Genomic DNA, 57179 nt, shown 5'->3' on the forward strand with positions numbered 1-57179 from the left:
ACTTGTTAAAGTGAGAAGGCGGTAGGCAGGAGGCAGGAGAAGAGATTTTTAAAGATATATTCGATATCCCGAATAAATTTAATGTATAAAAGATGATTCTATAAAAATTTATGGAAAAGATTCTGAAAGAGGGGGAGGGATGGCGGATCGGGTGGAATCCGATGGCGGAAGAGTATCGGGGAATGATCGGGGGGGGAGATTGGGCGATCGAACTGACCGAGGAGGAATGGAACGATTTCCGCCGATTATCGCGACAGTTAAGCGCGACGATGGAAGCGATGAAAGAGGAATTGATGGACGAGGAGAGAATCGCCTGCGAGGCCGAAAGCGATCTCCTCTGGTTAGAAGTGGAGGGATTTCCCGCGAGTTATTCCCTGCGTCTCCTTCTCCATCGCGGTCGTCGTTGCGAGGGAAGCTGGCCGCCAGCCGCGGTCGCCGAACTTTTGCGGGCGATCGATTTTTTTTAAAATGAACAATAGGCGGGAGGTGGAGTGTAGGGTGTAATTTTCTCGAAAATCTCGATTTTTTTTCCGACACTAGATTCTCTCTAAATTGATTTTCCACTCCCCATCTCCTGACTCCTTAACCACACGATAATTTTTGAATTTCACAAGAAGCCTCATGACGCGACAACCGACCTACACCCCCCCGACTTTGCTGAAAAACGGTCTTTCTATGACCCTATATACCGCCTTAAAAGCGAGGGAAACCTGGCAAAATACTAACAGCGATCCCGATCCGATCTATCAAGAAACTATTTTCACCGGCGCGGGAGGGGTTCCGATTTACGGACGGGTGGCGATTCCGGAGAACGCGAGAGGTACGATCGTCGGAACTTACGGCATCACCGGGGATCTCGATAATCAATGGTTTTTGCAACTGTTGGGAAGGAAAGCTTTCGCTCGAAATTACGCGGTGGTGTTGTTCGATTGGCGCGCTCACGGGAAAACGGCGGAGTTATCGCCGACGTTAACTTCTGATGGAATTTACGAGGGGTTAGATTACCTATATATCGCGGAGAAAGCGAAGAAAATGGGCTGTCCGGCTCCTTTTGGGTTCACGGGTTATTCGTTAGGCGGACAGTTGGCATTGTGGGGCGTGAAATCGGCGATGAATACGGAGGGTTTGGAGATTCAGCCCGAAGAAATCGCCGGTGGTGCGGTCATCTGTCCGAGTGTAGATTCTAATCGTTCTCTCTCGTATTTAGTGAAGGATACGTGGGGGAAATATCTGGAAAGATCGATCGCGAAAGAGTTGCGGAAACTGGCGAAACGGATTCATACCGCGCACCCGAACGATATCGACCCGTCAGCGATCGAACGCGCGCGGACGATTTACGGTTTCGATAAAGAATTGGTGATCGAAAAACTCGGTTTCGCGACGGTGGAAGAGTATTACGACGCGAGTAGTCCCCTCCCTTTTCTGCCCTATTTACAGAAACCGACCTTGATTCTCTACGCGACCGACGATCCGATGTTCGCGCCATCTATTATCGAGGATTTACAGGCCGCGAGCGCGAGTAATCCGTTTATCGATTTACAGTTAACGCGTTACGGGGGTCATGTCGGTTATATTAGCGGTCGATCGTGTCAGAAGGAATGGGGGGATAGCGATCGATGGTGGGCGTGGAATCGGGTTCTCGATTGGTTCGATGAGAAAGGAATCGAAAGTTTTTAAAAAAACGAGAAGAATAATTTTCTATAGATAATGAATAATTATGACTACCGATCGAATTTCCGTAATTACCTTTCCGCCACCGTTGGAAAATGGCGATCGATTAACCCGCGTCGAGTTTGAACGACGTTATTCCGCGCATCCGGAACTAAAAAAAGCGGAATTAATCGAGGGAATTGTCTATATAGCCTTACCGGTACGGATCACACACGGAGAATCCCACGCTTCGGCGATCGGATGGTTAGGTTTTTATAAAGCGTTAACTCCCGGTCTACAATTGGGCGATAATTGTACGGTGAGATTGGACAATGAAAACGAGGTTCAACCGGATATTCTATTAAGAATTCAGTCGGGGGGACAATCGATCGTTAGCGAACAGGATTACGTGGAAGGCGCGCCGGAATTGATCGTGGAAATTGCCGCGAGTAGTGTCTCGATCGATCTACACGGTAAATTCCGGGTCTATCAACGCCATCGAGTCCAAGAATATTTAATCTGGCGGGTGTACGATCGGGCGATCGATTGGTTCCGATTACGCGAGGATAACTATGTTCCCTTGCAACCGGATTCAGAGGGCATTATCAAAAGCGAGATTTTCCCCGGATTATGGTTAGATATTCCAGCTTTATTATCGGGAGATCTGGCGAAAGTTTTGGAAGTTTTACAGCGAGGAATCGCTTTACCAGAACATCGAGATTTTGTCAAAAGTTTATTGGAGAATTAATAGTCTCATGTCTATCACGATCGTTTTAAGTCTGGAAATCGAAGCCCGATTACGGGAGAGAGCGCGACAACAAGGACAGGATATCGGTGAAGTCGTGTCCGAGTTATTAACGCGTCAGTTAGAGTGGGAGAGTCAAGATAGTGAAGAAGCGATCGCCGGTATTCAAAAAGGGTTGGACGATTTCGAGAGTGGAAATTCTCGATCGTTCGCCGAGTTCGCGGAAGAATCGAGAACTTTACACGAAACGGGTTAACTGTACTCGATAGCGTTCTTTTTTGGTAATCGACACTTCCCCGACTTCTAGACGACCTTTGCCCCGAAAAGAGATTAGATCTCCCGTTTTGACGTTGTAACTCGATTGGGTTACGTCTTTCCAGTTTACCCGCACGTCTCCCGATTCGATCGCCTCGGCCATTTTACCGCGGGAGATGCCGAACCCGGCAGAAGCGATCGCGTCCAGACGTAGGGAAGCCTCGACGGTGTTGATCTCTTTTTTCTGGGGCGGTCTAATTTTGAGTTCGGTGAGTTCGATCGGGCGGGTTTTCACGGGAACCGATCGAACTTGCACGAGACTGGTTTCGAGAAAATCCACCAATTCGGGAACCACGATCGCCTGCGCCCCCCGTTCGCCGAGTACGATAATATCGCCCACCTTTTCCCGGACGATTCCCGTCCCCAACATCGCGCCGAGAAAATCCCGATGATTGGCGGGATCGAAAAGGAAATTCCCCGCGATATCGACGGCGACGACGGGAATTTCCGTCGTTTCAAAGGGAATATCCACCCGCGCGATGCCTATCCGTTGTCTTTCCGCTTGCGGGTAGCCGCCCCATTTTTGAATAGTTATGTCGGTTAAGCGTCCGAACACTCGATCGATCTCCGCGAGAATCGGTGGCGAGAGAAAATCCGTCACCACCACTTCCCAGGTTCGGATCGCCTGTTCCGCTCGATCGATGACACGGGCGATCTCGTCCCGGTTTTCGACTCCTTTTAATAGTTCATCTCTAGGAAGCATATCGCGTGTGTCGTTGTGATGGGAAAGGTGAGGGAGAGGGGGAGTTTTTGGGGAAAAGGGGGAGGGGAAAAGGGAAAAAGTTACTTTTGGGTTTGTCACCTTTATCCTTTACCCTCTCCTCGCTGACTCCCGACAATCTACTGTTCTAGGGCGTATCCTTGCATATTTTCGGGATTGAAGGGGCGGAGAATTTCTGTCGCTTTATTTTTCAGGCTTTCGGAACCTTGCACGACGATGATATATTTGCCCGCCTGGAGACGGTTGCGGTAGGGAAGCGCGTCCCCGCTACCGGAGGATAAACCCACGCCACCGCCGACGAAAACACTCCCCATCGCGCCGCCGATCGCTCCCGCGAAACCGCCTACAATATGATTGCCCGGTTCTCCCGCCCAATCGAAGGTGTCCAGTCCGGTGATTGCGTTAAAGAGATAACCCCCGGCGAAACCGAAGGGAACCAACCAGATAGCCATGAGCTTGGCGCGTTTTTTCGCCTGTTGGACGGGATCGATAAAACCGAATTCATCGGCGCTTTTATAGCCTTTACCGAGAATGGAGATTTGAGATTGGGGAATTCCCGCGTTTTCGAGGGCGATCGAGGCGGATTCCGCTTGGATGCGATCGGCTAAGACGGCGACGAGATAATTCATATTAAAAATTTTTCAACGGTCCTGATTTTCTATCCTATCAAAGCTTTCGCCCGATCGATCGCTTCGGGTGGGAAGAGCGATCGTTTCTAATACCCGGTTCCCTAAAATTAAAATCTCTCTCTTCCATCGTCTGTCAGAGAGAGTGAATCAATTATTAACTTAGTTTAGGAAGCTAAAAGAATTAGAATGATGATTTTATTGCTCCTCTGGCTTCCTATCTTAATAAAGCTAAGAATCGGCGGCTTTGGGGGCTAACTTGATATTCGTCGCTAGTCCGAGAAATTGTAGTAAGCGGATCGTCATCCAAGTGGTATCGATCTCCCACCATTGCAAACCGTGACGGGCGGAATATTGATAGGCGTGATGGTTATTGTGCCAGCCCTCGCCGAAAGTTAATAACGCTACCCACCAGCAATTTTTCGAGAGATCGTTCGATTCGTGGCTAACATAACCGAATTTGTGGGTCGCACTATTAACGAACCAAGTGAAGTGGAAAACCACGACCAAACGAACGAAAATTCCCCAGATCACGAACGACCAACCGCCGAGCGCGTAGAGAAAGATCCCTAATACGATTTGAATGGGAATGAAATATTTTTGACAGAATTGATAGAAAGGATCGTTCGCGATGTCTTGGGTATAGCGGGTGACATCTTGATCGGCGGGGATGACATGAAGCATCCAACCCATGTGACTCCACCAGAATCCTTTATTGGAATCGTGGGGATCGGGAGCGGTATCGGAATATTTATGATGAATACGATGTAAACCTATCCAAGTAATCGGGCCCCCCTGACAGGCGAGTGTCCCACAGAAAACGAGTATATATTCTAGCCATTTCGGTGTTTGAAAACTCCGATGGGAAACCAATCGATGGAATCCGAGGGTGATGCCGAAGCCACCCGTGACCCAGTACAGGATAAACGCGACTCCCACCGCGTTCCAACTAAAATTGCCCGGCAATAGAGCGAGCAGAGCCACTAGATGGATGAAAGCCATGTAGATGAGAGTCACCCAATCGATCGGTAGTTTTTCTGAAGTAGCGACAGTCATTAATTAATAACCTAACGGAAAACAACAAAACTCAACAGTTAGCCGCCAAATCAAGAGGAATTGACACATAGCGAACTTTAACGATTGAATATTCTTATCGTAGCAAGAATTACAATCTATTTGTCGATGGATAGCGAATCTTTACTTTTTCAGGCGGAACGAACATTAACTCCTATTTTTTCCGACATTGACGCGCTGGTCAAGCAGAATCTCCGTAAAATCCTCACCGCCTTTCGGGAATACCGCGTCGGGGTGCATCATTTCGCGGGGGTTAGCGGGTACGGTCACGACGATCTCGGCCGGGACACCCTCGATAAAGTTTTCGCGCGGGTTGTGGGTGCCGAGAGCGCGGCGGTGCGGGTACAGTTGGTATCGGGAACCCACGCGATCGCCTGCGCTCTCTACGGCACGCTACGGCCGGGAGATGAGATGTTAGCGGTAGCGGGCGCGCCCTACGACACGCTAGAGGAAGTGATCGGCCTGCGGGGGAGCGGTCAGGGGTCGTTACGGGATTTCGGCATCGATTACCGTCAGTTGGAGTTAACGGAGGCGGGATCGATCGATTGGGAGGGATTGGCGACGGCGGTGGGCGATCGCACCCGTTTAGTTTTAATTCAGCGTTCCTGTGGCTATTCGTGGCGGCAGAGTCTATCGATCGAGGAGATCGGCAAAATCGTTCACCTCGTCAAGCGACAGAACCCGAATACCGTCTGTTTTGTCGATAACTGCTACGGGGAATTTATCGAAACCCGCGAACCGACGGACGTGGGGGCGGATCTGATGGCGGGTTCGCTGATTAAAAACCCCGGCGGCACGATCGTCACCGCGGGCGGATATCTCGCCGGGAAAGCGGATCTCGTGGAAGCGGCCGCCTGTCGTCTCACCGCGCCCGGAATCGGTAGCGAGGGGGGCGCGACGTTCGATCAGAATCGTCTGTTGTTTCAAGGGTTATTCCTCGCGCCGGGGATGGTGGGGGAAGCGATGAAGGGTTCTCACCTGATCGCGACCGTTTTCGATAAGCTCGGTTATCCAGTCAATCCCGCGCCGATGGTTCCCCGTCGCGATATTATTCAGGCGGTGAAACTGGGTTCGCCGGAGAAGCTGATCGCCTTCTGTAAGGCGATTCAAGCGTACTCGCCGATCGGTTCCTACCTCGATCCGGTTCCCGCGTTAATGCCCGGCTACGAGAGTCAGGTGGTGATGGCGGGAGGGACGTTTATCGACGGTAGTACCTCGGAATTTTCCGCGGACGGTCCTTTACGGGAACCCTATATCGTTTTCTGTCAGGGAGGGACGCACTGGACGCATATTTCGATCGCTCTGGAGGCGGCGATTCAGGCGTTAGGAACGGATTGACCACTTGAAAACCGTTAGATTCGTCGCGGTCGATTTATACGGCTGACTGTTCGCCAACGCTTTCAATATGGTTCCGTAGAATGGAGTTTATAAGCGTTTTGTAATCTTCGCCTCGCGACTGAAACCAATTGAGAATATCCGGGTCAAGTTGAACGAAACGATCCGCTTGACTCGCGGGAATTCTCAGCGTCGCTTTTTCAAAAAATTCGTCGGTTAGGGGCGTTATATCGGAGTAGTCGATCGAGTCATCGTCCATCGCTTCCAATGCCGTCCCGCGAGAGGTATCGATCGAATCTTTGTCGTTCATGTCGATTTGCCCTTTTTTGAAGGTAGCGATCGCCCGTAAATAAATCACTTCCGAAAGATTTTGATTTTACGAGAGACTTGTCAACTCGATGGTAACGCGGTTACATTCTCATTGACTCTTCCTCGTGAAGCTGACTCATCGCGCGCGGGTAGAGAATTAGAAAAACGAACCACCAGACGAGAATCGGTAGGGATACCAGGATGGTTAACCAAAGAATTCGGGTGATAAACCAAGTTCCCCCGATGAGGGCGATTCCCGTGAGCAGGATCGTCCACGGTTGGCACCATCGGGGTTTTTCGTCCCACACGTTATAGGATTTCGAGTTAGTCATGAGGCTCGATCGAACAAACTAACTCGATTCTAGAGCGATCGCACGCGAAAAATGCCGGGCAATGCTAAAAAAGCTCAAGAATAACACCCCCACCGAGCGCGAGCCGCAATTCATAGCTGAAGCTGTCTAGGTGATCCCTAACGATTCCCCGTGCGGAAATCCCGAAAAAAATGGTTCCGAAAACCCTACCCCCACGATCGAATTCCTTGTCTATCCTGAAAGTGTGGAGAGAAAAAGCTCTCGATCGCTCCCCAATCTCAAACCCTATTCGGAGGTGAATATTATGGCACTCATTCGTTGGGAACCTTTCCGAGAAATCGATACCCTACAAAAAGAAATGAACCGTCTTTTCGATACTCTAGCGCCTACCTCGATCGGGAACGGTGAAAAAACCGGTCTATCCTTTATTCCCGCGGCGGAACTGACCGAAACCCCCGAAGCGGTTAACCTGAAACTGGAAATCCCCGGCATGGAAGCCAATGATTTAAACATAGAAGTAACCGCGGATAGTATTACCGTTAACGGCGAACGGAAATCGGAAACGAAAACCGAAGAAGGCGGAATGACGCGTACCGAATTCCGTTACGGGAAATTCCACCGTCAGATCCCGTTACCGGTTCGGATCGACAATTCCAAAGCGAGTGCCGACTATAAAGATGGCATTCTCCACATCACCCTTCCGAAAGCGGAAGAGGAAAAAAATAAAGTGGTGAAAGTGTCCATCAACACCCCTAGCGGTCAATAATCTTCAATAAGATAGAGGCGGGAATTCTCGAAAGAATCCCCGCCTTTTTCGATCGAGCGTATTCATTTTTAAAAACCGGTGAGGAAGTTCGATTTTCCTAACCGGTCGTCGTTGTTTCGATCGCTCTCTTAACTTTCCGTTAGTTTTTCCCGCGCTCCTTCTAGTCTTTCCTCGGCGGTTTCCATCACCTCGTCGAAGTTTTCTAGAATTTCTCCCGGATGGTTTTCTAAGATTTTCGTCGAGAGGGAAATGCGGTTTTTATAGTCGTCGATCTCGGCGATCACTACTTTAATCGGTTGGCCGACTTTAAAGAAAGTCATCGGGGAATTGAAGGAAGCGCCGGTTACTTGTTTGGCGTGAAGCAAACCCGTTACCCCGCCACAATCGACGAAAACCCCGTAAGGTTGCAGTTTAACGACGGTTCCACTTAATAGTTTACCCACCGCTAACTGACTGATGGCGGCGGCGCGGGCGATCTCGCGTTGGGAGAGAACTAATTTATTATTTTCCCGATCGACCTGAATAAAGGTCGCGGTTAATAACTGTCCGACGAGGGAATCGAGGTCGTTTTTCTCGACTAGGTGCGATCGGGGGATAAATCCCCGCAATCCTTCCACCTCTCCCGTCACACCGCCTTTATTCACTCCCGTGACGCGTACCTGGACGGATTTGCCACTATCGGCGATTTCCGAAACGGTTTCCCAGGCTTTTTCGATTTGCAGTTGTCTCAGGGACAAGGTGACTTGTCCTTCCGCGTCCTGACCGCGGATGATGAGGAAATCGAGTTCCGAGTCGATCGGTAAGATTTCGGCGATCGATCCCTCGTTTGACAGGGAAATTTCTTTTAAGGGGATAAAAGCGGAGGATTTCGCTCCGATATCCACGTAAGCGCCGTCCGACGTGTGTTGATCCACTCGTCCCCGCACGATCTGACCTTTTTCAAATTGATAATCGTATCGATCGAGGGCTTGCGCGAAATCATCCATTGAAAAAGAGGATTTCGACTTGTCAGACGGACTAGAATTCGGGGTCATGGTAGTTGAAGGTTGACAGAAATAAAAATCGATCTGTTTCCAGTGTACGATCGCTCTCCCGGAGACAGGCCATTAAGATTTTAAACGGCTAAATAACTCTAGCACATGACCCCACGCGTCCGCGGCGGCGGAGGGATTATAACTCGCTCTTCGGTCGCAGAAAAAGCCGTGATCCGCGTTCTGGTAGCGAAAAACTCGATGGGGAATCTGGAATCGTTCTAACGCGCTCTCGATCTCGTTCACCTGTTCGACGGGGATACTCGCGTCCGACATCCCGAAGAAAGCGTACATCGTCCCCTGGATATCCGGGGTGCGCGTGACGGTGGGCGCGCCGCCACCGGGGGTCATGGTGGTGATGCCCGCGCCGTAAAAAGAGGCGGTTACGGCTATATCATCGAGCGTGGAGACGAGATAGACGACGTGGCCGCCGAAACAGAAGCCGATCGTTCCCACGCCGTCTTTTTTGACGTTAGGGAGGGTATAGAGGTAATCGATCGTCGCGCGGATATCGCTTTCGAGTTCCGTCGCTTTGGTTTGATCCTTGTACCGGCGACCGATGGTAATATCTTCCGGGGTGTATCCCGTCTCGAAACCGGGGGCTTGTCGCTGATAGATAGCGGGGGCGATCGCTATATACCCCTCGCGGGCGATGCGATCGATCACGTCCCGAATATGGGAGTTCACGCCGAAAATTTCCTGCACGACGATGATCGCGGGATAGGTTTCCCCGTCCGCGGGAGTGGCGAGATAGGCGGAAATCTCTAGGTTTCCATTGGGAATGGTAACGTTTCGGGTTTCGATCGAAATAGTCATAGGTGGGAGTGGGGAGTGGGGAGTGGGGAGTTAGAAGGAGGGATAAATCTTATAGGGGGAGATCCCAGATTGGCACGGGCAAGATGCCTGTTCCACTAATTTCTCCTGTGGGATGGGCTTCTAGCCCGTCGGAATTACAAAAGTGGTCTGCTCACGGTTCGTTTCGGACGCTCCCAGATTGGCACAGGCAAGATGCCTGTTCCACGGTATAGATCACAATACGAATCTTTCTAGCACCGCGGCCACGCCGTCCGCCTCTACACTCGGGGCGACCCAATCGGCGATTTCCTTGACTTCCGGGGGCGCGTCGCCCATCGCCACCCCGAAACCGGCGTAGGTGAGCATGGTGACATCGTTAAAATTATCGCCGATCGCCAGAACATTCCCGGCGTTCAATCCGAGGAATTCTTCGGCGAGAAATTTGGTCGCGCTTCCCTTGGTCGCGTCCCGGTGGGTGACTTCAAAAAAGGTTTTGGTGGATTGGGTGAAATACAGGCCGCCCTCTCGGTAGCGTAGTTGTAAGTCCATCCATAAGCGCTCGATAATCGTCGGATCTTCGCCCATCGCTAAGATTTTTGTCGTTCCGCGCGGGGCTAGGGTTCGTAAGTCGCCGATCGCGACGGGGGTAATACCCGATCGCTGGCGATAGATCTCGGTTTCGACGTTTAACTCCCGCACGTAAAGGGTATCGTCCACGTAGAAGTTAATCGAGAGTTCGGCGCGCCATTCCGGTTGTTCGAGATAATCGAGGAGATCGACGGCGAATTCTTCGGCGATGGGGATATGTCGGTGGATTTTGCCAGAATCCGGTTCCTGTATCCACGCGCCATTGTAGGCGATCAGGGGGAGGGAGGAGTTGATGGCGCGGTGGAAACGGCAGGCCGATCGATACATCCGTCCGGTGGCGATCGCGACGGGGATTCCCTTCGCCTGTACCGCCTCGATCGCGCGGATCACGGGTTCGTTTACCTCGTTGGAAACGCCGGCGATCGTTCCATCGACATCGACCACGATTAATCGAATATCCAAAGTAATCACCCGTTAACTGTAATCAGTGATTAGTGTACCGGCGGTCGGCGATCGGCGTTCGGCTTTTTTCGATCGGGCCGGGGGAGGTATTGCACGATACGGTCTGTTCGGTGAAAGCGATCCTAAAGATTGGCGAGATTGTTTTCGATCGAATGGGGAATCGGTAGCTCTTTTCCCCGCGCGGTGTAGTCTTCGATGAGGAGTTCGAAAACTTCGATCGCGTTGTGTAGGGCTTCGTTGCGGGTGTCGCCGTGAGTGCGCGCGTAGGGACTGAATTCGGGAAGATGCGCCACGAATTTGTTATCCTCTTCCGACCATTGAATGGTGATGCTGTAATGATGATTCATCCGTTATTTCCCTCGTTTATCTTTTCAACAAACCCCGTAGGGTGGATTAGCGAAGCGTAATCCACCACCCCCACCCCAAAACCCAAAAACCATAATCCACCCTCACGCCAACATTTTTACATCGTTATCGGAATGAACGCATTCAAAAAGAATAACGATACTCAAGTTGCTAGTTACAAGTTACAAATCTCGCGCTTTAAACTCTCGTTTTGATCCCCCCTAACCCCCCTTAAAAAGGGGGGGACATGAGAAAAAGCGGGGTGATCGCGGGGGTTGTGGTGCGTTACGCTGTCGCTAACGCACCCTACGGGTGATGATTTGGAGAGCGGCGGGACGGGGAAGACGAGGAAATTCGATTTTCATGGATTCTCTCCCGATGGGGTCATCTGTAAATTAAACTCGACGGGGTTACAGAAACGGGTTTCTCCTTTATAGCGTTTAATGAGGCGCTCGTTATGGGGTTGTGGCGCGTTACGCTGTCGCTAACGCGCCCTACGGGTATTCGGTTCGGGGATGGGTTCTCTTTCGGCTTGCCAGGCTTCTAGATACATTGCGATGATTTCTTCGCCGTTGCGGAGCGCTTCTTCTCGCGTTTTCCCGTGGGTGCAGGGCATAACCACGAATTCACTAAATTCGGGAATCGTGACGAGATAGAGTCGGTCTTCATCCGAACATTGTAGGATCATGCTATATCGATTCATCGTCGTTTTCCTCTATCCAGTTTTTGAATTCATTGAATAACTGTCTTTACGGTTTTTCTCGGGATAACTTCTCGTGATTTTTCCGAACGGTCTTCGTATGGGGGTGATCGCTACCGAAAAACCTCTCGCAAATGTCTAAAGCTCTCCGATACAAAGGTTCCGCTTCCTCGTATCTTTCTAGTGACTCGTAAAGTGCCGCCAGATTGTTGAGACTTTGGGCGACATGGGGATGATCTTCCCCGTAAACCCGTTTCTCGATTGCCAGGGAGCGATCAAACAGGGATTCTGCTTCATTGTACTTTCGCTGTTTATAGTAAAGTGTTGCCAGATTATTGAGAGTTTGAGCGACATCGGGATGCTCCTTTCCTTGGTGATGTTCTCGGATTTTCAGTGAACGAATATAGAAAGATTCCGCCTCATCGTGTCTTCCTTGCTCTTGGTAAAGATCTGCCAGATTCCCAAGACTATGGGCAACATCAAGATGCTCGCCTCCCAACTGCCATTCTCGTATTATCAGCGAGCGAACGTATAAAGATTCCGCCTCGTTGTACTTTCTTTGAGCTTGATAAAGTACGGCTAGATTAGTCAGATTATTGGCAAAATAGGGATGTCCGGTTCCCAACTTCCGCTCTTGGATTTCCAGCGAACGAAGATAAAGAGGTTCTGCCTCATTGTATCTTCCCCACACTTGGTAAAGTGCGGCGAGATTCGCGAGGGTATCGGCAACCTCGGGATGTTCGTCCCCTAACCACCTTTCTCGAATTTTTAGCGAGCGAAGATACAGATATTCCGCCTTATCGTATTTTCCTTGTGCTTCGTAACATATCCCTAAATTATTGAGAGTGGCGGCAACATCGGGATGTTCGTCCCCTAACTGTTGCTCCATGATTTTGATAGATTGAATATACAGGAGTTCCGCGTCGCGGTATTTTCCTTGCCATCGGTAAATTTCTGCCACATTGTTAAAAATTTTAGCGAAATCGGGATGATCGCTTCCGAAACGAGCTTCTACAATTGTCAAACATTGCCGATACAATAGTAGTGCCTCAGTATAGGCGGCCCGGTCATGGTAAAACCGGGCGACGCGATTAAAAGGTACGATCAAATCCTCATCCATCAGCCACGAATTGAGGGCTGTAGCCACTTCCTCTAGATGGGATATAAACATCTGAACTCGCTCGATATCGAAGACGGTGACAGGATAGGGACTCGTTTTAGCAACTTTAACCATCACTCGGCAGAAGCTTTCTTTCCATTCTCCGGCCCGCGGGTATTCCTCGCGCTTGAGGGCGAAAAACTCGCGGATTAGGGGATGCAGTTGATAGAGATCCGCGGACGCGGAGACGATTTTTAGCAAACTCCAGCCGATTAATCCCTCGTCCCGTCTCTCCTCGATTTCCCCCGTATCCTCTCCCTCTAAACAACCTTCCACCAACCACCACGGAATCGGCGCGGACGCGAACAGACTTAACACCGTCGCGAGTTCCCGCGTTTCCCCGTCCAACTCCTGCCACGTCAACTCGAAAGCCTCCGCGATCCCTCGCTGTGCCGTCATGTCCGCCTCGATCCGGCTTAACGCTTTCGTCGCCAAAGGTCTCTGACGCGCCATTCTCTGCCGGAATTCGGAGAGCGATAAAGCCGGTTTCCGCGCCAGATACCGCCCCGCTAACTCCAATCCCAAAGGCAAATATCCCAAATCGGAACATAGAGCCTTCGCGTCCTCGATCTGATTGTCAATTCTCTCGGCTTCTCGATCTTGTAATAGTTTCCTCAATAGTTCTAGAGCCGCTTCCTCGCTTAACTCGTCGAGGGGGATTTTTTGTACCGAAGCCCCCAACCATTTCCGGGTGGTCAGCAGAATTTTAATACTCGAATCGATGGGTAAATAAAGATTAATTTTCTCGTAATCCGGTACATCGTCGAAAATAACCAGCTTATCGCCGTCGCGTTCGCGCCATCTGTCCCAGACGTAGCGAGTTTTCGCCAGGAATTCCAGATCGTCGGGCAAGGTCAAATTCAAACTCGATCGCCCGAAATCGAGAATCTGTAAGCCGATGTCCTCTCCGCAACGCAACCAACACGCGCCCCCGCGATAGGTTCCATCCTCCAACCGTTTCCGCGCGTACTGTAATGCGAGTTCGGTTTTGCCGATGCCGCCCATCCCCGTCACGGCGTAAACACACACGATTCGAGTGTTTTGTAAATGGTTATGTAATCTTTCTAAATCTTTTTCCCGTCCGACAAAATACGGGGTTCCCATTTGCTGGATATTGTGCGGGGGACTGTTCCGCGTCGGCTTGTTCCCCGCAAGCATTTCCGTCAAGATTTCCCCGACTCTCTCCACCCCGCATCCGGTAGGAGATTTCGCCCAATCTAGAAGCGCGTCCACCCGACTCGCCGCATCCGCCTGAACCGGGGGAATAATGCCCGGTGGCACATCCAGCGCGAAGATCAGAGCATTCAAATCCGCGGCAATTAACGCTATTAGGGTTTGTCTGAGTTTTCGAGGCTCCATGCTACCGTGGCCCGATCGCTTTCTCTCATTCTATCGATCGAGAGAGTTGACGGCGATCGAAAATCACTCTTTCTCCGGTGGTTGACCGGCCGCTTTTTCTAACGCCGTCTCGCGCGCGTAGAGAAACAGGGGAAAGGCGAACGCGAAAGCCACGAAAAAACCGAGGAGAATATACAACCAGACGAATTTAACCCCCACCCGTCGCGACTCGATAACCATCCAGCTAAACCCGGTGATACTGGCGATGAACAGATCGAAACTAAGCGATTTCGAGGCGAGATTATCGGAACTTTGGCTGATGAAATCCGCGATAGTACCGGTTCCGAAAAACTGGATATTGTAATACCAGGGGAGCGCGAAACCGAGAATCGCGAGGACTAGGAAGAGAATTCGTTTGAAGCTCACGGGGATTTCGTTCGATCGAGGTTTTCCCGATTGTACCCTAACGTAAGTTGCTAGTTATCAATCTTAGCTGGCCGATCCCCCTAAATCCCCCTTGAAAAGGGGGACTTTTTCTCATTTCCCCCCCTTTTTAAGGGGGGTTAGGGGGGATCGAAACGAGAGTTTATAGCGAGAGACTTGTAACTAGCAACTTTATCGGCGGTCAGCTTTCCGCTTTCAGCTTGGAATTTTTCGATCGCCGTCTAACCGTCACTCGCCAAACGAAAACCCGCGAAAACCTGCCGCGTTCCGGGATCGTACCAATTGCGGAAACTGGCGCGTAGTCCCCAGCGCCGCGTCGCCCAACTCCCCCCGCGAAGTACGCGATGGCGATCGTCGAAATATACTTGCGAGTAGCCTTGATAGGGATAGGGTTTAAAATCCGGATAGGGTGCGAAATTCGAGGTCGTCCACTCCCAAACATTGCCCAGCATATCCACGCAACCGTAGGGACTCGCGCCCGTTTCGTGAGCGTTGACCGGAGTGGTCCAACCGACCCGTAAATCGTGATTACAGGGGGCATCGTCCGAGAAAGTATCGCCCCACGGGTAAATTCGTTTCGATCGATCTTCCCCCTCCCAACTCGCCGCCTTCTCCCATTCCGCCTCGCTGGGAAGACGTTTCCCGACGAAATTCGCGTAAGCCTCGGCCTCGTAAAAACTCACCCCGCAGACGGGATGAAAATCGCGTTTCTCGCACCAATACAAAGGCGCTTCCACCGGATTCTCTCGCAACCATCGCCACCCGTCCGGCGACCACAATTCCGCGCGTCGGTAGCCTCCCGCCTCGATAAAGGCGCGATATTCGGAACACGTTACAGGGTATTTGTCAAGAAAAAAAGTATCGAGTTCGCACCAACGTGGCGATCGCTCGTTATCCTGAGATTCGATCGAATCACTCCCGATCCAAAATTTACCCGCGGGGATCTCGATCGATCGATTCTCGATCGGCACAGGCAAGATGCCAGTTCCACTAAGTTCTCCTGTGGGATGGGCTTCTAGCCCGTCGGAATTACGATGTAATTTCCAGACGATGCAGATCGTTTCGTTATGTTGGCTCTCGTGCTGGATTAACCAACGCCAGAGACGTTCCTGATGATCGATCGGGGCGTTTTCCAGATAGTGAAAAACCTTACTCCGGACGATATCCAGATACTCGCGGAGATTTTCTAAAGAGGGTAAATTCTGGCGTAAAGATTTGGGTAAACCATCTGCGGCGAATAATCGGTGATATTCGGGAAATAACGGCTCGAAACCGGCGAGACGTTCTAGAATCCAGTACGCTTCGGTGTAGGCGATATGGCCGAAATGCCAACCGATCGGGCTAAAATCGGCGTGGGCTTGCGGGGCGAAAAGATCGGGTTCGATACGATCCCAGAGATCGAGCGATCGACTCCTACAGAGCGATAGATCGGCGAGAATCGATTCCCTAAGCGATTGGATGGATAGTAAGGTCAAGATTCTCCCCCACGCGAATCACACTATTTTCCGGGCAACTGTTCCAGTCTCCCCTAAAAAGTGGTTCCGAGGCAATAATCACCGAGTCGGGATAATTCGGATCGTCTCTCAGCCAATAGAGGGAGGGAACGGGATGACGGTTAGAGTAACGGGAGGCTACCAGTTGTTTCCCGTCGCTCAGGATAGTATTCGCCGAAAAATAGGTACTCGCTTTTTTCGCCAGTTCGGTGAGTTGGTGTAGGGCGGACTGGAGGGTAAGGTCTAGGGAATGTTCGGGGAAATTCTGCCACTCGTGGAGGATAAGGGCGAAGATATGCTCGGAATCGGTCGTTCCCTGAATCGATCGATAGATCTCGTCGCTCAATAACTCCCGGACGCGACGGTAAAGGGTTTGGCGGAAATTGTGAATAAACCCGTTATGCACGAACAGCAGGCGATCGAACGTGAACGGCTGACAACTGCTAAAATCTACCGTGGCGGGAGGCGTGGCGCTCCGCACGTAAGCGAGAGTACAACCGGTCTCGACATAACGACTCAGCGAAGGCAGATTGACATCGCCCCAAATAGGAAGAATACTCTGATAGCGATAGGGCGCGGTATCCTTCGTCGGATGATACCACCCCACCCCGAAACCGTCCGCGTTCACGACCCCGGCAGTCATCTCGCGAGGTTGATAACTCTGCACGATTAGCGAGTGTTCCGGTTTGCAGAGAATTCGATCGAGTTCGATCGAGCGTCCGAGATACCCTAGTAAACGACACATATCCCATAGCAGAAACGAGCTTACCGATTTTAGCGTATACGGTTCGCGAAATCTGTTCTCGATCGATCCTCCGGCCCGAAACCCGGAAACCGATCGGCGATCGCCCCCGCTACACTAGAAGAGATCCGTAATTCGCTCAGGAGAGTCCATGACAGCGCGAACCCATCCGGACACGCGAACCCTATACGATCGAGATTTCAACCTCTGGATAGAAGCCACCGCGAAACAACTGCGATCGGGCGAGTTTTCCGAGCTAGATCTAGAGAATCTGATCGAGGAAGTCGAGAGTATGGGCAGAAGTCAAAAACACTCGATCGCGAGTTTACTCGATCGTCTCCTAGAACATCTACTCAAACTAGCCTATTGGGAGTCCGAAAGAGAACGGAACGCTAATCACTGGAACGGGGAAATCAACGTTTTTAGAACCAGAATTTACCGTTTACTCGCCGATAGCCCCAGCTTGAAACCGTATCTCCGCGAGATATTCGAGGACTCTTACGAGGCCGCCCTAGAGACCGTTCAGAAAAAAATGGGCTTGAAAAAAGGCGCGTTACCCTCCGAACCGATTTGTAGTCTCGAACAAACCCTCGATAACGACTGGCTACCCATCGACCTCGACGGGGAATAAGCGTTCGATCGAGCGGGCTTCTCGATCGGTAGAATAGACTAGGGAAGATAATCAACGTTTTTTAGGAGTCAACCGCGCGATGACCCAAGCAACTCAGACACCGAGCAAAGGCATTCAACTCAGCGAGGCCGCTCTCAAACACGTCACGATGTTGAAAGAACAACAGGGAAAAGATCTCTGCCTGCGCGTCGGGGTGCGTCAGGGAGGATGTTCGGGAATGTCCTACATGATGGACTTTGAAGATCCGAGCCAGATCACCGAACACGACGAAGTTTTCGACTACGACGGCTTTAAGCTCGTCTGCGATAAGAAAAGCCTACTCTATCTCTACGGTTTAATGCTCGATTATAGCAACGCCATGATCGGTGGCGGGTTCCAGTTCACCAACCCGAACGCCAATCAGACCTGTGGCTGTGGGAAGTCTTTTGGTGTTTAATGAAAGATCGGGGTGGGGCGACTCACCCCGGTTTATCGTGTGAACGGAAGAAAGACAACCATGACAGAAACTGTCGCCTTTACGTTAGAACAGGGATTAGAAAGATACCAGAACGGGGAAGCCGCCGAAACCCTATTACCCGATTTTAAACAACTGTGCGATCGAGAACCGAAAAACGCCGCCGCTTGGTCTTGTCTCGCCTGGTTATACCTCCTGACCAAAAAGCCGGAACCCGCGTTTAAAGCGGCGCAGAAAAGTGTCAAACTCGATAAAGTCTCCCCCCAACACCGGATCAATCTCGTTCTGGCGATGCTAGAAACGAAAAAGCCCGGAGTCAGAGAGCATATCGACATCGTGAAGCAGATTATCGACCTAAACGCCGATGTTCGCAAAGAAATCGATGAAAATATCGAGGACGGACTGACGCGTAACCCGGACTGGAAAGGATTACAGAAAGTCAAAGCCTGGTTAAACGAGTAATACTAGCGAGTAAGACGATGGAATTCTCGAAAACGGTATTGTTAGGATTGAAAGCGGACGATTTCCGTCACCCGATCGATAAAGAGGCGACGGCTACCCTGAAACAGTTACCCGGACTCGATCTCGCGGTCAGGGGTTTACTCGGTTCGGTCGCGGAAGAATTCTTTTATCTCAACAATATCGCTTCGAGCGTGTTGGTGGGGGAGAAACAATTACCCGACCTCCACAACCTTTTACTAGAAGCCTGTCGCGTTCTCGACCTCGAACCGCCCCAGCTATACGTTCAACAGAATCCCGTCCCCAACGCGTACACCTTCGCCATGCGCGGGAAAAAGCCGTTCATGGTCTTGCATACCTCGCTGATCGAAATGCTGACCCCCGCGGAAACTCAAGCGGTGATGGCCCACGAGTTGGGTCATCTCAAATGCGAACACGGCGTTTATTTAACGCTGGCCAATATTATGGTACTCGCGGCGGGATTACTGCCCAATTGGGGGACGGTGTTGGCGCGGTCTCTACAGGAGAGAATGCTCGCCTGGGTGCGATGCGCGGAGTTTAGTTGCGATCGAGCGGCGCTTCTGGCGGTTCAAGACCCGAAAGTGGTCATGTCGGTCTTGATGAAACTCGCCGGGGGTTCTCCCACTCTAGCGCCCCGACTGAACTTAGAGGCATTCGTCGAACAGGCCCGTTCCTACGACGCGGTGAGCGCCACGGAAATGGGAGAAATGCTGAAAACCGTTCAGGTACAGCCGTTAACCCACCCGTTACCCGTCCTCCGCGCGCGCGAGATCGATCGCTGGGCCGGTTCTCGCGATTATCAAACCTTGCTCGATCGACGCGAGAAAGGCTATAATCGGAAAGCCACTAAGGGCGAATGGCGAAATTGGTAGACGCACCACACTCAAAATGTGGCGAGGTAACCCCTCATGTCGGTTCGAGTCCGACTCCGCCCATTACACTCCGGTTCTCTCGTGTTCGGTGACTCAGTAGATCGACCCGATCGAGGTATATAACTTTTTATCCCGTAGATCCAGAACCCCGAGAATTTGGTCGTTAAATTTATAGCGACACTTATCCGACTTTTTCGCTTCCTCCGGTGACATCAATTCCGAACAGTGAAGCGTACCGGTCGCGTTTTCACAGAGACTCGTTTGATTTTCCCCCGCGGTTAACACGTCCGAACCGACCGTTTTACAGAGAAAATATCCCGACTTAGCCGAGATAGGAATCCCGTTTTTAGCATTATCAAACGGGAGTTTCGCCAACACTTTCGGGGGAACCGGAAGCTTTCGCCAACCGTCGCGATCTCCTTCCCTGACAATGTTTTCCACTTGTGAATCGGAGAGTTGAAAAACCGCCCGTATTTGCAATCCCTCGCGCGAGCGCGGAGACGGAACCCGTATGGCCGGTTAACGTTTTCCGACATCGATCGCTACCGATTTACAAGAATTTCGAGAGTTTTGTCAGTCCATCCGGGTAAAGGCCGTTACCGTATTGGCGTGTCTTTGCCAGCGATCGCGTTTTCTGCCCGTAGGATCTTGATCGATCGTTCCCGCGATGTCCCGTCCACTCATTCATCAATATCAAGATTGACAAAAGTATCGTTTTTCTGTTGAAAAACTCTAGCTAGTTCCTCGTAACATCGACGACTGGCAGAACGTGAGGGAAATGTCTCGGCAATTTTTAAACACTCATCTCTAAACTGGATTAGTTCGGGAACTGGTTGTTGCGGAGCTACCCCCATTACACCAGTCCATGATACTCCCAGTAAGTTGCCTAGCACGGATAGGAAGCAATCCTCACTAATTTCATACGCTTTAGAAGTTAGATTGGCTATAAAATCTACTTGTTCGAGAACTAATGAACGGGGAGCTTTTGAAAGAAAATAGCTAGACCCTTTAATTTTCTCCGCATCTTCTGAATTAATCCATTCACTCAGAACTTCCAAGCTTGTTGAAGAAAATTTTGGATTTTTGTCGTCTCTTAATATCGAGAGATCTTGAAATAAACTTGGTATAAAATAACGCTCGTATTCTCCATCAAAAAATTTATCCCTTACTTGTCGAAGTAAATTAGAATATACCTCTGGCTCTGGTGAGGGGACAAAAATTTTATAAGTATCATCGGAAGGAATCGGGGTATAGCTAAAACTCGTATTAGCGTATTGATTGCGAATACGATCGAGAAGAAATTGAATCACGGCAAGAGGACTGCGTTGAAAAACGACACGTAAAAATTTTTTAATTTCACGAATATTAATACTGGGAATGATTAAAAGCTTATTCAAAAACAATTCCACTTCCTTGTCTGACAAATATTCGGAAAAAAGACCGTAATATTTTCCGAGATCGCCGTACAATCGTCTGGCTAGTTCGGTATTATCTCCAATGTCAACATTTAAAATAAGTGTTTTCATTAAATCTGGTTTTTCACTAGCTATTATACCGATAGAATAGATTGTAGCTCCTTTGACATTAAAGTTGTCGCTAGATAATAGACTTGATAGTATAGAAAGATCTTCGTCTCGTAAACTCTTAGCCCAGAAAGCATAACTTCTAGCAATTGATGAAAGAACAGGAACCGAACCATTATCGATAGCTCGTCTAATTAGATGGATGGCAGTATCTAAATCATTCGCTCTAAGGTGGCTACAGAAAAAACCAAAATAATTAGCTATTGGGGAATCAGAAATCTCTAAGGTTGCCTCACAGATTTCAACCAGTGTTTGCATTTTAAGTTTTGGAATTAAACAATTTAAAAAAGGAAATTTTAAATAATAAGCGTCTTTCCATTTGAGAGTATTCTCTATTTCCAAGCACTTCTGGTTAATTTTTTGTATCATGGCTTGAGGCGATTTGTATTTTTTCAAGAATATCTCTTGGCAATATTCTTCTGCTATGGCTTGTATTCTTTCAGGTCGTGCACTATAGTAGTCACTGCCGTATAAATCAAATTTGCCTTTATTATTTATCAACCAATCTAAAGCTTCATGGTTGATCAGGAGACCCACCAATCGCAGGTCATCTGTATCGGGAATACATTGGGTAATATGTACGGCTTTTTCTCGAACTTGTTGTGAATAGCCCCGATGTATGTGCCAATCTAGTATACTAACCACTTTTAAATGTATAATAGGGTCATGGTTAGAATTAACTAATTTTTCGATGATTTCTAAAATAATTAATTGCTCGGATACCCATTTCTCGCAAAGTTCTTCGTTCCTCTTACCGCTACGAGTTTGAAGTTCTATAAGTGCATTATCCAAACTTTCCAAGGCTCTAATAGTTACTTTTATATCGAATTTTAAACATTCTTCGATTAATTTTAGTGCTTGTTCACGAATTGTTGGTGCAAATTCAGGATTGAGAAGATAAAATTCGCTATGGATTGTCCAGTTCTCCATATAAATATCTTCAATGTCTTTTTTTAAAATTTCATCCAAAATACTCAATGCTAAAGGATAATAATTATCATTGTCGATACTGGTCAGCCATCGAGATACAGCACTAACAATAATTTGTTGGCTTTCTCGTTCTTTGTATTTTTCATACTTTGCGAAATCTTGCAAAATCCGAAGAGCATGATCGGGATACTGACTTAAATCTCGATTATCTTTTTTACCAATTTCCCAAAGTAGATCGCAACACTCGGGAAGATAGTAAATTGTATAACCAACCATCTTAAGAAGGGGAGGAATTTTTGTTAGATGTAAACCTTTAATTTCTTCGCTCTCTTCTTTCTCAACAGGATTATTGAGCGCAATTTTAATTAACTTGAAAACCCGTTTAGGCTGATAGTAAGCAACCTTGTTTAAATTGCCTAGAAAATAGTATTTCTCCCGACTAGACAATTGTTGGTAGCGTTGTTCGATTATATTCCAAACGTCATCGAGTAAATCGGTTTCCGCTCGATTGATTTGACGAATACGCCAATCTAGTTCAGACACGTTGACTAAAAAGTTATAAAAAATCCCAGAATGCGATTCAAATAAATCAAAAATTTCTTGTATATAATTCGTGGAAAAGCCCTGCCAACAAGCCGTACCTAAAATATGATCCGATAAAATATCTGGTGTAATCCGTATTTTGTTTCGTGTTCGTAACAGAATTCCAGTATTTTCCAAAGTACCAATATATCTCTTTAATTGAGATTGTTTAACAGTAAGATAGTGAGAAGCTAGTTGATAAAACTCACTATCTTCTTGTGGAATAGGAGCTAGGGCAGAAATAAACTGTAAGATCTGTTGACATATATCTGGAAGGATGCGATCGCTTATTTTCCCGATTATCTCTTCCTGAAATTTATTCAGAACAGACTCACGAAATTTATCATTTTGTTCGAGTAAACTTGGCTGTATTTGATGTTGGGCGATTAATTTTCCAGCGACAACTGTTATTAAAGGACAGTCCTTGGTGAGATCGGCTAATATTCGTGAGTAATCTACATACTCTTGTCCTAAAGATTCTTTAGCTAATTCTTTGATTTCGTCATAATTTAAAGGCTCTAGCTTTTCTAGATTCATGATATCTTCTAGATCGAACTTAGAATGTGTTAAGTTTGATTTTAGAAAATCTAATCCTTGAGGTCGAGATGAAAAAATTAATTTGAATTTTTGATATTGAGATCGCTGTTGAATATAAATAAGCAAATTAGATAAACCCTCTTTTCGATGAGCGTCATCGACAACAACAACGCAATTGACTTGAGTTGGTAATTCATCAATGCTCTCTCTTGTGATTGATTCAGTCATCAAAAATCGTAGCTCCCAATTGGGATGATATTGCTCGAATTCTTCCGAGAATCGATGAAGAAGTTTCGATTTACCACTTCCGCCGATACCCGTAAAGATAGCGACTTTTTGAGCGTCAGAATCTATAAATTGATGTAATTCTTCGAGGATTGATTTTCTGCCGACAAATGACCAACAATGATGAAAGAGACGATCTTGATCTAATAAGCTTTGAAAAAAAGTTTCTGGCGAAACAAAGGTTTCTAGTCCGGACAAACCTAAAAAAGCTCTACGCCAAGCCGCACCAAAATGATCTTCCACTAAACGGCGTGAAATATCTTTATCTAATTCTCTAACTCTTACAGAAATATCTCGTACATCCCAACATTTCCAATTAGAATGTTTGTCGATTTCGTCTATAACCTTAGAACTTGCTTCACAGCTTAATAACAATATGTATTTATCCGTCTCGTAGGTGGTCTGTTCAATAGCTTTTTTTACATTAGCTTCGGTGAAGTTTTTATATCGCTTACACTGAAAAGCCCAACAAGTACCATCCGTCTGCCGTGCGATAATATCAATACCTCTTTGAAAATCGCCCTTTCTTCCATAGCGATTTGCGATCTCGGTTGTTCCGAATTGAGAGATCAGATCGTGGCAAAAGGCTTCAAATCTATCCCATGACCAATTGGGGTCATTTAAAGGTAGATTTTCAGGGCGAGGATCGACCGGTGGGGAAATCATGGGCAATACTTAACGCTGTGACCTAATGACCGTGAGGCGCGCATATCCCTAGTATAGACGATCTATGCTAAAGTGTCCAGCCCGATCGAACAGGATAATCTTCCATCCTTAGAAAGCCGATCGATCAGTAGATCGACCCGATCGAGGTATATAACTTTTTATCCCGTAGATCCAGAACCCCGAGAATTTGGTCGTTAAATTTATAGCGACACTTATCCGACTTTTTCGCTTCCTCCGGTGACATCAATTCCGAACAGTGAAGCGTACCGGTCGCGTTTTCACAGAGACTCGTTTGATTTTCCCCCGCGGTTAACACGTCCGAACCGACCGTTTTACAGAGAAAATATCCCGACTTAGCCGAGATAGGAATCCCGTTTTTAGCATTATCAAACGGGAGTTTCGCCAACACTTCCGGGGGAACCGGAAGCTTTCGCCAACCGTCGCGATCTCCTTCCTTGACAATGTTTTCCACTTGTGTATCGGAGAGTTGGAAAACCGCCCGTATTCGCAACCCCTCGCGCTGTCCGAAACCCACCATACCCGGATAGCCATCGTACTCCAGTAACGCGGTTTCTTCCGGTAGGTTAAAATGACGGCGAACCTCGCGTCGATCGCTGACATCCTGTGATTCACAACCGGCTAACGCGAGGGTCAAAAAAACGATCGAGACGGCAAAAAATCCGCGCATGTTGACATCCTCACCGACCTAGAAGGTCGGTGATTCCCGGCGATTCAAACAGATTTAACTGAATGAATTTCGGATGGGTTGACGCTTCACGGGATGCCGCTTCCTTGGCGGAAGTCTTACGCCCTCCTCCACGTCCGTTTCGAGTCTCCGAATGCCCTCCGGCGACTTTAATATTTACGGCGGCGTTCACGTCTCGATCGTGGAAAGTCCCACAGAAAAGACATTCCCACTCTCGAACGTTTAACGCCTTCTTTCCCCCGATATTGCCACAACACGAGCATCGCTGGCTAGTTGGCTCCCATCGGGAAATGATCCGAAACTCCCGTCCGTACTTTTCGGATTTCGCCGATAGCAGACCTCGAAAAGAACGCCATCCCAGATCCGAGATAGCGCGGGAGAGTTTTCGGTTTTTCATCATCCCCGATGTGTTGAGATCTTCTAGAATCACCGTTTGGTTCTCGCGGACAATTCTAGTAGAGGTTTTCTGAAGAAAGTCGGTACGGGTATCTTTGATTCGGGCGTGGATCTTGGCTACCCGTTCTCTCGCTCTCTCCCGTCGTTTACTTCCTTTCTGTTTTCGGGAAAGGTTTCGCTGTGCCTTCTTCAACCGTTTCAGTCGTTTTTTTAACGGCTTCGGCGCATCGATTTTCTCGCCCGTACTCAGGGTGACGAAGGTAGTGATACCGAGATCGATGCCGACGCTATTCCCGTTATCGGGGAGTGTTTCGGGTTGGATCTCGATGACGAAGCTGAGGAAGTAGCGAGCGGCTGCGTCTTTAATCACCGTGACCGATGACGGTTCGGAGGGGAGGGGACGGCTCCAAACGATGTCTAGATCGCCGATTTTGGCGAGATAAACGTCGTGTCGGTTTACCCTAAATCCCCCTCTCGTGAACCGGGCCGATTGAGTACCGCGCCGTTTCTTGAATCGGGGAGGTCTAACCTTTCTCCCTTTCCGCTCTCCCCTACAAGATTTGAAAAAGTTCGAGTAAGCCTGTTCGAGATCGTTTAGGGATTGTTGTAGGGGGATGGCCGATACCTCTCCTAACCATTCTCTCTCTTCGGTCTTTTTGGCGATCGTGATGAATCGCTTCTGTAGTTCCGAGCCTTTCGGCTTTTTCTCCCCTCCCCGATACAGGGATTCGCAATAGGCTAGGGTATCGTTCCAAACGACCCTGACGCACCCGAATAATTTGGCGAGCGCGTGTTTCTGTGAGTCGGTAGGGTAGATCCGGTAGCGATAGCGAGCTTTCAGGCTACGATTCTAGCGTGCTTGGTAGCCATTGGATAGACATGGATAAACAGAGATTGAGCGTGCGGGTTGAGTCCGAGCGACTAGAGAAGTTGCGGAGAGTCGCGAAACAGAGAAAGAAAACCATGACTCAACTGATCGAGGACTGGATCGATCGGCTAGAGGAAAAGTCGCCCTAGAAGAGCGAGGCTTTAAACCCAAATTTTCGGTAACTTCCAGAAAACGGATACAACCTAATCTTATCTATTATCCGCCGATCGCCCCTAACGCTTTCATCCTGGCGATTTGAAACTCCGATAGTCCCTTGATTCTCGTTATATCCATATCCTCGTAGGGACGGGGGGCGCGAGCGCTATAGAGACAACGACCGTCACGATAATCCCAGAAACAAAAACTCCGATCGAAACTGCCGCTAACCAGATTTCCCTTGTAGAGCGCGAGGGTGGAGACCGAACCCGTATGGCCGGTTAACGTTTCCCGACATCGATCGCTTTCGATATCCCAGATTTTAATCGTCCGATCGAGACTACCGCTAAAAATCATTTTCCCATCCGGGGAAAAAGCGATCGAGAAACCGGGGGCCGCGTGACCGGGAAAGACTCGTAAACATTCCCCCGATCGAGTATCCCAGAGTTTCACCGTTCGATCGTAGCCGGTACTGGCGAGAGATCGGCCGTCCGGACTCAGCGCGATCGCCCACACCGTATTTTCATGTCCCGTTAGCGTTTGTAAACGTTCCCCCGATTCCGTGTCCCAGATGCCGATCGTCCGGTCGAAACTCGCGCTATACAATCGATCGCCGTCGGGGGAGAAAACGAGATCCCGCACCGATTCCGCGTGTCCGGTTAGCGTCCGTTTACACTCCCCGGTTTCCAGATCCCAGAACTTGATCGATCGATCGTAACTGCCACTGGCGAATTGTTTCCCGTCGGGATGGAACGCGACCGACCAAACCCAACTTTGATGACCCTCGAAGGTGCGGAGACATTTTCCCGTGTCCATCTCCCAGAGTTTAATCGTTCGATCGGCGCTACCGCTGGCGAGGAGAGGGCGATCCGGCGATCGCGCGACCGCGAGAACCCGATCGCTATGACCGTAGAAAACCGCGCCCATCTTACCCGTTTCCGCCGACCAGAGCCTTACCGTCCGATCTTCCTGCGCGGTCGCCAGTAACCCCGCGTTTTCATCGACGGCGATCGCCAGAATCGCGTTACTGTAGCCTTTCCACGCTTTCGCGCACCGGCCCGTCCGGATCTGCCAGAGGCGCGTCGTGTTATCGTCACCCCCGCTGGCGATCGATTTGCCGTCCGGACTGAACGCCACCGACCAGACCCGATTGCTATGTTCGGTAAACGCTCGAAGACACTCCCGCGAGGCGACATCCCACAGTTTCACGCTCTGGTCGTAACTGGAACTGACGAGACAGGAACCGTCGGGGCTAAAGGCGATCGATGTGACCGCGTTGGCGTGGGCCTTCCAGCGATGGCGTTTTTCTCCCCGTAGGATCTCGATCGAACCGTCGAAACTCCCACAGGCGATCGTCTCCCCGTCCGGACTGAACGCGACCGTTTTTAACCACGCGCCGTAACCGTTCCATTCCCGGCAGAGTTTCCCGGCTCTCACGTCCCACAGTTTGAGGGTTTTATCTTCCGACGCGCTAACGAGGCGATTCCCGTCCGGGGAAAAAGCCAGCGACCAAACGCGTCCTTGATGGCCGGTTAAAATCATCGGTTCCCCGTCCAGAGATTCGATCGGCCAGAGTCGGATCGTGCCGTCTAACGCCCCGCTCGCCAGTAACTTTCCTTCCGGATGGAAAGCGAGATCGTTAATCGTCCCCGCGTGGCCACGCAATTCCCGCCAACAGGTGGCCGATCGAATATCCCACAATTTCACCACCCGATCGTCCCCCCCGGTAGCCAGAAATCGCCCGTCCGGACCGATCGCCACCGCCCAATTCCACGAGAGATCCGCGGAAACCGCGAGTAATTGTTCCCCGTTGTCGATCCGCCACAGGTGAACCTCGCCGGCCGTGTCCCCGGCCGCGAGAAACTGCCCGTCGGGACTGAACGTTACATCGGTAATCCCGCCGAAAGTACGAGCGAAAACACAATCGCGCAATTCCGCGCCGGAAAAATTGACGCGGGTGAGTTGTACCCGCGCCAGATCCGCCTGTCGGATGAGGAGACCGGCAAAATCGAACCCCGTTAAATCCACCTCTAGATAGATGAAAAGGGTGATCAGATTACTGGCGGCGTAGCCCTGGGCGCTCGCGTCGCCGGTTTTCAACGCTTTTAGCCATTCTTGGAGTCGATCGAGCAATGCCGGACGGCCGCCGAAACGCGCGATCGCCTCGTGGACGATCGGTTCGACGATCGATCGAATCTGACTGTCGCGAATATAGTCTTTCGCGGTGGCTTTTTGTAACGCGTACCGGTAGAAAAAACTCGGTTCCACCAGTCGCGAGATCTCCGCGGTCAGACGGACGATAAACTGTTCGGTCAGGTGTTCCATCACCACCGGTTGCAGGGCAAATCCCTCGGTGGTGACTTCGATGAGCGATCGAGCCTTGAGCGATTCTAGAGTTTCTAAAATGACCGTCAGGGAGAGAGGGGGGAAAATATCGCCCTGAAGCTCTTTCACCGTCACCGATTCCCGCTCGATCGCCAGCCAGTACATCACCGATTGTTCGGCCGGGGACAGACGCGCGATCTGCGTTTCCAGCAGTTGCCGGATACCTCCCCACGCGGTCACACCGGGTTCTAAAAAATTCTCTAGTTTCCCCGCGAACAGGTTTTGAATCGAGGACGCGGCGATTTTTAAGGCGAGGGGATGACCTTGATACGCGTCGATCAATCTCGCGATTTCCTTGTCCGTTCCCTCGATTCCTTTGACGGATAGCAATTGTCGGGCGGCGTTCCGTTCGAGTCCGGTTAACCGCCACTCCCGCGCGACGGATTCGGGCCCCTGAAACTCGCGGATTTCGGCGATCGATTCGCGACTGGTGACGATCGCGCGACTTCGGTGGGTGATCCAGGCGATCGATCGGGTGAATTGGCGATAATTCTCGTAGCCTTCCCGATAGGTTCCGGCGTTTTGACCCGGAGAGAACAGGGCATCGAAGTTATCGAGAACGAGCAGACAGCGACGGGTCTGTAAAAACTGTTGTAATCGGGCTAATTTCGCCGTTTCCGTTTCCTTCGCGGGGGTGTTTTCCTTGTCCAGAAATTGCAGGAGCGCGGTTAACAGTTCATCGAGTCGCGGCGCGGATTGAAGCGATTTCCAGATAATAAACTCGAAATTTCCTGTAGCTTCTAAATCTTTGACAAGTTTAACGGCGATAGTCGTTTTCCCTACCCCTCCCAGCCCGAGAAGCGTTACCAGGCGACAGCGATCGTCCGCGAGCCATCGGTGTAAGGTGTCGAGTTCCCGTTCGCGGCCGTAGAAAACCTGGAGATCGATCGCCTCCCCCCGATCGAGACGGGGGTTTAAGGTGGGGGAAACGGGCGCGTTCTGGCAGGAATAGTGTTTCAGTACCGCTTTTAGGTTATTTTTGGTGATTTTCCGCCCAGTAGCCTCCGAAAGTAGTTTCCACAGTTTCGAGCCGGTATCGCGGACGTAACCGAGATCGTAATCTTCCCGTCGGGCGATCTCGCTGTAGGATAGTCCTTCCCAAGTGTAGCGGGCGATCGATCGCTGGATTTTATTCAAGGGTCTTGGAGCGATCAGACCCTCGATCAGTTCTAGGGCATCCTCGGAAGTCATCGGTAGTTGGCTAGAGACAACCATCTATTGTGATCGATGATTTTGGGAGATTCAATTGGGAAAAGTAGGGTTCGAGGGGGAATCGATCGATCGACTTCCCCCGGAATGTCGGGAAATGTCTGGTGCGATCGAGCGGATCTGATCTTTTCCTGATCTTTTACCGACTGACAGGATCGGCGGAGAGAGATTACGGTTAATCCAAGACATTTTTAATCCTTTGCGCCATCCTTATGAAATTTCACCCCGTTTTCCAAAATTCTTTAGCCATCACTTCCGTTATCGGTCTCGGTATCCTCGTTTCTACTCCTGCCGATGCCATCACCTATACTCTCGATCGTACTTTACGGGGCGGTAGTAGCGGTGGCGTGGTAGCGACGGCGATCGGTTCGATCACCACCGATGGAACGCTCGGCCTACTGTCAACCTCGAATTTTGTCGATTGGAATATCACCTTAACACGCGTCGATTTTTCTGGAATTCAAGCATCCGCTACCTTAACACCTAATAACTCGATCGCGAGAATATCTGCATTTAACGGTAGTCCTTCAGCGGCAGATATTCAAATGAGAGCGACCGCATCGGGTATTTCGGTCCTAGAGTCCGGGACACCTTCTAGCACTTTTCAAGGCTTTGAAATTTTCAACTTCGGGGTCGGTAGCTACACGATTCTAGGGCAAGATTTTATCGGTGGTACACCTCCTTCTAATACTTGTACGATCGCGCAACAAGGAACAAACGAATGTGTACAAGAAAGCATTTCTGTAGGAGGAATTGGATGGTTTAACTTCTTCTCCGCTACCTCACCGAATGGAGCGACGATAGCGACCTCCTCTAACCCGACTAGCGTACCCGAACCTTCTTCCGTCATTTCTTTACTCTCTCTAGGCGCGATCGTCGCGATCGGTCTCGGTAAGAAAAAAGCGTGATCTCGCTCATTTCAGGTTATCCGGATTCCCGATTTGGATAGCCTGTTTGTAAGGCAATTAAGAGGGAAATTTAAGAGATTCATAAGAGAAAGCGTTAAGCGAGAATATCGTGATTTTTGGCGGTTAAACGTTCTAGTTTAAAAAGCAGAAAGAGACCGAAACGGAGCTAGAAAAGTTAGGGTTTACCTATACCCTCCGTCAAGACGAAAAAGACGGCATCTGGAAAATTATCACCGGCATCATTCACGATTTCGATCGCGCGATCGATCTCTCCTGAAGGAAACGATCCCGGAACTCGATCGACTTTACCGGTTCTCTTCTCGCCGATACCCCGATCGAGCGATTTCATTTTCGAGAGATTCGATCGAAAACTTCGAGGATGGGGCGCTCGATCGGATTCCTCGGAATGTCCGCGAACGTCCGGTTCGAGCTTTCCAATAAATCCGAATTTTTCCTGAAATTTTAGCGAAAAAGGGAGACACGGGGGGACACTATTGTATAGGCGGGTATCGATGGCCTGCCTCTCCCGAAGATCTGTATTGACAACCGCTCGATCGCGAGGTAATTATCACGCCTCGCTTGCCATTTACAACCCTTGAACTCCTGATTTCTATCGCGGAAGTTTTAGAAGCGATCGCCCTAGAACCGATCGCTTTGCTTCGGTACAGTCGATCGCGAACCGCTCGATCGTAGAGACAACAATACTTTAGGAGAATACCCGATGAATACTTTTGGCAAAGTACAGATCTCACAAAATTCCGGTTTTGATGTTCGCAAAGCGATCGAACTCGCCAATCTCGTCTCGATCGCCTATAACGAGTACGAGGTGTGGGATAAAATCGGCAGTTTACAAGAGCGAGGAAATCCTCCGCGAAGAGTCCCTGTTCCTCCCCTTCCCGACACCATAATCGGTTCGAGTGCCTTTATCCGTCTCGAAAGTGACAATCGAGAGAAATTCGCCGTCAATCAAGACAATCCCGATTATCAAAAATTAAATCAGTATTGGCAACAGAAACCCGAGCGAATAGAGGAGTACGATCGCCTCTATGATTTCTGGTTCCCGCAATGGTGGTGGGCGGATCTCTTAAATAGTAATAGCCTGAGAAACTTGTTAAACACCGATATTACCGATATCTTACAAAATCTCGGAAGATTAGTTAGCCGAGATCAGATTTTTGGCTTTATCGCGCGCTCGAAAACGAATCCCGATCGATTTTTTATCGTGCTTCGAGGAACCCGCGAAGGAGCGGAATGGTTTAATAATTTCCGACCCGTTCCCAAAGTTTTCCTGGATGAGGCTAACTTGGGAGAAGTCAGAAATGGTTTTAACTTGATTTATACCCGAAATCGTGAGGGAATCGATCTGGATCGAATTTTGGGAATCGCTCGTCCTTTCTCGATCAAAGAAACCATTCAAAAATTCGCGAAAGAACACCTCACCGATCGATCGGAAATCCTGATCACCGGTCATAGTCTAGGCGCGGCCCTGGCAACCCTCGCCGCTTGCCACCTGCACGCGATCGCGGTAGCAGAAAACCTAACTCCCTCGATCGATCTCTACACGATCGCCAGTCCGAGAGTCGGGGATGAAACCTTCGCCGAAATTTTCAAAAATCCTCGCGTCCCGCTCCGGAGTTATCGCGTGTTCAATAGCGAAGATTTGGTTCCCAGCGTTCCTTTTCCGACCACCTCGATTCTCGATGAAGAAAGCTTGAGAGGAATGTCACCTTCCTCGCGGGCGCGCTTTCTCGGCTTGAGAGCGTTTCTGGAAACACTGACCGGCGGCCAATCGGATAAAAAATACGAACATATCGGGATTCCGATCGCGTTCACCACCCAAACCGGTACGATCGCCGGTAATCATAATCTCACGAAAACCTATCGCGAGGCTTTAAATTTAGAAGAGTAAGCCGGGGTGAAAAAGGTAGATCTCCCCGTGTACCGCGTTTCTCGTTATTGTCGCGGAGATTCTCGCCGACATCGATCGCCGCGCCCGAACAAACGCTCTACCCCCGTCGCCGAAAATCGATCGAAATCCCTCGCGGCGCGGGGCTACCCTTGCCCTACAATCAGGGCAGAGTTAGAGGCGAGTGTTTTTTTTATGACGATCGAGACCATCGCGACCAAACCCTTTAGCGACCAGAAACCGGGAACCTCGGGACTGCGGAAATCCGTTCCCGTCTTCCAACAACCCCACTACCTCGAAAACTTCATCCAATCGATTTTCGACACCTTGGAAGGTATCGAGGGACAAACCCTCGTGGTCGGGGGAGACGGTCGCTACTATAACCGTCCGGCGATTCAAATTATCCTGAAAATGGCCGCCGCCAACGGAATCGGTCGGATTATCGTCGGAACCGGGGGAATCGTCTCCACCCCGTCCGCGTCGGCATTAATTCGTGAAAATAACGCTTTCGGGGGGATTATCCTCTCCGCGAGTCATAACCCCGGCGGCCCGGAAGGCGATTTCGGGGTCAAATATAACGTCACCAACGGCGGCCCCGCGCCGGAAAAGATCACCAACGCGATCTTCGATCGCACCAAAACGATCCAATCCTATAAAATCTATCAAGCGGCGGATGTCAACCTCGATCGCCCCGGTTCCTTTAAACTGGGAACGATGGAAGTAGAGGTAATCGATGCCGTCGCGCCCTACGTCAAACTGATGGAGTCGCTTTTCGACTTCGATCGCATTCATTCCCTATTGACTTCCGGAAAGTTCTCCATGCGGGCCGATTCGATGCACGCCGTCACCGGCCCCTACGCGAAAGCCCTGTTTGAAACCCGTCTCGGCGCGCCCGCGGGAACCGTTTTAAACGGCGTTCCGTTAGAAGATTTCGGCGGCGGACATCCCGATCCTAACCTCGTCTACGCTCACGATCTCGTGGAAATTCTCTTCGGCAAAGACGCGCCGGATTTCGGGGCCGCCTCCGACGGGGACGGGGATAGAAACATGATCCTCGGCCGTAACTTTTTCGTCACCCCGAGCGATAGTCTGGCCGTACTGACCGCCAACGCCCGCTTAGTGCCGGGATATAAAGATGGTATCGCGGGCGTGGCCCGATCGATGCCCACCAGCGCCGCCGCCGACCGAGTGGCCGCTAAACTGGGGGTCGATTGCTACGAAACCCCCACCGGCTGGAAGTTTTTCGGCAACCTCCTCGACGCGGGCAAAATCACCCTCTGCGGTGAAGAAAGTTTCGGAACCGGTTCCAACCACATCCGCGAGAAAGATGGTCTCTGGGCGGTACTGTTCTGGCTGAATATCCTCGCCGTCAAAGGAGAATCGGTCGAATCGATCGTCCGGCAACACTGGCGGGAATTCGGGCGAAATGTCTATTCCCGTCACGATTACGAGGAAATCCCCCTAGAGCCGGCGAATAATTTAATGGCGCGTCTGCAAGGGCAACTCGGAACCCTCAAAGGGAAACAATACGGGGCTTACGAGATCTCTTACGCCGACGATTTCAGCTACACCGATCCCGTCGATGGTAGCGTCAGTAGCAATCAGGGCATCCGTATCGGCTTCACCGACGGTTCCCGCATCGTCTTCCGTCTCTCCGGGACCGGAACCAAAGGCGCGACCTTACGACTCTATCTAGAAAACTACGAACCCGACCCGACCAAACACGATCTCGAAACCCAGAAGGCCTTACAACCCCTAATCGCCCTCGCGGAAGAGATCGCCCATATCCGCGAGTACACCGGCCGCGACGTTCCCACCGTGATCACCTAAGATTCTCGGGAAAAGGGAAAGGGGGAAGGGGGAAAGGAGACAACACCACTCACTCCCTCACCTCCCGCCTCCTGCTTCCTCCCGCCTCCTCCTGCTATAATCTCTAAAATATTGCGAAAATCTATTGAAACTTTTTAAGATCATTTCTCGGTAAATATGCTAAAAACTGGCCAAAGGAATAAAATCATCGGTTTTTCTTCGATCGTCGTGGCACTCGTGGCCTCGATCGCTTTCATGCCGGCCGCGATGGCCAAGGATGTTCTCCTGCGGGTGGGCATCGTGCAACGTTTCGGCGAAGATCCGAAGGAACAGTTAACCCTAGCCGGTACCTCGGGGGATAAACTAACCCTGCGCGTGGTGGGAGAGGACGGGAAAGCCAGTACCCTGCAAACCGATCGGGTGAAATTAGAAGTAATCGAACGTCCCCTCGCCTCCCCGGTCGTGGAAGAAAGAGTGATCCTGAGCGATCACGCCACCTTTGAAACCGCGGAAAATAGCGCCAAAAAATGGGCGAAAATGGGCATAAAAGTAGAAATTACCCAGCCCGATCGCTGGCAGGTCTGGGCGAAACGGGAAGTGTACGAGAATCCCCTCCTCCGTCGCTGGTTGCTCGCGAGTTTACAGGAAAAAGGCTACAAGCAACCCTACATCGATACCGCGTTAGTCAAAGAGAAGCCCCAAGTATCGTTCGTGGTCAACGGGACGCGCTATTTCCCGAAAGACCTAGAGATCGAATCGAAAAAAGAATTAATTCAAGTCGCCGAGAATCCGACGAAAACCCGTTTATACGGCGGGAGTCTCCGTCTACAGCCCAACGCTTACGGAACCTTCACCCTCGTCAATAACGTTCCCCTAGAAACCTATCTACGGGGGGTGGTTCCCCACGAGATCGGCCCCGAAGCGCCCGATAGCGCGGCCAAAGCCCAGACGATTATCGCCCGTACCTACGCCCTCCGCAACCTGAGAAGGTTTCAGGCCGATAACTACGAACTCTGCGCCGACACGCACTGTCAGGTGTACTACGGACTGACGGGAACCAACCCGCGGGCCGATCGCGCGATCGCCGAAACCCGCGGTCTCGTCCTCACCTATCAAAACGAGTTGGTCGATGCCCTCTATTCCTCCACTACCGGGGGAATTACCGCCCTCTTCAGCGATGTTTGGGACGGGGAGGAACGCCCCTACTTGAGAGCGGTGATCGACTCGCCCAATCGCGTCTGGGATATATCCCAGCAATCGTTAGCCGACGAAAACACCTTCCGTCAGTTTATTAATCTAAAAGACGGGTTTAACGAGACGGGAAGAAAAGTATTCCGCTGGACGAAACAGGCATCGATCGCCGATTTAAATAAAGATCTCGGCAAGTATCTAGAACGACAAAAGCATCCCCTCGCCAGTTTTAAAACGATTCAATGGATGGAAGTGACCAAGCGATCGCCCTCGGGCCGCATCCTCACGCTAACGATCCAGACCGATAAGGGAATGCTAGAACTCTATAAAAACGAGGTCCGTAGCGCCTTCGGCCCGCCGCGTAGTACCCTATTCTATCTCGATCCCGTTTACGACAAAAATCGCCAGATTCAAGGCTATACTTTTGTCGGTGGCGGTTTCGGTCACGGGGTAGGATTGAGTCAGTTCGGTTCCTATAATCTCGCCCGACTCGGTTGGACACCGGAACAGATTCTCGCCTTCTATTATCCGGGAACGAAGATCCAGGAATTAAATACTTCGATCATCCTCTGGAGTGGGAGAGAGTGATCGCTATCGCCGGTTATTTCCGCGCCGTATTCTCTCCCGAATTCGCCCCGACGGCGATAAAAGTCGCCCTCTTCGTCGGGACGCTTTTACTGACCATCAATCACGGCGCGGCGATTGTCGGGGGACGGATGACGGGCGATCGATGGACGGCCGCTTTACTCACCTATCTCGTTCCCTATCTGGTCAACGTTCACGGACAATATAGCGCGCGCTGTCGCTCCGGCAAAAATCAAAAATCTCTGGTCGGGGCAGGAGTCAGGAGTCAGGAGCCAGGAGTCAGGAGAACAGAGGAGAAGTAAAAAGCTTTCCAGCGTATAAAACCTGAATTTTTCTCCGAATATTCTTACAGTCGCGAGTGTTAATTGAAACTCGACTTTTAGCGATCACTTTTGCCGGAGATCTACTCTAGCTGATTCGGTTCGATACTGAGGCGCCATAGATCGCCGCCGATCGCTACCGTGGGAGTTAGGGGATTATTTCGATCGCCCGATTCCAAACCGACACTGATCGATCGATTTAAATGAATAAATCCCAATCTCCCGTAGCCGATAATATTACTTGCGTCCTCGACGGTAGCGCTTCTCAACCAGATATTCGTCTCCGAACCATCGTTAAAATAGAGAGTGGCCCGCGCGCCGTTGAATACCACCGTCACATCGTACACTCCCCCCGTTCCCCCGTAAAAAGCCCGCGCGTTCAACTTTCTCCCGTCGAGGTTTTTTCCCCGATATTCTAAAGCCGTCACGGGAGGAATTAGCGATAGGAAAACCGCGAGGAACAGGATGAGAACTCGCATGGATTTTTATCCTAGGAAGAGCTTGTAGGCGGGATTCTGGCTCTCGTCCCAATAGCGATATCCTAGCGTGTCGAGAAAGGCCTGCCACTCGCCCGTCTCGTCCGGGGGAACCTGAATTCCCACCACGATGCGGCCGTAATCCGCGCCGTTATTGCGGTAGTGAAAGACGCTGATATTCCAGTTCGGACTCATGGAACCGACGAATCTCATCAACGCGCCGGGCCGCTCGGGAAACTCGAAGCGATAGAATAACTCGTGATGCGCTAACGGCGATCGACCCCCCACCATGTGCCGGAGATGCAGTTTCGCGAGTTCGTCATCGGTAATATCCAGCGTTCTAAAACCGCATTCCTCGAAGGTTTCCGCCAGTTTTTTCGCGTCCGCGCGATCGGTGATCTGTACCCCGACGAAAATATGCGCTTCCTTTTCGTCCGCGATACGATAGCTGAACTCGGTTAAATTGCGGGTTCCCAAACACTCGCAGAAACGGCGCAAACTGCCGGGAATTTCGGGGATCGTTACCGCGTATAACGCCTCGCGACGTTCCCCTAATTCCGCCCTCTCCGCCACGAATCGCAGGCGATCGAAGTTCATATTCGCCCCGCAAGCCACCGCGATCAACGTTTCCCCGGTGATTCCTTCCCTTTCCACGTAAGCTTTCGCCCCCGCTATCGCCAGCGCCCCCGCGGGTTCGAGGATCGATCGGGTATCCTCAAAGACATCCTTGATCGCGGCGCAGATATCGTCCGTATCCACGAGAACGATCTCGTCCACGTACTGCTGACACAGCCGGAAGGTTTCCTCGCCCACCTCGCGTACCGCCACCCCGTCCGCGAAGAGTCCCACCTGTGGCAACCGCACCCGATGCCCGGCTTTCAGGGATTGATTCATCGCGTCCGAATCCACGGGTTCCACGCCGATTATCTTGATTTCCGGGCGGATTCGCTTGATATAGGCGGCGATCCCGGAGATTAATCCCCCCCCGCCGATCGCCACGAAAATCGCGTGGATCGGCTGTTGATATTGCCGTAAAATCTCCATGCCGATCGTCCCCTGTCCGGCGATAACATCGGGATCGTCGAAAGGATGGATAAAAGTTAACCCTTTCTCCCGTTCTAACTCCCTCGCGCGCGCGTAGGCATCATCGTAGGTGTCGCCGTAGAGTTCCACGATCCCCCCCCGCGCCTTCACCGCGTCCACTTTCACCTGGGGAGTGGTGACGGGCATGACGATAATCGCGCGCGTTCCCAACTGTCGCGCCCCCAACGCCACGCCCTGCGCGTGATTTCCCGCCGAGGCCGCGATCACGCCTTTTTCTAACGCCTCTCTTGACAATTGCGCCATTTTATTGTATGCGCCGCGAAGTTTAAACGAGAACACCGACTGCATATCCTCCCGTTTCAGCAGGAGTTGATTGTTCAGGCGCTTGGAAAGATTGGGGGCGAATTCTAGGGGCGTTTCCCGCGCCACATCGTATACGCGGGCGGTGAGGATCTGGATGAGATAATCGCAATACATCGGCTCGGGGGAAAAGACGGACAAACGATTATTCTATCCCGAATCCGCCGGCGATCGAACCTTCGGCGATCGATGGATACGCTATCCGGTTCGGGAATAGATTCGAGTCGTGTACGTTTATAGAATAACCGCCGAGCCTATCGATCGGGTATTTTGGAGATAGACACGAAATATCGATCGGTCTCGATCGTCGTTTAATGGAGGTTAGCGGACTCGAACCGCTGACATCCTGCTTGCAAAGCAGGCGCTCTACCAACTGAGCTAAACCCCCGAGCGCTGGACGCACTTTTGCTATTATACACCATAGCGAGACAACCATCAACTAAATTTTCTTCCCTCCCATGTCCTATCTTGTCGCCACTTTCTACCGATTCGTAGATCTACCCGATTACCGGGAAAAACAACCAGAAATATTAGATTTCTGTCAGAAAAAAGCGATTAAAGGCACGATATTACTCGCGCGGGAGGGAATCAACGCCACGATCGCCGGGACTCCAGAAGCGATCGCCGAGGTGCTGGCCTTTCTCCGGAGCGATCGCCGTCTGGCCGATCTCGAACACAAGGAATCGCGCTGTGAGCGTATCCCCTTCGGACGTTTGAAAGTTCGCCTCAAAAAAGAGATCGTTACCCTCGGACAACCCTCCGCGAATCCCAACGAGAAAGCCGGAACACGCGTTCCCCCCCGGGAATGGAATCAACTGATCCGCGATCCCGACACGATCGTGATCGACACGCGCAACCAGTACGAGGTGGCGATCGGGACTTTCGCGGGGGCGATCGAGCCGCGTACCCGTCACTTCCGCGAGTTCCCCGAATTCATCGAACAACACCGCGACGAGTTTCGTTGCAAAAAAATCGCCATGTTCTGCACCGGGGGCATCCGATGCGAGAAAGCTTCCTCTTTCCTGCTCGATCAGGGATTCGAGGAAGTTTATCAGCTTCACGGCGGGATATTACGGTATTTAGCCGAGGTTCCGCCCGAAGAAAGTCTCTGGCGCGGGGAATGTTTCGTTTTCGACGAACGGGTGGCGATCGATCACCATCTTCAAGTGGGACATTACCAGATGTGTCCGGCTTGCGGCCACCCGATCGACGAACGAGATAAAGCCTCCCCGAAATATCGGGAAGGCAGATCCTGTCCGCATTGTTATCAAGAATCCGAGGGTTAATCGGCCGGGCGATCGATCCGATCGAGCCGGCGGCCGGAGTCCGGGGGGAACGGCAGATCGTGACCGGTATGAAAATCCTGTTGTACCTTGTAGGTTAAGCGGGGCGAAACCTGACGGACGATGCGCGCGAGCAGACTATCACCGGTTTTTTGCAGGATCGATCGGGAGATCTTGTAAATAAACTTGGGAAACTTCACCGCTACATCCATGTGTAACTCCCAAGTAACGCTCGTGATCGCGTTCGGGATCTCTCTCCCGTGTTCTTGAAAAATTAGATGGACCTCCTCGCGGATCTCGTCGGCGGAAATTTCCTGTAACCGCATCACGGCCTCGTAATCGACCCAGTAACCTAAAAACGGTTCGTCGGGGATGGGAACGCTTCGGGTGTAATACACGCCATCGACCGGGGGATCGAGAACGACCGCCATTCGCGGTTCTACCTCGTACCCGAACGCGCCGTACCGGCCGATCGTCATCACGTAGCCATTCTCGCCGAACGGAATCGTTTTCATCGGTTCCGCGCAACGGCAGAACCATCCCTCGTGCGCGTCGAGATAGCGAGCGACCGTCTCTCGATCGCCGTACATCTCCATCGTTCCCGCGAAATCGGTGTGGAAACGGAGGACTTGATTCTCTAGAGCGTTTTCTACCGGTTCGCGAGAGCGCGGATCGATGGGAGGACACTGCATGGCCTAAACCTTCGGATAGAAATGGATACGGGTGCGGTAAGAAAGCTGACGGCGAAGCGTCGATCGGCGAGGGAACTTTAGTAGAATGGAAATCAGTGTAACGTAATATTACGAGAAAATCGGTTAGAAAAAACCATGAAAGCATTTGTCGCCGGGGCGACCGGACAGACCGGACGGAGAATCGTACAGCAGTTGGTCGATCGAAAGATACCCGTCAGAGCTTTGGTACGAGATCTCGATAGCGCGCGGGAAATCCTGCCGGAATCGGTGGAATTCGTGGTCGGGGACGTATTACAAGCCGATCGACTTCCCGAAGCGATCGGGGACTGTACCGTGGTTCTGTGCGCGACGGGAGCGAAACCGAGTCTCGATCCCACCGGACCTTACCAAATAGATTATGTGGGGACAAAAAATCTCGTTTCCGCCGCGAAAGCGAGGGGAATCGAACATTTCGTCCTCGTCACCTCTCTCTGCGTCTCGAAATTTTTTCACCCCCTCAATCTATTTTGGTTGATTCTCTACTGGAAACAGCGAGCGGAAGCATCTCTCATAAAAAGCGGTTTAACGTACACGATCGTCCGTCCCGGAGGACTTACCAATGAAGATAACGCCAACTCCATCCGGATGTCATCCGCGGATACACTGTTCGAGGGACGAATTCCCCGATCGAAAGTGGCGGCAGTTTGCGTGGAATCCCTATTCTCCCCGGACGCGCGAGATAAAATTGTAGAGATCGTCGCCCCGGAAGACGCGCCGGCGCGCGATTGGTCGGAATTATTTCAGAGTGTCGCGTGATCCGGTTCCCGCTCGATCGCCCCGCGTTTCCGCTCGCGAGAACGCGCCCACTGATAGGAAACCACGTTCAGAACGAGACCGATAAGGAAGAGAACGAGCATGAGCGCGATCTGATACCAGGCGATCGGTCGCACTCCTAAATCCGCCAATAGATGGATGAAATTTAAAACCGAGTAAATAACGGTAAACCAGAAATGTCCCCACCGAACCGATCGATTCTCGGTAAAAGTCGGGGCGATTAACGCGAGTGTCGGTAGGACGAAAAAGAAGAACATCCCCCAAAAAATCGGATCGAGATTCGTTCTGACCGCGCTCTCGACGATCGACTGTCCGTGAAACAGGGGCATCAATCCCAATTGCGTGTGAAATAAGGTTCCCAGTAGAAACGCCGTCCATAGGGCGGTAATTTTTTCGGCGTGGTTAGCGACTTTCACGATCGTTTCCTCTCTCGAAAGTTACCCCTGTATTCTAATCAAAATTTCCGTCCTACCACTACGAGATAAGGTTAGGACGATTTCGAGAGCGGGAAACCAACTCACGGCTTACTTTTGCCTATTGCCTGTTGCAACAGCGCAGCACCACGTTCGGTCGGTTAGGATAGGGCGATCCGTCCTTCCGAAAGGCGGTGAGTGGAGAGAAGATTGCAGACTTTTAACAACAAAAGTAGTCCCCGGCGCGAGGCGTGGCACTAGATTTCCGAGCGGTTTTCCTATTCAGGACAAAACTCGACCGACTCTAATCCCGATTTTCATGAGTCTGGCAAGGAGGCCGCCACCCGCGGTTTAGAGCGCCAACAGCTGACGATGAAAGCGAAAAGGGACGAGAGCGGGGTATACGGATTACAATTCTTGTAGAGCGATTATCTAGAAATAATTCGATAGAGAGCTTGGCTATCGCTGAATTTTCGCTCGAAATAACGAATATCTCTCGCTCGCGATAGATAGGCGATAAGGGAGAAGGGATTTATGATTTTAGTAATACCAAAGAGAGATTTGTAATATGTTAGCTTTTCTGACCGCTCCTCTAAAATCCGCGTCGCGGTCGAATCGAAGTTTTCGGCGATCGAACACGAACGCGATCGATCAGAGTATGACGAACCGGCATACCTGCCCTTGCTGTTCCCACGTTTTACTGCGGCATATCCATTCGGGAGGTCTGTACTGGTACTGTAGCCATTGCCACGAAGCGATGATCGCCTGGGCGTGACCCACGAGCTTCGTGAAAGGCCGACCGCTTCCCCTACAATAAAATACGCACAGAGATCGATCGGGATAGAGACACGAGTGACATTCACCAGTCATTGGATCATGTTGGGTTTACTGCTGGGGTTCGCGATCGCCCATAGCGGACTGGCCGCCCTCCGGACTCGGGGTGAGGCGATAATCGGGGCTAGACTCTATCGGGTACTGTTCGCGCTGGTGAGTCTTCCGCTGGCGACGATTTTAATCGTCTACTTTTTCAACCACCGTTACGACGGGATCGTGTTGTGGAACGCGCGGGATCTGCCCGGAGCGCGGGAATTCGTCTGGATACTCTCGGCCGTTTCCTTCTTTTTCCTGTACCCGGCTACCTTTAACCTACTGGAGATCGCCGCCATCCAAAAACCGCAGGTACACCTGTACGAGACCGGTATCCTACGCGTCTGCCGTCACCCGCAGATGGTGGGGCAGGTGATCTGGTGTATCGCCCACACTTTTTGGTTGGGAACGAGCTTTACTTTTTTAACTTCCCTAGGACTAATCGCCCATCATCTTTTCGCGGTTTGGCATGGCGATCGACGTTTAAGCGCTCGCTACGGGGACGCGTTTTTGAAAGTGAAAGAACGTACCTCGGTAATTCCCTTTCTCGCCATTCTCGACGGACGACAAACCCTCGTCTTATCGGAATTTATCCGTCCCGCTTACATGGGAGTGAGCGCTTTTGTCCTCCTCCTTTGGTGGGGTCATCCTTGGCTAATGCGAGTAACGGGTAAAATTTATTGGTAATATCGCGCCCTACCCTTTTTTTCTTGATCCCGATTGGTGTAGCATAGGGTTCATATCAAAATAAAGTTTTCATAAAACCCCATAGGCATGATGCTGTCTGTAAACGAACAAAGCTTTTCCAAGCTAGTTTTAGAGTCCTCCCGTCCTGTCCTCGTTCACTTTTGGGCGCCCTGGTGCGGCCTGTGCCGTTTAATCCAGCCGACTCTAGCATCGTGGCAATCGGAATGTCAGGGAGAGATCCAGTTAGTCAGCGTGAATGCCGACGAGAATTTTAAACTCGCCAATACGTTCCGTTTGCGGAACCTGCCGACGCTGATCCTGTTCGATCGAGGCACCGTCATCCATCGTTTGGAGGAGATTAACAGTCGCGAGGAGTTACAGCAAACTCTTCGTTTACTAATACGGACACAACTAGTTCGACCGGCGTGAATCGCCTTTCCGCCGATTACCGGCCGAGGGCGTGTAACTCGTTAATGATCTTGGCACAGCGATCGGTCACTTCCTGTAGCGCTTCCCGTTTCGTCGAGGGAGGGGGAGGGATAATGTCGCCTATCCGGATCGTTACCGGGGCATTTTTCGGCAGGGCCGAACCCTCGCGAACGATCTGTTCCGTCCCGATAAGACCGACCGGTAACAGGGGAACCCCGGCTTTCGCCGCGATCATCGCCGCGCCGAGTTTCGGTTCGTGAATCAAGCCGTCCTCGGTCCGCGTTCCCTCTAGAAACACCCCGACCGCCCAACCGCCCTCAAGAGCGTTCAAAGCCGCCCGGATCGCGCCCCGATCGCCACTGCCGCGCTTGACCGGATACGCGCCGTAGAGGGAGATCGCCTGTTTCAAAATCGGGACTTGAAATAATTCTTCTTTGGCCATGAAAGCCACGGGACGACCGACCGCGCAGGATAACATCGGTGGATCGAAATAACTGGCGTGATTGCTAACCACGATCAGGGGATCGACGCGGGGGACCTTCTCGACCCCGTACACTCTGCCGCGAAAATAACCGTGAAGGGCGGGGCTAACGACCGACCATTTAAAAAGGTGATACAGGACTAAACTGGCGAAAGGCTCTCTCTGTCGGGACTGAATCATCACCGCGGGCGAATAATGGACATGGAAAAGCCTTTGAGAGTCTTGCCGTGTTTCGACCTCAAAGGCTTTGCTTTCTTCTCACTCCTCACACATCTACAGAATAGAGTAGGGCGAGGGAAAGAGAAAGCGTGAAAGTACCACTTCTCTAACTGGCATATTTACCTATGGTCGAGGAAGGTGAAGGAATTTCAAGCGTAGAGGCGAGTTCTGTCCGGTCTGTACGGGGAGGAGGCAGGAGTCAGGAGTCAGGAGGCAGGAGTCAGGAGTCAGGAGTCAGGAGTCAGGAGGCAGGAGGCAGGAGGCAGGAGGCAGGAGGCAGGAGTTAGAAGGATAGATCTTCTATATAAATTTCTCCTCCACACCTCCACACCTCGCCACTTCCCCACTTCCCCATCTCCTCGCGAAAACTTTTCCTCTGAAAACCGGAGGCTCGTAACCCGTTGGTTTCCGGTCAGGGTAGGATAAAAAAGATAATTATTTCCCGATCGAGTATCACTTCTCTATGACCAACACGATTGACGATAAAACGATAGTCAAAGATTATTTTAACGCCACCGGCTTCGATCGCTGGCGACGGATTTACGGCGATGGAGAGGTGAACAAGGTTCAACAGGATATCCGCGTCGGTCATCAGATGACGATCGATACGGTGGTCGGCTGGCTGGAAAGCGACGGTAATTTGTCGCAAATCTCGATCGCCGACGCGGGTTGCGGGGTGGGCAGTTTAAGCATTCCCCTCGCCAAAGCCGGCGCGACGGTCTACGCCAGCGATATCTCCGAGAAAATGGTCGCCGAAGCTAGGGAAAGAGCGGAAAAAGCCCTAGAAGACACCAGTAAACTCACTCTCGCCGTCGGCGATCTGGAGGCGTTAACCGGGAAATATCACACGGTTATCTGTCTCGACGTGCTGATCCACTACCCGACCGAGGACGCGGCGGAGATGATCGCTCACCTCGCCTCCCTCGCCGAATCGCGGTTAATCCTCAGTTTCGCCCCGAAAACCTGTTTACTGACGGTTCTCAAGAAAATCGGCGAGTTTTTCCCGGGCCCCAGTAAAACGACCCGCGCCTACCAACACAAGGAAAAAGATATCGTGAAAATCCTGGCCGATAACGGGTTTACCATCGGGCGCACCAGTATGACCAGCACGCGATTCTATTATTCCCGTATTCTCGAAGCCGTTAGAACTCCCGCGGAATAAATGGTAGTCACTCCCCAAACCCTGATCGAGTGGAAACAGCAAAAACGCCCGATCGTCACTTTAACCGCCTGGGATACGCCGATCGCCCGATTTCTCGATGAAGCGGGGGTGGACGCGATCCTCGTCGGCGATTCCCTGGCGATGGTGGCGTTGGGCTATCCGAACACGTTACCCGTTACCCTAGAGGCGATGATCCATCACGCGTCGGCGGTCTGTCGCGGGGTGAAACGGGCTTTGGTGATCTGCGATCTGCCGTTTCTGAGTTATCAGGAAAGCGTCAGTCAGGCGATGCGATCGGCGGGCCGGGTGTTGAAAGAGTCGGGCGCGCGGGGGGTGAAAATAGAGGGGGGTTATCCGGCGATAGTGGAGACGATCGCCCGGTTGACCGAAAGCGGCATTCCCGTGATGGGACACATCGGCCTGACTCCCCAATCGGTACACCGTCTCGGCTACCGTCAGCAGGGCAAAACGGAAATGGAGGCGAAACGCTTACAGGAAGAGGCGTTAGCGTTACAGGAAGCCGGGGTTTTCTCGATCGTCCTCGAACATATCCCCGCGGATCTGGCCGCCTCGATCACCGAGAAATTGACCGTCCCGACGATCGGCATCGGCGCGGGTCCTCACTGTGACGGACAGGTGTTAGTAACCGCCGATATTCTCGGTTTATCGACGAAATCGCCGCCTTTTTCCAAGCAATATGCCAATTTACGCGAGAATATTCTATCCGCGGCGCGAGAGTACGCGAACGAGGTCAGAGAGGGCAAATTTCCGGGAGAGTGAACGATGGAAATCGCGACTTTCGGGGCGGGCTGTTTTTGGAAGACGGAGGACGCTTTTCGGGGGTTGAAGGGCGTTATTTCGACTTCGGTGGGCTATATGGGCGGCCATTTCCCGAATCCGAGTTATTTGGATGTTGTCTCGCGAATCACCGGTCACGCGGAGGTAGCACAGATTCGGTACGATCCCGATCGCATTTCTTACGAAACGTTATTATCTATCTTTTGGTCGATGCACGATCCGACGCAGTTAAATCGTCAGGGGCCCGATCGGGGGGAACAGTATCGATCGATTATTTTTTACCATACCCGCGCGCAAGAAGTGACGGCGAGAGAATCGAAGCGTCAGTTAGAATTATCGGGAAAATACGGGAGATCGATCGTGACGCGGATTGAACCCGCGACGGAATATTATCTCGCGGATGAATCCCACCAACAGTATTTAGAGAAAAAACGGCGTTTACAGACTTCCTGAAATCGGGCGCGACTTTTACGCTCGATCGACGCGAACGATCCCGAACTTCCGTAATAGGATAGAGAGAGTAAGACGCTACAGGAAGACGGAAGATGACGGAATTTCGCGTTGAAAGAGACAGCATGGGGGAAATTCGGGTTCCCGCCGATAAACTTTGGGGGGCGCAAACTCAGCGATCGCTACAATATTTTAGTAACGGGGATAATCTCATTCCCCGCGAGATGATCGACGCTTACGCGGTGTTGAAAAAAGCGTCGGCGATCGTCAATTTCGGGAAAGGACGCTTAAATGAAGAGAGAAAAAACCTTATCTGTCAGGTTTGCGATGAAATCCTCGCCGGGGAACACCGGGAACACTTCCCTCTCTACGTCTGGATGACGGGAAGCGGAACCCAGTTCAATATGAACGTGAACGAGGTGATTTCCAATCGATGCTGTCAACTGACGGGAAATCCCCTCGGCAGTAAAATCCCCGTCGATCCGAACGATCACGTTAATATGTCCCAATCGACGAACGATTCCTTTCCCTCGGCCATGTATATCGCCACCGCGGAGGGTGTAAAAAGACGGCTGATTCCCAGTTTACGGAATCTCCGGGATGCGCTGGATGAAAAAGCGGAGTTATGGAAAGATATCGTCAAAATCGGGCGCACGCACCTACAGGACGCGACCCCTTTAACTTTGGGACAGGAATTTTCCGGTTACGTGGGTTTATTGGATGACGGGATCGACTCGATCGAGAAAGCATTAGAGAAGGTTTATCATCTATCTTTGGGAGGAACCGCGGTAGGAACGGGAATTAACGCGCCGCCGGGGTTCGATGGGTCGGTAGCGGCGGAAATCGCCCGTTTAACCGGTTTACCGTTCGTTACCGCGCCGAATAAATTTACCGTTCAGGGTTCCCACGACGCGCTGGTATTTCTCAGCGGGGGATTGAAAACGATCGCCTCTTCGCTGTATAAAATCGCCAACGATATCCGGTTCCTGAGTTGCGGGCCCCGTAGCGGTATCGGCGAGTTAAATCTACCGGAAAACGAGCCGGGTTCCTCGATCATGCCGGGGAAAGTGAACCCGACGCAATGCGAGGCGTTATCGATGATCGCGATCCAGGTGATGGCGAACGATGTCGCGGTAACGTTCGGTGGCGCGGCGGGACATTTGGAGATGAATGTCTATAAACCCCTGTTGATTCATAATCTTATGCAATCGATCGGGATTCTGTCCGATGGTTGTCGGAATTTCACGGAGTTTTCCATCAAAGGGATGACCGCGAATACGAAACAGATCGAGGCTTTCGTCAATCGATCACTGATGTTAGTCACGGCATTAGCGCCGGTGATTTCCTATCAAAAAGCGGCGGAAGTCGCCCATCACGCGTTACATCACGATCTGACGCTGAAAGAAGCGGCTTTACAATTAGGATACGTCAGCGAGGAGGAATTCGATCGAATTGTCGATCCCGCGAAGATGGTTAATCCCTACGTCGCGGGAAGTTAGCGAGGAAAGGGGGAGAATACGCGTTAGGATCGATAACGGACAATTTTGGATAACGCTTGTGGATACTCCCGTTCTTTCCTCGACCTTTTTTCTCACCCTCCTGCTGATGGTGGGTCTCTTTTTCTTTATTCGCGGTTCGGTGAAAGACCGCACCGAACAAAGGGTATATCTTACCGACACTCCCGATGATTCCCTGTTCGAGCGGTTACGGGAATATTTCGATCGACGCGCGTATCGAGTTACTTCAATAGACCCCTCGAAAAATATCGTTCGATTACAGGGTTTTGTCGCCCCTAGTACCTTTCTCGCAATTTTTTTGACAACTTTGGCGGCTTTCGGTTTTTTCTGTCTTTCGTTGGTTCTCTCGATTCTCTATCCCGTTACGAGTCCCTATATTTTCGTCCTTACCCTTCTCTCTCCGGGCGCGGGAATTTTTTACTGGAAAAAAGCGGGACGGCTGGAGGATGTGGCCTTTAAAGTAGAAGCGAAACCGGATAAAACCGAGTTAACGGTGAAAGCGCACCGGGACGAGTTACGGCAGTTGCAAGATAGCCTTACTTTCCTCGAAAGACAGTAAGCCTAACCTTCCCGAAAGAGAATGATTAAAAAATAGTGATAATTTGTCTGGTACTTTACCCGCGATTCTTACACTAGAAATAGTACGATCACTCACTGCCGTGACTTTCACACCCCGCCATTGCCACAATGAACGAGAGGTGGAAAGTAAATTAATCGTTCAATATTTACTTCCCCGTCTTGGCTACAGTGCCGATTGTTGGTATCAACAAGTTATCCACAGCAACATTCGCTTGGATTTTCTCGTTTCCGCTTACGATTTCGCCGCAGGGAAGAAGCCATCACTCGCTCGTTCTCTGATTATCGAGGCCAAACACCCGAAAGAAAATCTAAACAATCACAGCCACCGTTTAAAGCATTACCTCCATACGGTAAAAGTACCTTGGGGGATCTTAACCAACGGTCACGAAATTCGCCTATATTGGAGTGATAAAAATGACATTCATCTACTTTTTCGGTGTTCTGGATTAGAAATCGAGAAAAATCTAGACAAGCTAAAAGATCTCATCGGACGAGAGAAATTATTGGCAAAATCTCAACCGCTTATAATCCCTAAAACAACTCCTAAACTTCCCATGAAAACGATCGCAATCTACCATCATAAAGGCGGTGTCGGTAAAACTACCGTCGCCACCAATCTAGCGGCGGCCTTCAGCAAACAAGGCAAACGTGTTCTCTTAATCGACATTGACGCGCAGGCGAATAGTACCTTTGCTGTCGGCTTGATCAAGTTCCAATTCGACGAGGACGATGATCTAAGAGACAAGAATGTTTATCACTTACTTGAAAATAATCGCACTAACTTTATTCCAGACATTGCCAGAAAATCTCAGGGTTTCACACAAATTGAAATCGATGTAATTCCATCTCACGTAATGTTAATAGAAAAACAAATCGAGCTAGTACAACGTGGTGGTGCTGAAATTAGATTAGCCAAAAAGCTAGAAAAAGTTGTCGATGATTATGACATTGTTATTATTGATGCTCCCCCCTCGCTAGATTTATATGCTAGAGTTGCCTTGATAGCCGCCGATTATCTGATCGTACCTTCTGACTTAAAACCTTTTTCTAATCAAGGGTTAAAAGGTGTCCAAAAATTGATTGATGAAGAAATAAACGATTTTCGAGATACTATTGGCAGACATCCATTAAAAATCTTAGGTGTTTTACCTTCTAAAATTTCCCCGCATCCCCAATATTTACAATATACTTTTCCTAAACAAAGGCAAGCTATTATTGACCATTATCAGTTGCCATTGTTAGATACGGTTATTTCCGAGAGAATAGCTCTATCTCACTGTGTTAATCAAAACATCACGGTTGGCACTCTACAGATTCCCGATCCGAGATCGATCATTGATTATGCAGAAACTCAATCGAGTGCGAGTATTTCTGCCTCGGAGTTTCAAGCCTTAGCGATAGAAGTTTTAGATAAAATGGCGGTGGTGTAAATGTGGAAATTCTTGCGAATCGATATAGAGAACATAGCTTCACCGGTCGATCCTTCGACCTTCAACGATAACACGAATGATACACTAGAACATTTGGCGACATTAATTATTGAAATGGGAGGATTAGTATGCCCTATCACTCTTGAAAAAATAAGTATTGAACAATACGAGGTTCTGTCTGGACATCTAGAATATTATGCTTCTAAGATTGCTAGTGAGAGAGATCCTAGTATCGAGACAATTAATGCAATTGTAGTTGATAAAGAGGGGGTGGAAAACGCAAGCCAGCAAATTGATTTAATAGGGAAAGGAAAATCCTCAACTGACTCTCCACCTCCAGATACTTTTATCCGTCATTTTAATTATCTCCAGAATCGTTTGGAAAAATATTTCGGAGAAGTACGGCAATTTCAAGAAGAGCGTAAAACCGAGATACACGGTCTCGCTAAAACTGTCGAACAGTTACTTCCACCCATTCCTAAACCGACCATTATAGAGGTTTTGAACAATTATAGCGCTCAAAAACTCACGAGTATGGGTCTTCGTAAAAACATGGTAAATCAAATAATTGAAGAAAGAAAAAAGAAAGCTTTCGAGTCTTTTAGCGAGATGAGAAGTCGAGTTCAAGGATGGGGAGTCGCTACTATCGAAAAATTTCTCGATTTTTACGATAACCTTTAACTGAGTGGTCAATAGATAGGTTGGGTTGAGGTAACGGATGCTGTTGGCGAAATATTCTGTTACCAGAAAATTGGCCCTACGTTGCCCAACTAACCGGTAAATTTAAGACGGCAAAAGGCGAAATCCGCGTTCGCGCGTGGGGGGAATCCTTGTACCCACGCGCGAAGACGCTTGAGATGGATAGCTGTGGCAATAGCGACGTGTTGCCATCGGGTTCGGGCTAAATCGCCAGGACTTACGCGAGTACACGATATATAGTATCGTCTTGTCCGTGGAGATCTGCGATACTTCGCGCGAGTAATGATGAGAGTTGGCTTTCTGTTCCGAGTTACTACAGAAAAACTAGCTGGCTAACTATGTAGTATAGGGATTCTTTCCGCATAACACGCAAAATTAAGAATAATTCTGCATATTCCCCCCGAAATAGGACGATCGCCAGAAACTTTCCCGATCGATCCCCTAACTGGAATACGATCGATCTCGATCGCCTTTCTCAACCTCAAGTTTACCAACCGCACCGAACAGAAGCGAGGGAAGCATAAAGAATCCTTACACGACCATCAGTATTTTTGGAGAACTGGGGATCTAGGATTCGAACCTAGGAAATGGCGGGACCAAAACCCGCTGCCTTACCGCTTGGCTAATCCCCATCGGACACGCATTAGTAATTATAACTATTCCCACCCGAACCTGTCAACATTTTTTTCAAAAGTTTTTAGACGAACTCTCGATCGATGTCTCCGGAGGGGGAAGAAAGCCCGAAAAGCTTTTCGCAGGCGATTTTCTGGGCGGCGGCCTCTTGGGAATAGGTGAAAACGATCGGCAGGTCGTCGTCTATCAGCGAGCGGAACCACGCGAAAACGTAGGGGCTACCGTAGATAATCATCCCCCGTACCCGTCCTGTTTCCAGTAAAGCGCGGTAAATTCGCTTATTTTCTTCCGTCAATCCCGCGCTTCCCCGGAAAGGATTTCCCCGGAGGAAAAGCTGGAGAAGGCTCGATCGATCGTCGTCGGGGCAGTATTTTAAGGTGGTTCGATCGACCGTCTGTACCTCGTAGCCGGCCTGTCGGGGAATCGTCACCGCGGGAGAGGATCGATCGAGAAAATCACAATTCAGTAAATCATCGACGATAATTAAATTTCTACCGTTCCCCGTTTCTAGGGGTAAATTTCCGCCGATTTTACAGGAATCTTTAACGATCGCTTCGACAGTCGCGATGGCGCGGGGTTCGCCGAGGTCAAAAAGAAGCTCGATCGAGTTTTCCGGCGGCCCGAGTTTCTCCTTCGCGCGTCGGATTCTAGCGATCGATTCGAGAATTCTTTCCTCGCTGATTCTGCCCGATGTGACCGCTTTATAGACCGCCTCGATCGCCACTTCCGGATCGGGAGGCATGAGTAAGATATCCGCGCCGGCCTCTACCGCCATCACCGCGACCTCCGCGGGAGAGGCTACTTTCGTCACCCCTCCCATAATTAACGCGTCGGTGACGATGATTCCGTCGAAACCCATTTTTTCCCGCAGTCTCTCGGTGAGGATTTTTCGCGAGAGGGTGGCGGGATGTTCGCGATCCCACGCGGGGATTAAGAGATGTCCGGACATGACGCTATCGACTCCCGTTTCGATCGCCGCCTGAAACGGGGGTAATTCGAGCGTTTCCAGGCGATCGAGGTCATGTTCTAAAACGGGAAGATCGAGATGGGAATCGCTACCGGTGTCCCCGTGGCCGGGGAAATGTTTCGCGGTCGTCAGGACGGGATAGGAACGCGCGCCGAGAATGAACGATCGGGCGAGTTCCGAGACGATTTCCGGCGTTTCCCCGAAGGCGCGGATATTAATCACCGGATTTTCGGGATTATTGTTCACATCGACGATCGGGGCGAGTACCCAATTGATACCGATGCTTAACGCCTCGCGCGCGGTGATCGCGCCCATCCGAAAAGCGTATTCTTTGGCTTTATTTACATCTTTTTTGGCGATTTCTCCCAAAGCCATCGGCGGCGGAAACCAGGTCGCGCCCGCGAATCGCTGTCCCACCCCTTCCTCGATATCCGCCGCGATCAGTAGGGGATGCGGCGACCAATCCTGTAACTGTCGCGTCCGTAGGGCGATTTCGGCCGCGCTTCCCCCGAGGAGAATTACCCCCCCGAGATTGAGGGTTTCCAACCAACGGCGTAGGGTAGAATTCGGGGGTTCCCAGACAGGATAACGGATCTGTCGATCGAACAGGTAGCCGGACGCGCGGACAACCACCATTTGCCCGATGAGTTGTTTTAATTTCGAGGTTCGATCGATCATGGGGAGATGGGGGGATGGGGAGATAATCAAATATTTTGGTGGGTTACGCCTCGCTAACCCACCCTACGGTTTGGTTTATTCTTCCTCGTCGAGATAATCTTCGGAATCGTCGTCTTCGAGGGGTTGATCGGTTTTGATCGTGTCGAGGAGGTGTAACATTCGATCGCCTCTTTCTAGGGAGGTATCTTCGAGAAACACGACTTCCGGGGTTCGGCGTAAACGGATACGCTGGCCGAGTTCGCGACGCACGAATCCGGCGGAGGCTTTCAAGCCGGCCATCGTTTCCGCTTTCGCGTCGGGAGTGCCGTAGATAGACACGAAAATACGAGCGTGTTGGAGATCGTTGGAGAGATCTACGTCAGTAACGCTGACCATGCCCGCGCCAACCCGATCGTCCTTGATTTCCATTAATAACATCTGGCTGACCTCGCGTTTGATCAGCGAGGACACGCGAGATACGCGACGGTTATTCGCCATGATTTACGTCCCCCATAATGGCGCGAACCCTATTATTCTATGTCAATCCCCGTTTCCACGGCCGTTTCTCCCCGCGCGGGGGGAACCGTCGGCTTAACTTAGCCCTAGCATGGCTTTTAACGTGAAATAGAGTAGGAAGAAAACACCGACCAAGATCCCGACCGTGGCGACCGCGGAGACGGGATTTTTGAATAAAGGGGCTAACCAGCCGAAAAACGAGAAGAAAATCCCCAGGCTAAAGCTGATCAGGTAGCGGGGGTAACGGCTAACGTTGTCGAAAAAGTCTCCCATGATGGTTTTCTAGCGCGCGTTGTCTTAGGAGATTATAACGAGTCGCGTCCTCTTGCCGTTACCGGGGGGATGAGGGAGATCGATCGAGCGGTAGCCGATTTGACAGAATTGCCAGGGAAATCTGGAAAGAATAAAAGGCAAGTGCGGGACTAGAATCGTTTTCGGGATTTCTATGGTTTCTATCGAGGAATCCGGGACTTTTCGCCGAAACGATCGGATTCTCCCGCGTGTCGGGAACGCTAAATCCACGGACGGAAGTTGACCGCTCGATCGAGAGGTTATAATCACGTTAAAGTATGTAACGATCCAGCGAAAATTTCTTGACAAAAGATTCTAAAGCTGTTCCCAGTAGAATACACCGAGGGTCTAATTTTTATGACATCGATTCAAGCCGCCCGATTATCGACCGAAGCGTTGGCCCTGGACTTTTTCCGGCAGACGGAAGGGCGCTGGCAGTCCCAGAGACGTTATTACACGCTACAGCAGGAAGTGGAACCGCAGGAAGTGATCAGTTCGATCGAGATCCGCTTTTTGCCGCGGGGTAGCGAGGCGTTAATCCAATTGGCGCGTTTACATCACTTGGAAGATACCGCGCTCCTCGGTGGTTCGGAAGTCACCTGGGAAAGTAACTATATCCGTCCCCACAGCAACAAACCCACGACCGGCGGGACGGTTATCGGTATTTTAGACGATATTCTCTATCGCGATCGCGGTTTCGCGACCTCTAATCCCGTGAGCGCCGTCTATTCTTTTATTAATCCCTCGACCCTCTGTTTACGGACGGAATACGGCGGTTCGGTCTTCGAGGAGGAAATCAAACTCATCGGTCAACAGTACCGCACCCGTCAGACGATTATCTCCCGCGCCGGGGAAGAGATCATGATCGGTCAGTATCTCGAAAAACGGGTCGATTAATCTGGTAGCGAGAGGGGGCTTGCGCCCCTACAGTTCGTTTCTAGGATGACGAGTATTTTCGATCGAAAGGTAGCCGGTATCCATAGAAAATCGATCGATCTCGTAACCGAATACCGAATTAAGTGAACGAGAATCGCGCGGTATTGCTCGCGTCTAAACTGGTTCCGGTAACTCCTAAATGGGTCGCGGTAAATCCGGTGACACCGGCGATAGTCGCGAGTAGGGAACCGGTTCCAAAACCCGCGTTACCCGCGATCCCGTCGCCCACTCGTAATTGAGTATTCGACCCGGAAACTTGAACGTCAATGAAACTAATTCCGGTGAAAGATAATTTATCGGTTCCTTTGACGAATTGATTGATCGTATCACTACCATCTCCGGATGTGTACCGGACAATATCAACGACTCCATCATTCAAACCGAGATTCAACGTATCGTTACCGGTACCCCCCACGAGAATATCGCTTCCCCCGTTGCCGGTGAGGGTATCGTTTCCCGCACCTCCTGTTAGAAGGTTATTGCCACTATTCCCCGTGAGCGTGTTGTTGAGAAGATTTCCCGTGCCGTTAATCGCGGCGGTTCCCGTTAAGGTTAGGCTTTCTAGATTCGCTCCTAATGTATAGGTAACGGAAGATTGAACGGTATCGATTTCCGTGGCGAGGGTCGAGGTTTCGGTAATAATATCGCCGACATTATCGATAATATAGATGTCGTTTCCGGTTCCCCCGATGAGCGTGTCGATTCCCGCGCCACCATTGAGAGTGTTATTACCACTATTGCCGGTTAGGGTATTATTTAACGCGTTTCCCGTACCGTTAATCGTTGCGGTTCCGGTGAGGATGAGATTTTCTAGATTCGCTCCTAATGTATAGGTAACGGAAGATTGAACGGTATCGATTTCCGTTGTGAGGGTCGAAGTTTCGGTAACGATATCGCCAGTATTATCGACAATATAGGTATCGTTTCCAGTTCCCCCGATTATACTATCCGCTCCCGCGCTACCATCGAGAACATTATCGTAATTATTCCCTGTAATCGTATTATTTAAAGCGTTACCCGTGCCATTGATGGCGGAAGTTCCCGTTAAGATTAATTTCTCTAGATTCGCTCCTAATGTATAAGTTACCGAAGATTGAACCGTGTCGATCTCGGTGGTGAGAGTAGAGGTTTCCGTGACCGTATCCCCGAGATTATCGATAATATAAATATCATTACCGGTGCCTCCGATTAGCGAATCGATTCCGGTGCCACCGTCGAGGATATTATCGGCACTATTGCCGGTAATCGTGTTATTTAGCTCGTTACCTGTTCCGTTAATTGCGGCGGTTCCCGTTAATATTAGATTTTCGATATTCGCTCCTAATGTATAGGAGATGGAAGATTGAACGGTATCGATTTCGGTGGGAATAATAGAAGATTCTATCAACACGTCCGCCGAGTTATCGACAATATAAATATCATTCCCCGTTCCGCCAATTAAGGTATCGAATCCCGTCCCGCCATCGAGGTAGTCATCGCCGATTCCTCCCTCTAGATCGTCGTTGCCGTTGCCCCCGTATAAATTATCGTTGTTAATAAGAGAAACGCCATTATTCCCCCCGCTTTGATTGCCGAGATGTAGGTTAGAGACGAATAAACCCGAATCGTAGACCTGATCTCCCGTGTCGGCGATCGCAATTTTTATCGTGTGGCTGGTTCCCGCGTTTAATGCCGCTATCACGCGTAACGGGGAAGAAATCCCATCGTACTCGATCGATAAAATTCCCGCCGTATTATCGGTTAAATTTCCATCGATAACATTCTGACTCAGAATACTCAGGGGTTGATTCGGATTTTGATTGAATAAACCGTAGTTCACACCGTCCACAAGAATCCCGGCGATATCGACAAAAGAAGTATCCGCCCACTCCGGATATTCATCCGAGCCGAACATGACATCGAGACTGATCGTACCCGCGTTGGCACTCGTGGTAAAACTCAGTTCTAATACGGCCGCGTCGCCAGTTACACCCGCCCCCGGAAAGACATTTTGAATAATTCCCTCGATGTCCGCGTCTCCCGGTGTACCGTTAGCCACGCTATAGGAAGAGGAGGTATTTGTTAGCGCGGGATTTCCGTCCCCGGTGGTGAGTAAAATGCCTGAACCTAACACGTAAGAGCTAGTGCTAGTCGTGCCGAAATTGACCGAACTGAATAGGGATACCGCGTTCGTCGCACCCGTATAGGTGGCGCTCGTGATGGTGATGCCGCTATTGGTGGCTAAAATATTTTGTCCGAGGTCAAAAGCCGTTAGAGAAGTATCGAAAGGGGTGAAAATATTGACATTCGGGGTCAGGAGTCCGGTGTCACCGGGATTGGTAGTATTCGTGTCTCCATCGCCGATTAATTGATCGTTGCCATCGCCACCGAAT

The 57179-nt window shown here is 50.5% G+C and carries 57 protein-coding genes and 3 tRNA genes (2 of these 60 running past the window's edge); 30 read left to right on the top strand and 30 right to left on the bottom strand.

Annotated features, from left to right (window positions below):
* The 5 genes from V0288_RS02740 to V0288_RS02760 all read left to right on the top strand — a co-directional run.
* Window positions 1-14 carry the 3' portion of a hypothetical protein gene (locus V0288_RS02740; RefSeq protein WP_332863480.1) on the top strand. The gene continues 547 nt to the left of window position 1, outside the view, so only the last 14 of its 561 coding nucleotides appear in the window; the start codon falls outside the window, past its left edge; it ends in the stop codon at window positions 12-14.
* A gap of 96 nt (window positions 15-110) precedes the next feature.
* Window positions 111-467: a DUF1818 family protein gene (locus tag V0288_RS02745; RefSeq protein ID WP_332863481.1), complete on the top strand. Its 357-nt coding sequence runs from the start codon at window positions 111-113 to the stop codon at window positions 465-467.
* A gap of 154 nt (window positions 468-621) precedes the next feature.
* Window positions 622-1677 (top strand): YheT family hydrolase, encoded by a 1056-nt coding sequence (locus tag V0288_RS02750; RefSeq protein ID WP_332863482.1) that lies wholly within the window; start codon window positions 622-624, stop codon window positions 1675-1677.
* 40 nt (window positions 1678-1717) lie between these two features.
* Entirely contained in the window at window positions 1718-2398 is a 681-nt protein-coding gene (locus tag V0288_RS02755; protein WP_332863483.1) for a Uma2 family endonuclease, read from the top strand.
* 7 nt (window positions 2399-2405) lie between these two features.
* The gene (locus V0288_RS02760) at window positions 2406-2651 is read left to right on the top strand and encodes a hypothetical protein (RefSeq protein ID WP_332863484.1); all 246 of its coding nucleotides are present in this window, start codon (window positions 2406-2408) and stop codon (window positions 2649-2651) included.
* On the opposite strand, the gene V0288_RS02765 is transcribed toward V0288_RS02760, so the two are convergent.
* From V0288_RS02765 to V0288_RS02775, 3 genes are all read right to left on the bottom strand, one after another.
* The gene (locus tag V0288_RS02765; RefSeq protein ID WP_332863485.1) at window positions 2634-3413 is read right to left on the bottom strand and encodes a photosystem II electron transport protein, Sll1252 family; all 780 of its coding nucleotides are present in this window, start codon (window positions 3411-3413) and stop codon (window positions 2634-2636) included. The two genes, V0288_RS02760 and V0288_RS02765, sit on opposite strands and share 18 nt — an antisense overlap.
* Before the next feature lie 137 nt (window positions 3414-3550).
* Entirely contained in the window at window positions 3551-4060 is a 510-nt protein-coding gene (locus V0288_RS02770) for a hypothetical protein (protein ID WP_332863486.1), read from the bottom strand.
* A gap of 228 nt (window positions 4061-4288) precedes the next feature.
* Window positions 4289-5113, bottom strand: coding sequence for an acyl-CoA desaturase (locus V0288_RS02775; RefSeq protein ID WP_332863487.1), 825 nt, complete (start codon window positions 5111-5113; stop codon window positions 4289-4291).
* A gap of 126 nt (window positions 5114-5239) precedes the next feature.
* Between V0288_RS02775 and V0288_RS02780 the strand changes: the two genes are divergently transcribed.
* Window positions 5240-6469, top strand: a complete 1230-nt coding sequence (locus V0288_RS02780) for a methionine gamma-lyase family protein (protein ID WP_332863488.1) — start codon at window positions 5240-5242, stop codon at window positions 6467-6469.
* Between the two features lie 34 nt (window positions 6470-6503).
* Here V0288_RS02780 and V0288_RS02785 read toward each other — a convergent pair whose 3' ends face one another.
* Both V0288_RS02785 and V0288_RS02790 read right to left on the bottom strand, forming a co-directional pair.
* On the bottom strand, window positions 6504-6776 hold the full coding sequence (locus V0288_RS02785) for a BrnA antitoxin family protein (RefSeq protein WP_332863489.1): 273 nt from the start codon (window positions 6774-6776) through the stop codon (window positions 6504-6506).
* Window positions 6777-6876: 100 nt separating this feature from the next.
* On the bottom strand, window positions 6877-7107 hold the full coding sequence (locus tag V0288_RS02790) for a DUF6737 family protein (RefSeq protein ID WP_332863490.1): 231 nt from the start codon (window positions 7105-7107) through the stop codon (window positions 6877-6879).
* A 283-nt stretch (window positions 7108-7390) separates the two neighbouring features.
* On the opposite strand from V0288_RS02790, the gene V0288_RS02795 reads away from it, so the two are divergent.
* Window positions 7391-7852, top strand: coding sequence for an Hsp20/alpha crystallin family protein (locus tag V0288_RS02795; protein WP_332863491.1), 462 nt, complete (start codon window positions 7391-7393; stop codon window positions 7850-7852).
* 128 nt (window positions 7853-7980) lie between these two features.
* Here the strand turns inward: V0288_RS02795 and V0288_RS02800 are convergent, their stop codons facing one another.
* From V0288_RS02800 to egtC, 9 genes are all read right to left on the bottom strand, one after another.
* Window positions 7981-8838, bottom strand: coding sequence for a S1 RNA-binding domain-containing protein (locus V0288_RS02800; RefSeq protein WP_422661875.1), 858 nt, complete (start codon window positions 8836-8838; stop codon window positions 7981-7983).
* Window positions 8839-8958: 120 nt separating this feature from the next.
* Window positions 8959-9699 carry a dienelactone hydrolase family protein gene (locus V0288_RS02805; protein ID WP_332863493.1) on the bottom strand — a complete coding sequence of 247 codons (741 nt, stop codon included), beginning with the start codon at window positions 9697-9699 and terminating at the stop codon, window positions 8959-8961.
* Window positions 9700-9912: 213 nt separating this feature from the next.
* Window positions 9913-10728 carry a Cof-type HAD-IIB family hydrolase gene (locus tag V0288_RS02810; protein ID WP_422661876.1) on the bottom strand — a complete coding sequence of 272 codons (816 nt, stop codon included), beginning with the start codon at window positions 10726-10728 and terminating at the stop codon, window positions 9913-9915.
* Between the two features lie 122 nt (window positions 10729-10850).
* Window positions 10851-11075 carry a type II toxin-antitoxin system HicB family antitoxin gene (locus tag V0288_RS02815; RefSeq protein WP_332863495.1) on the bottom strand — a complete coding sequence of 75 codons (225 nt, stop codon included), beginning with the start codon at window positions 11073-11075 and terminating at the stop codon, window positions 10851-10853.
* Between the two features lie 482 nt (window positions 11076-11557).
* A complete protein-coding gene (locus V0288_RS02820) occupies window positions 11558-11776 on the bottom strand; it encodes a type II toxin-antitoxin system HicB family antitoxin (protein ID WP_332863496.1) in 219 nt (72 codons plus the stop codon).
* Between the two features lie 46 nt (window positions 11777-11822).
* Window positions 11823-14240, bottom strand: a complete 2418-nt coding sequence (locus V0288_RS02825) for a tetratricopeptide repeat protein (protein ID WP_332863497.1) — start codon at window positions 14238-14240, stop codon at window positions 11823-11825.
* Between the two features lie 114 nt (window positions 14241-14354).
* The gene (locus tag V0288_RS02830) at window positions 14355-14696 is read right to left on the bottom strand and encodes a DUF2834 domain-containing protein (protein ID WP_332863498.1); all 342 of its coding nucleotides are present in this window, start codon (window positions 14694-14696) and stop codon (window positions 14355-14357) included.
* A 239-nt stretch (window positions 14697-14935) separates the two neighbouring features.
* Entirely contained in the window at window positions 14936-16189 is a 1254-nt protein-coding gene (locus V0288_RS02835) for an SUMF1/EgtB/PvdO family nonheme iron enzyme (protein WP_332863499.1), read from the bottom strand.
* Window positions 16161-16952, bottom strand: a complete 792-nt coding sequence (gene egtC / locus V0288_RS02840; RefSeq protein WP_332863500.1) for an ergothioneine biosynthesis protein EgtC — start codon at window positions 16950-16952, stop codon at window positions 16161-16163. The genes V0288_RS02835 and egtC overlap by 29 nt, the downstream gene beginning before the upstream one ends.
* Window positions 16953-17100: 148 nt before the next feature.
* Here egtC and V0288_RS02845 point away from each other — a divergent pair, with 148 nt between their 5' ends.
* From V0288_RS02845 to V0288_RS02865, 5 genes are all read left to right on the top strand, one after another.
* Window positions 17101-17580, top strand: a complete 480-nt coding sequence (locus tag V0288_RS02845) for a DUF29 domain-containing protein (protein WP_332863501.1) — start codon at window positions 17101-17103, stop codon at window positions 17578-17580.
* 79 nt (window positions 17581-17659) lie between these two features.
* Window positions 17660-18016, top strand: a complete 357-nt coding sequence (locus V0288_RS02850) for a HesB/IscA family protein (protein WP_332863502.1) — start codon at window positions 17660-17662, stop codon at window positions 18014-18016.
* Between the two features lie 60 nt (window positions 18017-18076).
* A complete protein-coding gene (locus V0288_RS02855) occupies window positions 18077-18496 on the top strand; it encodes a tetratricopeptide repeat protein (RefSeq protein ID WP_332863503.1) in 420 nt (139 codons plus the stop codon).
* Between the two features lie 17 nt (window positions 18497-18513).
* Entirely contained in the window at window positions 18514-19386 is an 873-nt protein-coding gene (locus V0288_RS02860; protein WP_332863504.1) for a M48 family metallopeptidase, read from the top strand.
* Window positions 19365-19449, top strand: a tRNA-Leu gene (locus tag V0288_RS02865). Before V0288_RS02860 ends, V0288_RS02865 begins: the two co-directional genes overlap by 22 nt.
* 30 nt (window positions 19450-19479) lie before the next feature.
* Here V0288_RS02865 and V0288_RS02870 read toward each other — a convergent pair.
* The 5 genes from V0288_RS02870 to V0288_RS02890 all read right to left on the bottom strand — a co-directional run bounded on the left by V0288_RS02870 (window position 19480) and on the right by V0288_RS02890 (window position 29695).
* The gene (locus V0288_RS02870) at window positions 19480-19827 is read right to left on the bottom strand and encodes a hypothetical protein (protein WP_332863505.1); all 348 of its coding nucleotides are present in this window, start codon (window positions 19825-19827) and stop codon (window positions 19480-19482) included.
* 239 nt (window positions 19828-20066) lie between these two features.
* Window positions 20067-23969: a restriction endonuclease gene (locus tag V0288_RS02875; RefSeq protein WP_332863507.1), complete on the bottom strand. Its 3903-nt coding sequence runs from the start codon at window positions 23967-23969 to the stop codon at window positions 20067-20069.
* 124 nt (window positions 23970-24093) lie between these two features.
* Window positions 24094-24657: a hypothetical protein gene (locus tag V0288_RS02880; protein WP_332863508.1), complete on the bottom strand. Its 564-nt coding sequence runs from the start codon at window positions 24655-24657 to the stop codon at window positions 24094-24096.
* A 10-nt stretch (window positions 24658-24667) separates the two neighbouring features.
* Window positions 24668-25912, bottom strand: a complete 1245-nt coding sequence (locus V0288_RS02885) for an RNA-guided endonuclease InsQ/TnpB family protein (RefSeq protein ID WP_332863551.1) — start codon at window positions 25910-25912, stop codon at window positions 24668-24670.
* Window positions 25913-26155: 243 nt separating this feature from the next.
* A complete protein-coding gene (locus tag V0288_RS02890) occupies window positions 26156-29695 on the bottom strand; it encodes a WD40 domain-containing protein (protein ID WP_332863509.1) in 3540 nt (1179 codons plus the stop codon).
* Window positions 29696-29901: 206 nt separating this feature from the next.
* Between V0288_RS02890 and V0288_RS02895 the strand changes: the two genes are divergently transcribed.
* The 5 genes from V0288_RS02895 to nrtS all read left to right on the top strand — a co-directional run bounded on the left by V0288_RS02895 (window position 29902) and on the right by nrtS (window position 36390).
* Window positions 29902-30597, top strand: coding sequence for a PEP-CTERM sorting domain-containing protein (locus V0288_RS02895; protein ID WP_332863510.1), 696 nt, complete (start codon window positions 29902-29904; stop codon window positions 30595-30597).
* Window positions 30598-31318: 721 nt separating this feature from the next.
* Window positions 31319-32506: a lipase family protein gene (locus V0288_RS02900; protein ID WP_332863511.1), complete on the top strand. Its 1188-nt coding sequence runs from the start codon at window positions 31319-31321 to the stop codon at window positions 32504-32506.
* A 192-nt stretch (window positions 32507-32698) separates the two neighbouring features.
* A complete protein-coding gene (locus V0288_RS02905; RefSeq protein ID WP_332863512.1) occupies window positions 32699-34333 on the top strand; it encodes an alpha-D-glucose phosphate-specific phosphoglucomutase in 1635 nt (544 codons plus the stop codon).
* A 156-nt stretch (window positions 34334-34489) separates the two neighbouring features.
* Window positions 34490-36091 (top strand): SpoIID/LytB domain-containing protein, encoded by a 1602-nt coding sequence (locus V0288_RS02910; RefSeq protein WP_332863513.1) that lies wholly within the window; start codon window positions 34490-34492, stop codon window positions 36089-36091.
* Window positions 36088-36390 carry a nitrate/nitrite transporter NrtS gene (nrtS, locus tag V0288_RS02915; protein WP_332863514.1) on the top strand — a complete coding sequence of 101 codons (303 nt, stop codon included), beginning with the start codon at window positions 36088-36090 and terminating at the stop codon, window positions 36388-36390. Before V0288_RS02910 ends, nrtS begins: the two co-directional genes overlap by 4 nt.
* 101 nt (window positions 36391-36491) lie before the next feature.
* On the opposite strand, the gene V0288_RS02920 is transcribed toward nrtS, so the two are convergent.
* The 3 genes from V0288_RS02920 to V0288_RS02930 form a co-directional block, all read right to left on the bottom strand.
* Window positions 36492-36887 carry a hypothetical protein gene (locus V0288_RS02920; protein WP_332863515.1) on the bottom strand — a complete coding sequence of 132 codons (396 nt, stop codon included), beginning with the start codon at window positions 36885-36887 and terminating at the stop codon, window positions 36492-36494.
* A 6-nt stretch (window positions 36888-36893) separates the two neighbouring features.
* Window positions 36894-38405 (bottom strand): threonine ammonia-lyase, biosynthetic, encoded by a 1512-nt coding sequence (ilvA, locus tag V0288_RS02925; protein ID WP_332863552.1) that lies wholly within the window; start codon window positions 38403-38405, stop codon window positions 36894-36896.
* A 198-nt stretch (window positions 38406-38603) separates the two neighbouring features.
* Window positions 38604-38676: transfer RNA gene (locus V0288_RS02930), tRNA-Ala, on the bottom strand.
* A 70-nt stretch (window positions 38677-38746) separates the two neighbouring features.
* Here V0288_RS02930 and trhO point away from each other — a divergent pair.
* Window positions 38747-39574, top strand: a complete 828-nt coding sequence (gene trhO, locus V0288_RS02935) for an oxygen-dependent tRNA uridine(34) hydroxylase TrhO (protein ID WP_332863516.1) — start codon at window positions 38747-38749, stop codon at window positions 39572-39574.
* On the opposite strand, the gene V0288_RS02940 is transcribed toward trhO, so the two are convergent.
* Complete coding sequence (locus V0288_RS02940; protein ID WP_332863517.1) at window positions 39571-40263, bottom strand: DUF1997 domain-containing protein; 693 nt, start codon at window positions 40261-40263, stop codon at window positions 39571-39573. The two genes, trhO and V0288_RS02940, sit on opposite strands and share 4 nt — an antisense overlap.
* Window positions 40264-40398: 135 nt before the next feature.
* Here V0288_RS02940 and V0288_RS02945 point away from each other — a divergent pair, with 135 nt between their 5' ends.
* A complete protein-coding gene (locus V0288_RS02945; RefSeq protein ID WP_332863518.1) occupies window positions 40399-41058 on the top strand; it encodes an SDR family oxidoreductase in 660 nt (219 codons plus the stop codon).
* Here V0288_RS02945 and V0288_RS02950 read toward each other — a convergent pair.
* Window positions 41043-41492 carry a hypothetical protein gene (locus tag V0288_RS02950; RefSeq protein ID WP_332863519.1) on the bottom strand — a complete coding sequence of 150 codons (450 nt, stop codon included), beginning with the start codon at window positions 41490-41492 and terminating at the stop codon, window positions 41043-41045. The two genes, V0288_RS02945 and V0288_RS02950, sit on opposite strands and share 16 nt — an antisense overlap.
* 849 nt (window positions 41493-42341) lie before the next feature.
* On the opposite strand from V0288_RS02950, the gene V0288_RS02955 reads away from it, so the two are divergent.
* On the top strand, window positions 42342-43043 hold the full coding sequence (locus V0288_RS02955) for an NnrU family protein (protein WP_422661877.1): 702 nt from the start codon (window positions 42342-42344) through the stop codon (window positions 43041-43043).
* A gap of 87 nt (window positions 43044-43130) precedes the next feature.
* Window positions 43131-43472: a thioredoxin family protein gene (locus V0288_RS02960; protein ID WP_332863520.1), complete on the top strand. Its 342-nt coding sequence runs from the start codon at window positions 43131-43133 to the stop codon at window positions 43470-43472.
* Window positions 43473-43488: 16 nt separating this feature from the next.
* Here the strand turns inward: V0288_RS02960 and V0288_RS02965 are convergent, their stop codons facing one another.
* Window positions 43489-44133 carry a lysophospholipid acyltransferase family protein gene (locus V0288_RS02965; protein WP_332863521.1) on the bottom strand — a complete coding sequence of 215 codons (645 nt, stop codon included), beginning with the start codon at window positions 44131-44133 and terminating at the stop codon, window positions 43489-43491.
* A 164-nt stretch (window positions 44134-44297) separates the two neighbouring features.
* Here V0288_RS02965 and V0288_RS02970 point away from each other — a divergent pair, with 164 nt between their 5' ends.
* The 8 genes from V0288_RS02970 (at window position 44298) to V0288_RS03005 (ending at window position 50789) form a co-directional block, all read left to right on the top strand.
* On the top strand, window positions 44298-44459 hold the full coding sequence (locus tag V0288_RS02970; protein ID WP_332863522.1) for a hypothetical protein: 162 nt from the start codon (window positions 44298-44300) through the stop codon (window positions 44457-44459).
* 176 nt (window positions 44460-44635) lie between these two features.
* Window positions 44636-45334 (top strand): magnesium protoporphyrin IX methyltransferase, encoded by a 699-nt coding sequence (bchM, locus tag V0288_RS02975; protein WP_332863523.1) that lies wholly within the window; start codon window positions 44636-44638, stop codon window positions 45332-45334.
* On the top strand, window positions 45335-46114 hold the full coding sequence (gene panB, locus V0288_RS02980; RefSeq protein ID WP_332863524.1) for a 3-methyl-2-oxobutanoate hydroxymethyltransferase: 780 nt from the start codon (window positions 45335-45337) through the stop codon (window positions 46112-46114).
* A gap of 3 nt (window positions 46115-46117) precedes the next feature.
* Window positions 46118-46585: a peptide-methionine (S)-S-oxide reductase MsrA gene (msrA, locus tag V0288_RS02985; protein ID WP_332863525.1), complete on the top strand. Its 468-nt coding sequence runs from the start codon at window positions 46118-46120 to the stop codon at window positions 46583-46585.
* Window positions 46586-46677: 92 nt separating this feature from the next.
* On the top strand, window positions 46678-48081 hold the full coding sequence (fumC, locus tag V0288_RS02990; protein ID WP_332863526.1) for a class II fumarate hydratase: 1404 nt from the start codon (window positions 46678-46680) through the stop codon (window positions 48079-48081).
* A gap of 58 nt (window positions 48082-48139) precedes the next feature.
* Window positions 48140-48658: a cofactor assembly of complex C subunit B gene (locus V0288_RS02995; RefSeq protein ID WP_332863527.1), complete on the top strand. Its 519-nt coding sequence runs from the start codon at window positions 48140-48142 to the stop codon at window positions 48656-48658.
* A gap of 100 nt (window positions 48659-48758) precedes the next feature.
* The gene (locus V0288_RS03000; protein WP_332863528.1) at window positions 48759-50108 is read left to right on the top strand and encodes an AAA family ATPase; all 1350 of its coding nucleotides are present in this window, start codon (window positions 48759-48761) and stop codon (window positions 50106-50108) included.
* Complete coding sequence (locus V0288_RS03005; RefSeq protein WP_332863529.1) at window positions 50109-50789, top strand: DUF655 domain-containing protein; 681 nt, start codon at window positions 50109-50111, stop codon at window positions 50787-50789.
* Window positions 50790-51366: 577 nt separating this feature from the next.
* On the opposite strand, the gene V0288_RS03010 is transcribed toward V0288_RS03005, so the two are convergent.
* From V0288_RS03010 to V0288_RS03025, 4 genes are all read right to left on the bottom strand, one after another.
* Window positions 51367-51439, bottom strand: a tRNA-Gln gene (locus V0288_RS03010).
* Window positions 51440-51504: 65 nt separating this feature from the next.
* Entirely contained in the window at window positions 51505-53085 is a 1581-nt protein-coding gene (locus V0288_RS03015) for a glycoside hydrolase family 3 N-terminal domain-containing protein (RefSeq protein WP_332863530.1), read from the bottom strand.
* A 75-nt stretch (window positions 53086-53160) separates the two neighbouring features.
* Window positions 53161-53562: a 30S ribosome-binding factor RbfA gene (gene rbfA / locus V0288_RS03020; RefSeq protein WP_332863531.1), complete on the bottom strand. Its 402-nt coding sequence runs from the start codon at window positions 53560-53562 to the stop codon at window positions 53161-53163.
* Between the two features lie 93 nt (window positions 53563-53655).
* Window positions 53656-53853 carry a DUF751 family protein gene (locus V0288_RS03025; protein ID WP_332863532.1) on the bottom strand — a complete coding sequence of 66 codons (198 nt, stop codon included), beginning with the start codon at window positions 53851-53853 and terminating at the stop codon, window positions 53656-53658.
* Window positions 53854-54228: 375 nt separating this feature from the next.
* Here V0288_RS03025 and V0288_RS03030 point away from each other — a divergent pair, with 375 nt between their 5' ends.
* Window positions 54229-54768, top strand: a complete 540-nt coding sequence (locus tag V0288_RS03030; RefSeq protein WP_332863533.1) for a phycobiliprotein lyase — start codon at window positions 54229-54231, stop codon at window positions 54766-54768.
* A gap of 118 nt (window positions 54769-54886) precedes the next feature.
* Here the strand turns inward: V0288_RS03030 and V0288_RS03035 are convergent, their stop codons facing one another.
* Window positions 54887-57179, bottom strand: partial view of a choice-of-anchor L domain-containing protein gene (locus V0288_RS03035; protein WP_332863535.1) — the 3' portion only. The gene runs 1379 nt beyond the window's last position; 2293 of the gene's 3672 nt are visible here — the last part of the coding sequence; its start codon lies beyond the right edge, outside the window — the gene reads right to left on this strand; its stop codon occupies window positions 54887-54889.

This window comes from Pannus brasiliensis CCIBt3594, assembly GCF_036688125.1.
GTDB classification, from domain to species: Bacteria; Cyanobacteriota; Cyanobacteriia; order Cyanobacteriales; family Microcystaceae; genus Pannus; species Pannus brasiliensis.

What these genes read in the sequence shown, in the direction of transcription:
- V0288_RS03015 (WP_332863530.1), bottom strand. Translation starts at nt 53,085, where the DNA reads ATGATCGATCGAACCTCGAAATTAAAACAACTCATCGGGCAAATGGTG.
- egtC (WP_332863500.1), bottom strand. Translation starts at nt 16,952, where the DNA reads ATGTGTCGTTTACTAGGGTATCTCGGACGCTCGATCGAACTCGATCGA.
- V0288_RS02750 (WP_332863482.1), top strand. Translation starts at nt 622, where the DNA reads ATGACGCGACAACCGACCTACACCCCCCCGACTTTGCTGAAAAACGGT.
- V0288_RS02760 (WP_332863484.1), top strand. Translation starts at nt 2,406, where the DNA reads ATGTCTATCACGATCGTTTTAAGTCTGGAAATCGAAGCCCGATTACGG.
- V0288_RS02965 (WP_332863521.1), bottom strand. Translation starts at nt 44,133, where the DNA reads ATGATTCAGTCCCGACAGAGAGAGCCTTTCGCCAGTTTAGTCCTGTAT.
- V0288_RS02945 (WP_332863518.1), top strand. Translation starts at nt 40,399, where the DNA reads ATGAAAGCATTTGTCGCCGGGGCGACCGGACAGACCGGACGGAGAATC.
- V0288_RS02780 (WP_332863488.1), top strand. Translation starts at nt 5,240, where the DNA reads ATGGATAGCGAATCTTTACTTTTTCAGGCGGAACGAACATTAACTCCT.
- V0288_RS02895 (WP_332863510.1), top strand. Translation starts at nt 29,902, where the DNA reads ATGAAATTTCACCCCGTTTTCCAAAATTCTTTAGCCATCACTTCCGTT.
- V0288_RS02860 (WP_332863504.1), top strand. Translation starts at nt 18,514, where the DNA reads ATGGAATTCTCGAAAACGGTATTGTTAGGATTGAAAGCGGACGATTTC.
- V0288_RS02855 (WP_332863503.1), top strand. Translation starts at nt 18,077, where the DNA reads ATGACAGAAACTGTCGCCTTTACGTTAGAACAGGGATTAGAAAGATAC.
- rbfA (WP_332863531.1), bottom strand. Translation starts at nt 53,562, where the DNA reads ATGGCGAATAACCGTCGCGTATCTCGCGTGTCCTCGCTGATCAAACGC.
- bchM (WP_332863523.1), top strand. Translation starts at nt 44,636, where the DNA reads ATGACCAACACGATTGACGATAAAACGATAGTCAAAGATTATTTTAAC.
- V0288_RS02970 (WP_332863522.1), top strand. Translation starts at nt 44,298, where the DNA reads ATGGTCGAGGAAGGTGAAGGAATTTCAAGCGTAGAGGCGAGTTCTGTC.
- trhO (WP_332863516.1), top strand. Translation starts at nt 38,747, where the DNA reads ATGTCCTATCTTGTCGCCACTTTCTACCGATTCGTAGATCTACCCGAT.
- V0288_RS02775 (WP_332863487.1), bottom strand. Translation starts at nt 5,113, where the DNA reads ATGACTGTCGCTACTTCAGAAAAACTACCGATCGATTGGGTGACTCTC.
- fumC (WP_332863526.1), top strand. Translation starts at nt 46,678, where the DNA reads ATGACGGAATTTCGCGTTGAAAGAGACAGCATGGGGGAAATTCGGGTT.
- V0288_RS02770 (WP_332863486.1), bottom strand. Translation starts at nt 4,060, where the DNA reads ATGAATTATCTCGTCGCCGTCTTAGCCGATCGCATCCAAGCGGAATCC.
- ilvA (WP_332863552.1), bottom strand. Translation starts at nt 38,405, where the DNA reads ATGTATTGCGATTATCTCATCCAGATCCTCACCGCCCGCGTATACGAT.
- V0288_RS02920 (WP_332863515.1), bottom strand. Translation starts at nt 36,887, where the DNA reads ATGCGAGTTCTCATCCTGTTCCTCGCGGTTTTCCTATCGCTAATTCCT.
- V0288_RS02890 (WP_332863509.1), bottom strand. Translation starts at nt 29,695, where the DNA reads ATGGTTGTCTCTAGCCAACTACCGATGACTTCCGAGGATGCCCTAGAA.
- V0288_RS02755 (WP_332863483.1), top strand. Translation starts at nt 1,718, where the DNA reads ATGACTACCGATCGAATTTCCGTAATTACCTTTCCGCCACCGTTGGAA.
- V0288_RS02875 (WP_332863507.1), bottom strand. Translation starts at nt 23,969, where the DNA reads ATGATTTCCCCACCGGTCGATCCTCGCCCTGAAAATCTACCTTTAAAT.
- V0288_RS02745 (WP_332863481.1), top strand. Translation starts at nt 111, where the DNA reads ATGGAAAAGATTCTGAAAGAGGGGGAGGGATGGCGGATCGGGTGGAAT.
- V0288_RS03005 (WP_332863529.1), top strand. Translation starts at nt 50,109, where the DNA reads ATGTGGAAATTCTTGCGAATCGATATAGAGAACATAGCTTCACCGGTC.
- V0288_RS02805 (WP_332863493.1), bottom strand. Translation starts at nt 9,699, where the DNA reads ATGACTATTTCGATCGAAACCCGAAACGTTACCATTCCCAATGGAAAC.
- V0288_RS02940 (WP_332863517.1), bottom strand. Translation starts at nt 40,263, where the DNA reads ATGCAGTGTCCTCCCATCGATCCGCGCTCTCGCGAACCGGTAGAAAAC.
- V0288_RS02960 (WP_332863520.1), top strand. Translation starts at nt 43,131, where the DNA reads ATGATGCTGTCTGTAAACGAACAAAGCTTTTCCAAGCTAGTTTTAGAG.
- V0288_RS02880 (WP_332863508.1), bottom strand. Translation starts at nt 24,657, where the DNA reads ATGCGCGGATTTTTTGCCGTCTCGATCGTTTTTTTGACCCTCGCGTTA.
- V0288_RS02765 (WP_332863485.1), bottom strand. Translation starts at nt 3,413, where the DNA reads ATGCTTCCTAGAGATGAACTATTAAAAGGAGTCGAAAACCGGGACGAG.
- V0288_RS02900 (WP_332863511.1), top strand. Translation starts at nt 31,319, where the DNA reads ATGAATACTTTTGGCAAAGTACAGATCTCACAAAATTCCGGTTTTGAT.
- panB (WP_332863524.1), top strand. Translation starts at nt 45,335, where the DNA reads ATGGTAGTCACTCCCCAAACCCTGATCGAGTGGAAACAGCAAAAACGC.
- V0288_RS02800 (WP_422661875.1), bottom strand. Translation starts at nt 8,838, where the DNA reads ATGGATGATTTCGCGCAAGCCCTCGATCGATACGATTATCAATTTGAA.
- msrA (WP_332863525.1), top strand. Translation starts at nt 46,118, where the DNA reads ATGGAAATCGCGACTTTCGGGGCGGGCTGTTTTTGGAAGACGGAGGAC.
- V0288_RS02790 (WP_332863490.1), bottom strand. Translation starts at nt 7,107, where the DNA reads ATGACTAACTCGAAATCCTATAACGTGTGGGACGAAAAACCCCGATGG.
- V0288_RS02785 (WP_332863489.1), bottom strand. Translation starts at nt 6,776, where the DNA reads ATGAACGACAAAGATTCGATCGATACCTCTCGCGGGACGGCATTGGAA.
- V0288_RS03030 (WP_332863533.1), top strand. Translation starts at nt 54,229, where the DNA reads ATGACATCGATTCAAGCCGCCCGATTATCGACCGAAGCGTTGGCCCTG.
- V0288_RS03025 (WP_332863532.1), bottom strand. Translation starts at nt 53,853, where the DNA reads ATGGGAGACTTTTTCGACAACGTTAGCCGTTACCCCCGCTACCTGATC.
- V0288_RS02850 (WP_332863502.1), top strand. Translation starts at nt 17,660, where the DNA reads ATGACCCAAGCAACTCAGACACCGAGCAAAGGCATTCAACTCAGCGAG.
- V0288_RS02845 (WP_332863501.1), top strand. Translation starts at nt 17,101, where the DNA reads ATGACAGCGCGAACCCATCCGGACACGCGAACCCTATACGATCGAGAT.
- V0288_RS02795 (WP_332863491.1), top strand. Translation starts at nt 7,391, where the DNA reads ATGGCACTCATTCGTTGGGAACCTTTCCGAGAAATCGATACCCTACAA.
- V0288_RS02820 (WP_332863496.1), bottom strand. Translation starts at nt 11,776, where the DNA reads ATGAATCGATATAGCATGATCCTACAATGTTCGGATGAAGACCGACTC.
- V0288_RS02815 (WP_332863495.1), bottom strand. Translation starts at nt 11,075, where the DNA reads ATGAATCATCATTACAGCATCACCATTCAATGGTCGGAAGAGGATAAC.
- V0288_RS02910 (WP_332863513.1), top strand. Translation starts at nt 34,490, where the DNA reads ATGCTAAAAACTGGCCAAAGGAATAAAATCATCGGTTTTTCTTCGATC.
- V0288_RS02905 (WP_332863512.1), top strand. Translation starts at nt 32,699, where the DNA reads ATGACGATCGAGACCATCGCGACCAAACCCTTTAGCGACCAGAAACCG.